At 47.8% G+C, this 57,671-nt stretch carries 31 protein-coding genes, 1 tRNA gene and 1 pseudogene (2 of these 33 cut by a window edge); 24 read left to right on the top strand and 9 right to left on the bottom strand.

Annotated features, from left to right (window positions below):
- Both DWZ67_RS06660 and DWZ67_RS06655 read left to right on the top strand, forming a co-directional pair.
- Positions 1-2,042 carry the 3' portion of a tetratricopeptide repeat protein gene (locus DWZ67_RS06660; RefSeq protein ID WP_120138423.1) on the top strand. Its footprint begins 28 nt before the window's first position, so only the last 2,042 of its 2,070 coding nucleotides appear in the window; the start codon falls outside the window, past its left edge; the stop codon is at positions 2,040-2,042.
- Positions 2,043-2,261: 219 nt separating this feature from the next.
- A complete protein-coding gene (locus DWZ67_RS06655) occupies positions 2,262-2,741 on the top strand; it encodes a DsbA family protein (RefSeq protein ID WP_057281421.1) in 480 nt (159 codons plus the stop codon).
- Between the two features lie 71 nt (positions 2,742-2,812).
- Here DWZ67_RS06655 and DWZ67_RS06650 read toward each other — a convergent pair whose 3' ends face one another.
- The gene (locus DWZ67_RS06650; protein ID WP_005830635.1) at positions 2,813-3,304 is read right to left on the bottom strand and encodes a 3'-5' exonuclease; all 492 of its coding nucleotides are present in this window, start codon (positions 3,302-3,304) and stop codon (positions 2,813-2,815) included.
- A 106-nt stretch (positions 3,305-3,410) separates the two neighbouring features.
- Here DWZ67_RS06650 and DWZ67_RS06645 point away from each other — a divergent pair, with 106 nt between their 5' ends.
- The 4 genes from DWZ67_RS06645 to topA all read left to right on the top strand — a co-directional run bounded on the left by DWZ67_RS06645 (position 3,411) and on the right by topA (position 11,294).
- Positions 3,411-3,950, top strand: a complete 540-nt coding sequence (locus DWZ67_RS06645) for an NUDIX domain-containing protein (protein ID WP_009037634.1) — start codon at positions 3,411-3,413, stop codon at positions 3,948-3,950.
- Between the two features lie 104 nt (positions 3,951-4,054).
- Entirely contained in the window at positions 4,055-7,099 is a 3,045-nt protein-coding gene (locus DWZ67_RS06640; RefSeq protein ID WP_057281422.1) for a tetratricopeptide repeat protein, read from the top strand.
- A gap of 15 nt (positions 7,100-7,114) precedes the next feature.
- Positions 7,115-8,746: a TonB-dependent receptor gene (locus DWZ67_RS06635; protein WP_120138421.1), complete on the top strand. Its 1,632-nt coding sequence runs from the start codon at positions 7,115-7,117 to the stop codon at positions 8,744-8,746.
- 145 nt (positions 8,747-8,891) lie between these two features.
- On the top strand, positions 8,892-11,294 hold the full coding sequence (gene topA / locus DWZ67_RS06630) for a type I DNA topoisomerase (protein ID WP_120138419.1): 2,403 nt from the start codon (positions 8,892-8,894) through the stop codon (positions 11,292-11,294).
- A gap of 141 nt (positions 11,295-11,435) precedes the next feature.
- Here the strand turns inward: topA and argS are convergent, their stop codons facing one another.
- Together argS and DWZ67_RS06620 are read right to left on the bottom strand one after the other, a co-directional pair.
- Positions 11,436-13,253, bottom strand: coding sequence for an arginine--tRNA ligase (argS, locus tag DWZ67_RS06625; protein ID WP_117878813.1), 1,818 nt, complete (start codon positions 13,251-13,253; stop codon positions 11,436-11,438).
- A gap of 155 nt (positions 13,254-13,408) precedes the next feature.
- The gene (locus DWZ67_RS06620) at positions 13,409-13,675 is read right to left on the bottom strand and encodes an HU family DNA-binding protein (protein WP_117878811.1); all 267 of its coding nucleotides are present in this window, start codon (positions 13,673-13,675) and stop codon (positions 13,409-13,411) included.
- A 247-nt stretch (positions 13,676-13,922) separates the two neighbouring features.
- Here DWZ67_RS06620 and DWZ67_RS06615 point away from each other — a divergent pair, with 247 nt between their 5' ends.
- From DWZ67_RS06615 to DWZ67_RS06590, 6 genes and pseudogenes are all read left to right on the top strand, one after another.
- The gene (locus DWZ67_RS06615) at positions 13,923-14,606 is read left to right on the top strand and encodes a rhomboid family intramembrane serine protease (RefSeq protein ID WP_165852461.1); all 684 of its coding nucleotides are present in this window, start codon (positions 13,923-13,925) and stop codon (positions 14,604-14,606) included.
- A complete protein-coding gene (locus tag DWZ67_RS06610; protein WP_025831509.1) occupies positions 14,587-15,477 on the top strand; it encodes a rhomboid family protein in 891 nt (296 codons plus the stop codon). Before DWZ67_RS06615 ends, DWZ67_RS06610 begins: the two co-directional genes overlap by 20 nt.
- Positions 15,478-15,569: 92 nt before the next feature.
- Positions 15,570-16,670 (top strand): endonuclease/exonuclease/phosphatase family protein, encoded by a 1,101-nt coding sequence (locus DWZ67_RS06605; RefSeq protein WP_057256542.1) that lies wholly within the window; start codon positions 15,570-15,572, stop codon positions 16,668-16,670.
- Positions 16,671-16,705: 35 nt separating this feature from the next.
- Complete coding sequence (locus DWZ67_RS06600) at positions 16,706-18,790, top strand: M3 family metallopeptidase (RefSeq protein ID WP_057256543.1); 2,085 nt, start codon at positions 16,706-16,708, stop codon at positions 18,788-18,790.
- A gap of 83 nt (positions 18,791-18,873) precedes the next feature.
- Complete coding sequence (secDF, locus tag DWZ67_RS06595) at positions 18,874-21,873, top strand: protein translocase subunit SecDF (RefSeq protein ID WP_057256544.1); 3,000 nt, start codon at positions 18,874-18,876, stop codon at positions 21,871-21,873.
- Between the two features lie 112 nt (positions 21,874-21,985).
- Positions 21,986-22,166 (top strand): annotated as a pseudogene (locus tag DWZ67_RS06590) (DDE transposase); the annotation flags it as partial.
- 166 nt (positions 22,167-22,332) lie between these two features.
- On the opposite strand, the gene DWZ67_RS06585 reads toward DWZ67_RS06590, so the two are convergent.
- From DWZ67_RS06585 to DWZ67_RS06570, 4 genes are read right to left on the bottom strand one after another with little or no spacing between them, the layout of a single operon-like run.
- A complete protein-coding gene (locus DWZ67_RS06585; RefSeq protein WP_070101230.1) occupies positions 22,333-23,595 on the bottom strand; it encodes a TolC family protein in 1,263 nt (420 codons plus the stop codon).
- Between the two features lie 40 nt (positions 23,596-23,635).
- Positions 23,636-25,054, bottom strand: coding sequence for a DUF1593 domain-containing protein (locus DWZ67_RS06580; protein ID WP_057256547.1), 1,419 nt, complete (start codon positions 25,052-25,054; stop codon positions 23,636-23,638).
- Positions 25,051-28,206, bottom strand: a complete 3,156-nt coding sequence (locus DWZ67_RS06575) for an efflux RND transporter permease subunit (RefSeq protein WP_120138417.1) — start codon at positions 28,204-28,206, stop codon at positions 25,051-25,053. Before DWZ67_RS06575 ends, DWZ67_RS06580 begins: the two co-directional genes overlap by 4 nt.
- Positions 28,206-29,267, bottom strand: coding sequence for an efflux RND transporter periplasmic adaptor subunit (locus tag DWZ67_RS06570; protein WP_057256549.1), 1,062 nt, complete (start codon positions 29,265-29,267; stop codon positions 28,206-28,208). The genes DWZ67_RS06575 and DWZ67_RS06570 overlap by 1 nt, the downstream gene beginning before the upstream one ends.
- A gap of 148 nt (positions 29,268-29,415) precedes the next feature.
- Here DWZ67_RS06570 and DWZ67_RS06565 point away from each other — a divergent pair, with 148 nt between their 5' ends.
- Positions 29,416-30,297 carry a helix-turn-helix domain-containing protein gene (locus tag DWZ67_RS06565; protein WP_005830672.1) on the top strand — a complete coding sequence of 294 codons (882 nt, stop codon included), beginning with the start codon at positions 29,416-29,418 and terminating at the stop codon, positions 30,295-30,297.
- An 18-nt stretch (positions 30,298-30,315) separates the two neighbouring features.
- Here DWZ67_RS06565 and DWZ67_RS06560 read toward each other — a convergent pair whose 3' ends face one another.
- The gene (locus DWZ67_RS06560; RefSeq protein ID WP_057256550.1) at positions 30,316-32,028 is read right to left on the bottom strand and encodes a DUF6377 domain-containing protein; all 1,713 of its coding nucleotides are present in this window, start codon (positions 32,026-32,028) and stop codon (positions 30,316-30,318) included.
- 777 nt (positions 32,029-32,805) lie between these two features.
- On the opposite strand from DWZ67_RS06560, the gene DWZ67_RS06555 reads away from it, so the two are divergent.
- From DWZ67_RS06555 to DWZ67_RS06520, 8 genes are all read left to right on the top strand, one after another.
- The gene (locus DWZ67_RS06555; RefSeq protein WP_005830680.1) at positions 32,806-36,033 is read left to right on the top strand and encodes a SusC/RagA family TonB-linked outer membrane protein; all 3,228 of its coding nucleotides are present in this window, start codon (positions 32,806-32,808) and stop codon (positions 36,031-36,033) included.
- Between the two features lie 31 nt (positions 36,034-36,064).
- Entirely contained in the window at positions 36,065-37,837 is a 1,773-nt protein-coding gene (locus DWZ67_RS06550) for a RagB/SusD family nutrient uptake outer membrane protein (protein WP_005830682.1), read from the top strand.
- Positions 37,838-37,872: 35 nt separating this feature from the next.
- Entirely contained in the window at positions 37,873-39,027 is a 1,155-nt protein-coding gene (locus DWZ67_RS06545) for a hypothetical protein (RefSeq protein ID WP_117866722.1), read from the top strand.
- Positions 39,028-39,225: 198 nt separating this feature from the next.
- Entirely contained in the window at positions 39,226-41,616 is a 2,391-nt protein-coding gene (locus DWZ67_RS06540; protein ID WP_057256552.1) for a glycoside hydrolase family 3 N-terminal domain-containing protein, read from the top strand.
- Between the two features lie 86 nt (positions 41,617-41,702).
- On the top strand, positions 41,703-44,024 hold the full coding sequence (gene bglX / locus DWZ67_RS06535) for a beta-glucosidase BglX (RefSeq protein ID WP_057256553.1): 2,322 nt from the start codon (positions 41,703-41,705) through the stop codon (positions 44,022-44,024).
- A gap of 25 nt (positions 44,025-44,049) precedes the next feature.
- On the top strand, positions 44,050-45,462 hold the full coding sequence (locus DWZ67_RS06530; protein WP_057256554.1) for a glycoside hydrolase family 5 protein: 1,413 nt from the start codon (positions 44,050-44,052) through the stop codon (positions 45,460-45,462).
- A 22-nt stretch (positions 45,463-45,484) separates the two neighbouring features.
- Positions 45,485-48,007: a beta-glucosidase gene (locus tag DWZ67_RS06525; RefSeq protein WP_057256555.1), complete on the top strand. Its 2,523-nt coding sequence runs from the start codon at positions 45,485-45,487 to the stop codon at positions 48,005-48,007.
- Positions 48,008-48,012: 5 nt separating this feature from the next.
- Positions 48,013-50,313 carry an alpha-L-rhamnosidase C-terminal domain-containing protein gene (locus DWZ67_RS06520; RefSeq protein WP_070101232.1) on the top strand — a complete coding sequence of 767 codons (2,301 nt, stop codon included), beginning with the start codon at positions 48,013-48,015 and terminating at the stop codon, positions 50,311-50,313.
- Between the two features lie 246 nt (positions 50,314-50,559).
- Here DWZ67_RS06520 and DWZ67_RS06515 read toward each other — a convergent pair.
- Positions 50,560-50,631 (bottom strand) — tRNA-Arg (locus DWZ67_RS06515).
- A gap of 165 nt (positions 50,632-50,796) precedes the next feature.
- On the opposite strand from DWZ67_RS06515, the gene DWZ67_RS06505 reads away from it, so the two are divergent.
- The 3 genes from DWZ67_RS06505 to DWZ67_RS06495 form a co-directional block, all read left to right on the top strand.
- Positions 50,797-52,644: a 2-oxoacid:acceptor oxidoreductase subunit alpha gene (locus tag DWZ67_RS06505; RefSeq protein ID WP_057256557.1), complete on the top strand. Its 1,848-nt coding sequence runs from the start codon at positions 50,797-50,799 to the stop codon at positions 52,642-52,644.
- A 99-nt stretch (positions 52,645-52,743) separates the two neighbouring features.
- Positions 52,744-53,748: a 2-oxoacid:ferredoxin oxidoreductase subunit beta gene (locus tag DWZ67_RS06500; protein WP_005834397.1), complete on the top strand. Its 1,005-nt coding sequence runs from the start codon at positions 52,744-52,746 to the stop codon at positions 53,746-53,748.
- Between the two features lie 629 nt (positions 53,749-54,377).
- Positions 54,378-57,671, top strand: the 5' portion of a protein-coding gene (locus DWZ67_RS06495) for a SusC/RagA family TonB-linked outer membrane protein (RefSeq protein WP_369904476.1). The gene runs 87 nt beyond the window's last position; only the first 3,294 of its 3,381 coding nucleotides appear in the window; its start codon is at positions 54,378-54,380; its stop codon lies beyond the right edge, outside the window.

Raw genomic sequence — 57,671 nt, 5'->3', positions numbered from 1 at the left:
GCATATTCCTTGCAGTATTTACCATCAGTATTTACGGGCAAAACCACAAGAATGCTGCGGACTATAGGACAGATGCAATAAATGGAAACGCGATTGCACAATTCTATCTCGGACAGAGCTACTTTAGGGGATGGGGTATAAAACCTGATACCATACAAGCCGTTTATTGGTGGCGAAAGTCGGCTGAGCAAGGAAATCCTGCTGCACAAAACAATATGGGTGCAGCCTATAGTAATGGCTGGGGGAATTTAACCCAAAATAAAGAAACGGCCATCTATTGGTATAAAAAAGCAGCTGAAAAAAATGGGGCTTTTCCACAAAAGAACCTTGGACGCATATATGAAGACAAAGAAAACTATGAAGAGGCTTTTATCTGGTATAAAAAAGCCGCCGAACACAATAATAGCCCGGAATCTTATTATGCACAAAGCCGCTTAGCCTATTTACTGAAAAACGGGTTAGGAGTCACAAAGAATTACCCCGCCGGAATGGCATGGACAAAACGAGCAGCTAAAAACGGGAATGCAAGCGGACAGATTTCGCTTGCAATCTCTTATGAATACGGCATAGACAACATCTTGAGAAAAGATGGGAATTCAGCGTTATATTGGTACAAAAAGGCTGCTCTCAACAAAGACATTGGAGAACTCCAGAAGTCTATAGCAGAAGCTGCCATAGAAAGATTGGAAGAAGCGGGATTCAACGGACAGAATACTCTCCTCAAAATGATACCGGACTATAAACCATTCTACACTGCACCTTCGGAAAGTGAACAGAAAAGCATGCATGAATCTGTTCGCAATAGCACGGTAGAGTGGGGAAAAACAATAGAAGGAGAGGCTTCTCTAGGACAAACCCAAAATGATGAAATAAATGGATTCAGGGTAGAATTCAAAGAAGATAATATTAAAATTGGCTTTACTAAAAACTCAGAATTCACTTTATTCATCTATATTCAAGAAGATGACATAATAGTTAAAAATGGCTCTGAAAATGGTGTAGAATACAACCGAAACACCGGAAAACCGTATATGCTGCTCCGCCCCTACAGTTATGAAATAGAAGCCAAAGAATATCCCGGACAAATATTTGAACGGACAAACTACACAAACGGGAATAAATATTGGGGAGAAACCTATAATGGACAACGCCACGGATACGGCATTCATATCTGGGAAAATGGGAATATGTGGTTCGGCCCTTGGAAGGATGGTGAAAGAAATGGATACGGCGCTTACTTTGATATTACGGCACACACCATTCAGTCAGGAAAATGGATTGGAAATGAATTGATAGCCGGTACTTCTTATATCTGTAAAGAAAAAGCGGAACCGGTTCTTCCAGCCAGAACCAGAACCGTTTCAAAACCATTTTCCTATAGCGGTACTGTTCGCTATATAAATTTACCGACCAGCTCATACATGTCATACATCACAGAAGCCATCAACAAATGGGGGAAATGCCGTACCGGAGCAATCACTATGTATGGAGCAGGAGTAGGAGTGTATGGGAATAGTGGATATGCCTACACCGGCAGTACTCCCAGCAAGCTTAAGAAACGTATAGAAGAAGCCAACAGCAGCAATGCTGAAATAACAGACATCAACATCACTGAAAATGGCAACTATGTAATTATCTTAGGCGGTTCAGGGTATTGGACTCTTGGTTATCCGGATGCATTCCTCAAAAAACTGGAACAATATCGTACAGGAGATTTAAGAGACGACAATATTCTTTCGGCCTGCTTCAATGATAAAGGAGAATGGGTCGTTATCACGGACAAGCATTACAGCTATTCAAATGAAACCATCAAAAACTTCATACTGAAAGCCGAAGAACTATACGAAGAGGTTTACTATGCCTATATTACCAATTATGGGATGATAGCTTGCTGCAAAAACGGAGTATATTACAAAAACATTCCATCCAATTTGGCAGAGGCATTGAAGAAACTCACATTCAAGCCCAAAGTCATCAAGTTTACAGACAATGGATTGTACTTGATTACAGATGGAGAATCACAAAATTATTATTTTATGTAATCACTCATTTTTTTTAAATATAGGCAATAGGTTATAGCATAGGACTTTCCATGTCGTCAAATGGCTAAATACAACGTTAAAAAAAGTCGTTCAGTCCCGTTAAAGCACCATGCCGTTTTTAAGTGTTGTAACTTCGCACCGTGGTCACAAAGAAATAGGTCTCGCTAACTGACGAGTGAACGAAACCGCAAGTAACAACCATTAAAAACAAAAAACATTATGGCATTTCGTTATGTAGTAAAAAAGAGAATGGTAGGCATTGGTACCAAAACCGAGAAGTATGTAGCTGCTTCTTATTCCGTAGCAAATATTGATTTTGATAGATTATGCGACCAGGTGACCAGTCAAGGGATGGTGCCAAGAGGTATCGTAAAAGCCGTATTGGACGGTATGATTGACGCACTCTGCACCTATGCCAGCATCGGTGCAACCGTACGGCTGGGAGACTTCGGAAGCCTCCGACCGGGATTGAACGGCAAAAGCCAGGAGGATGCAAAGTCTGTAACGGCTGATGTCGTTTACCGCCAGAAACTGATTTTCGTGCCGGGACAACGTTTGAAGAACATGATGAAACAATCGGGCATCACACGATTGGTAACCGGCTCTGAAATCGTGCCGGACAATGAAGAAAATCCCGGAGGAAACGAAAGCGGAGGCGACGGCAATGATGGTGACCAAGGTGAAAATCCATTAGGATAAACTGATAGAGTTTTATCAAGGAAACAAACAATTCCACAGAGGAGGCTTCATGACAAGTCTCCTCTGTTTATTTATATGACCTGTTTCGCTATCCATGCACAAGCCTCAGCATCAGCCAACGCATGATGATGATGTTCCAACTGATAGCCACAGCAAACAGCCACTGTATGCAACTGATAGTTAGGCAATCCCTTTATAGCACGACGTGATGCCTGCAAAGTACAATAAAACTCATAATCCGGATAATCCATGCAGTAAGTACGGAAAACAGCTTTCAGGCAGCTTTCATCAAAGGCCTTGTTGTGCGCTACCAATGGCAAGCCTTCAATGCGTGGAGCTATTTCCTGCCACACAACGGGAAAGATAGGAGCATCCTGGGTATCTGCCAACGTCAGACCATGCACGCGGGTATTCCAATAAGTGTAATACTCCGGTTCGGGACGGATGAGGCTATAATAATGGTCCACAATCTCTCCATCACGTACGATAACCACTCCTACACTACAAACGCTGGTACGCTGTTCGTTGGCCGTTTCAAAATCAATGGCAGCAAAATCTTTCATCCGATATGGTTTTATAGTCGCCAAAGATACGAAAAATTCACTCTGTTCCTTTCATTCTACACCTGGTTTCCATTATCTTTGTCCCCCGGACAAAGGCTAAAATATCATGGAACATCCACTTTCGCAATTCAAATATTGTCCGAAATGCGGTTCAGCCCATTTCGAAGTTCATAACGAGAAGTCGAAGCAGTGCGCCGACTGCGGTTTCGTCTACTACTTCAACCCCTCTTCCGCCACCGTCGCCTTGATACTGAACGAGCGCGACGAGCTGCTGGTGTGCCGCCGCGCCAAAGAGCCTGCCAAAGGGACGCTGGACCTCCCCGGAGGCTTCATCGACATGACCGAGACCGGTGAGGAAGGCGTTGCCCGCGAAGTAAGAGAAGAAACCGGCATGAAGGTGGCAAAGGCCGAATATCTCTTCTCCCTACCCAATATTTACATCTATTCCGGCTTCCCCGTACACACGCTGGATATGTTTTTCCGTTGTACGGTGGAGGACACCTTGCACTTCGAGGCGATGGACGACGCGGCAGACCTCTTCTTCCTCCCCTTAAAAGATATCCGTACGAAAGAGTTCGGGCTCGGCTCCATCCGCAAAGGAGTGGGTATCTTCCTGGAAGACATGCGGAAGAACAAAAGCGAATGATTATTCGTTCCTATTATGGTATATATCCTAAAAAAGCCAAACAAGTGTAACATTTCCGGGGTAAAACCCGTATTTTTGTAAAATACCTATTCTAACAAAAGAAGATGAAACATAAAATCTCCCGAATATTGTGCACAACACTCTGTTGCGCACCTTTACTCGCCTCAGCACAAACAAGCGAGAAGAGTACTTCTCCCAAGCGACTCTACCAGGAAGGACAAACGCTGTTCCAGCAAAAGGCCTATGCTGCCGCCATCTCTCCGTTGCAAGCCTATGTACGCCAGATGAATGCAGACGGCAAGCCTCTGCCCGATACCGGCGAGCGGCAAGAAGCGGAATACATGCTGGTATGCGCCGCATACGAGCTCAGAGACCCCAAAAGCATAGACTTGCTCCGCGCCTTCCTGGACGAATATCCTGATACTCCCCATGCCAACCGCATCTACGCCCTGATTGCCTCCGCCTACTTCTTCGAAGGCAATTATGACGATGCCCTCGCCATGTTCAACTCTGCCCGCCTCGACCTTCTGGGTACCGAGGAGCGTGACGACATGACCTACCGCCTTGCCACCTGCTATCTGAAGACGGGCAATGTAAAGGAAGCAGCCATCTGGTTCGAGACCCTGCGCAGCACCAGCAGGAAATATGCAGCGGACTGTGCTTACTACATCTCTTATATCCGATATACCCAAGGACGGTATGACGAAGCGCTCAGCGGTTTCCTGCCTTTGCAGGACAATGCCAAATACAAGGACTTGGTTCCCTATTACATCACCGAAATCTATCTGTTGAAGAAGCAGTACGACAAGGCGGAAATCGTGGCGCAGAATGCACTGTCAGCCCATCCCGACGGTCTGAGCTACACCCACACGGCGGAGCTGAACCGTATCCTCGGTACAGCCGAATACCATTTCGGGAAGTATCACGAAGCCGTAAAGTCCTTCGGACAATATATAGAACACAATGCCGAATCTGCCGCTCATAGAAGGGATGCCCTTTACATGCTGGGAATGTCCTATTATCAATGCGGCGTGTATTCGCAAGTCCCCTCCGTCCTCGGCAGAGTGACTGCCGAAAACGACGCCCTTTCGCAGAACGCATACCTGCACATGGGACTGTCTTATCTGCAACTGGCAGACAAGACCAAAGCGCGTATGGCCTTCGAGCAGGCTGCCGCCTCCAACGCCGATATGAAAGTCAAGGAACAAGCCGCCTATAACTACGCCTTATGCATCCACGAGACCTCCTATTCCGCTTTCGGCGAATCGGTGACCGTCTTTGAGAAATTCCTAAACGAGTTCCCGAACTCTCCTTATGCCGAGAAAGTCAGCAACTACCTGGTGGAAGTGTACATGAATACACGCAGCTACGATGCCGCACTCAAATCCATCGACCGCATCTCCCATCCCAGCAAAGCCATTCTGGAAGCCAAGCAGAAGATTCTGTTCCAACTCGGGACCCAGTCTTTTGCCAACACACAGTTCGAGCAAGCCATCGGTTACTTCAACCAAAGCGTCACGCTGGGACAATACAACCTCCAGACCAAGGCAGACGCCCTCTACTGGCTCGGCGAGTCTTATTACCGCCTGAACCGGATGAGAGAAGCCGCCCGCAATTTCAACGAATATCTGTCACTCACCCGGCAGAGGGATACGGAGATGTTCGCCCTTGCCTACTATAACCTGGGCTACATCGCTTTCCACCAGAAAGACTATTCGACGGCAGAGAACCGTTTCCGCAACTTTGTCCAACTGGAGAAAGGCGAAAACCCGACCGCATTGGCAGATGCCTACAACCGCATCGGTGACTGTAACCTGCACGTCCGCCGTTTCGAGGAAGCCAAGCAATACTACGCCAAAGCCGAGAACCTGAACACTCCCGCCGGAGACTATGCCGTCTATCAATTAGCGCTGGTATATGGCATGCAGAAGAACTATACGGAAAAGGTGAGCATGCTGGACCGACTTGCAGCCAAATATCCCAACTCGCCCTACGCCATCAATGCCCTCTACGAGAAGGGGCGCTCCTACGTACAGAGCAACAACAGCCCCCAAGCTATCGCCGCCTTCCGCGAATTGCTCGGCAAGTATCCCGAGAGTCCCGTCAGCCGTAAAGCTGCTGCAGAAATCGGCCTGCTTTACTACCAGAACGATGACTATGACCGTGCCATAGAAGCCTACAAACATGTAGTCACCCAATATCCCGGAAGCGAGGAAGCCCGCCTTGCCATGCGCGACTTGAAGTCCATCTACGTAGATGCCAACCGCGTGGATGAGTTTGCCGCCCTTGCCGCCCAAATGCCGGGAGAAATCCGCTTCGAACCCAGTGAGCAAGACTCGCTGACTTACATCGCTGCCGAAAAAGTATATATGAAAGGCGAAGCCGCACCTGCCAAAGAGAGCTTCACCCGCTATCTGCAAAGTTATCCGGGAGGCGCTTTCAGCCTGAATGCACACTACTACCTCTGCGTCATAGGCAAAGAGCAGAAAGATGACGAGGCGGTATTGGAACATGCCGGAAAACTGCTGGAATACCCCGATAACCCATATTCTGAAGAGGCTTTGCTGATGCATGGAGAAATTCTGTTCAACCGCCAGCAATATGACCTGGCATTGGCCGACTACAAGAAATTGCAGGCCAAAGCCACCACGGCAGAGCGCCGCCAGCTTGGCGCTATCGGTGTACTGCGCTGTGGAGCACTGATGCATGATGATGCGGAAGTCATCAACGCCGCCACAGCCTTGCTTGCCGAAGCCAAGCTGTCTCCGGAGCTCCGGAACGAGGCATTGTACTACCGTGCCAAGGCATACCTCAACCAGAAAGCCGACAAGAAGGCAATGGATGACCTTCAGCTGCTGGCCAAAGACACCCGTACCCTTTATGGAGCCGAAGCCAAATATCTGGTGGCATTACAATGGTACAACGCCGGTAATTATGCCTCTGCAGAAAAGGAAATCCTTAATTTCATCGACCAGAGTACACCGCATGCCTACTGGCTGGCACGCAGTTTCATACTTCTGTCTGATGTATATGTAGCCATGGACAAGAAGCTCGATGCACGCCAATACCTATTGAGCCTGCAGCAGAACTACCAGGCCGACGACGATATAGCAAGCATGATTAACGAAAGACTGGAGAAATTGAAGTAAGAAATATAGCACATTATGAAAAAGATACAATATATCCTCGCAGGAACTATGCTTGTCTCCCTCTCTTTGGGAGCACAAGCCCAGACACAACCCCAAGACACCACCATGAACCGTACGGTAGTCGTGGAACAAGAATATAATCCGGACATCATGGATGCCTCCAAAGTGAACGTGCTTCCCAAGGTGGAACCTCCTACCGTCAGCAAAAAGGCGGTGGAATATGACGCCACCCTGATGCCGGCAACCCATATCCCGGCAGGTATCATGCAAGCCTATACCGGAAAAGAGACGCAGGCGAAAGCGCTGCCCGGATATGTACGCTTGGGATACGGTAACTACGGTAACCTCGATGTACGCGCCAACTACCTCTTCTCCTTATCCCCCAAAGACCGCCTCAACCTGACATTCACAATGGATGGCATGGATGGCAAACTGGACTTGCCGGATAATGGCGGGAAGTGGAATTCATTCTACTACCGTACCCATGCTGCCATGGATTATGTACATGCTTTCAGCAAAGTCGATTTGAATATTGCCGGAAAGTTCAACCAAAGCAATTTCAACTTCCTGCCCGACTTCGTCAGCAACAAGCAGAAATTCGTTTCGGGTGATGTACATTTCGGGGTAAGTTCCACGAGTGACGATATGCCTCTCCAATTCCGTGCCGAAACCAATTTGTTGGTCTACCAGCGCCAACACGACCTCATGGTGAGCAATATCAAAGAAAATATCGTGCGCACCAAAGCCGATGTCACCGGTTCCATCTCCGATGAGCAGACCATCGGCATGGCTTTTGCCATGGACAACACATTCTACAGCGACGGACGTTTCGAGAATCACACCGACGTAGACTTCAATCCATACTATCTCTTTCAGAATGACGACTGGAAAATACGTCTCGGCGCACACGTCGACCTGGCTTTCGGCTTCGGCAAGAAGTTCCGCGCCGCTCCCGACGTAGAAATGCAATACATCTTCTCGGACAGCTACATCCTCTACGCACAAGGTAAGGGAGGACGGCTGCAGAACGATTTCCGCCGTCTGGAAACCATTACGCCTTATGGCATTACAAACCAGCAGCTTGACAATACCTACGAACAGCTCAACGCAGCCATCGGCTTCAAGGCAAGCCCGGTCAGCGGATTGTGGTTCAACCTATACGGCGGGTATCAAGATTTGAAAAACGACCTGATTGACACTCCGACTGTCAAGTCCGACGGGATAAGCAATGTTTACCTCACAGAAGATACCAAGAACCTCTACGCCGGAGCCGACCTGAGCTACAACTACAAGGATGTTTTCTATCTCGCCGCCAATGCCGTCTATCGCCATTGGACAACGGACTCAGACGGTTCTGATGTCGTAGTAAGCTTCAAACCTTCCGTAGAAGGCAATCTCAATCTCAAGGTACGCCCCATCTCCCCACTGCTTGTCGGCATCGGCTATCAGCACATCTCACGCCAAGGCGTGGAGGGCAACAAGGCAGACCCCGTCAGCAATCTCTATCTAAACGGCAGTTACGAACTCTTCAAAGGTATCTCCGTGTATGCGCGCGTGAACAACTTGCTGAACAAAGATTACCAGTACTACTGGGGATACCCTTCAGAAGGTCTCAGTTTCTTAGGCGGAGTAAGCTTCCTCTTTTAATAGGGGCAGCACAAGCCGGAGCTCTAATTTGAACAAAAAAGGTCATTTTTGCTAAATTCTCCTTATATTATAAGGTGGGAAGAATCTTTTTTTCCTACTTTTGCGGGCGAATTCAGTGGCGGGAGTCACTAAAAAACAGAAATTTATGCAGAAGAACCTTGTCATAGTCGAGTCTCCGGCGAAAGCAAAAACAATTGAAAAATTCCTTGGAAAAGATTTCAGAGTCCTTTCCAGCTACGGCCACATACGTGATTTGAAGAAAAAAGAATTCAGTATTGACGTAGACAAAGACTTCAAACCGCATTACGAGATACCGGCGGATAAAAAGAAAATCGTAACCCAGCTGAAGGAAGAAGCCGAGCAGGCAGAAACCGTATGGCTGGCTTCCGATGAGGACCGCGAAGGGGAAGCCATCGCATGGCACTTGTACGAAGTGCTGAAACTGAAACCGGAACACACCAGACGTATCGTCTTCCATGAAATCACCAAAGGTGCCATCCTGAAAGCGATAGAAAATCCCCGTGACATTGACATCAACCTGGTCGATGCCCAGCAAGCCCGACGTATCCTGGACCGTATCGTAGGTTTTGAACTTTCACCGGTATTGTGGAAGAAAGTGAAACCTGCCCTTTCTGCAGGCCGTGTACAGTCCGTAGCCGTCCGTCTCATTGTAGAGCGCGAACGCGAGATACATGCATTCCAAACCGAAGCATCCTACCGTGTTACCGCCGTATTCCTCGTTCCGGACACTGACGGCAAAACAGTGGAAATGAAAGCCGAACTGGCGCACCGGCTCAAGACAAAGGCAGAAGCCCGGAAATTGCTGGAGAGCTGTAAAGCAGCTACGTTTACCATCAGCGACATCACTACCCGTCCGCTGAAGAAAACTCCCGCCGCCCCGTTCACCACCTCTACCTTGCAGCAGGAGGCTGCCCGCAAACTGGGATTCACCGTGGCACAGACCATGATGGTGGCGCAACGTCTGTACGAATCCGGATTGATAACCTACATGCGTACCGACTCCGTCAACCTTTCCGAACTTGCCGTCAACGCCAGCCGTGAAACCATCTCCAACCTGATGGGCGAACGTTACGTACACAACCGCCACTTCGCCACCAAGACCAAAGGAGCGCAAGAAGCCCACGAAGCTATCCGCCCCACCTATATGGAGAATGCCAAGATAGAAGGTACCCCGCAGGAAAGAAAGCTGTACGACCTCATCTGGAAACGTACCATCGCCTCGCAGATGGCAGATGCCGAAGTGGAAAAGACAACCGTAACCATTGCTATCAGCAACGAGACGGAGACTTTCACTGCAACCGGCGAAGTGGTGAAATTCGACGGCTTCCTCCGTGTCTACCGCGAATCATACGATGATGACGTAGAAACCCAGGAAGATGAGGCACGCCTACTGCCCCCTCTGAAAAAAGGACAGAAGCTCGAACATGAAGGTATCACCGCTACCGAACGTTTCACCCAACACCCTCCCCGCTACACGGAAGCAAGCCTTGTGCGCAAATTGGAGGAACTCGGTATCGGACGTCCGTCTACCTATGCTCCGACCATTTCCACCATCCAGCAACGCGAATACGTGATAAAAGGAGAAAAAACGGGTGAAGAACGCACCTACAATGTGCTCAACCTGCAGGGTAATGAAATAACGGACAACAACCATACAGAAATCACCGGAGCCGAAAAGTCAAAACTGATGCCGACAGACACCGGTATTGTGGTCAATGACTTCCTGATAGAGTACTTCCCGGACATCCTTGACTACAACTTCACTGCGAGCGTCGAAAAGCAATTCGACGAAATAGCTGAAGGTGACAAGCAATGGACCGCCATTCTGAAAACATTCTATAAGAAATTCCATCCTTCAGTAGAAAACACACTTGCCGCGAAAACCGCCCACAAGGCAGGCGAACGGATTCTGGGAACAGACCCCGTCAGCGGAAAACAAGTGTCCGTAAAAATCGGACGTTTCGGCCCAGTAGCACAGATAGGTACTGCCGAAGATGAGGAAAAGCCCCGTTTCGCCCAGGTAAAAAAAGAAATGTCCATCGAGACCATTACGCTGGAAGAAGCGCTGGAGCTGTTCAAACTTCCCCGTACCCTCGGAGAGTACGAAGGTAAGAATGTAGTCGTAGGTGCGGGACGTTTCGGACCTTATATCCAGAACAACGGCTTGTATGCCTCGTTACCCAAGACAATGGACCCGATGACTGTTACGCTGGAAGAAGCTATTGAACTTTTGCAAAAGAAACAAGAAGCAGAAGCCCAAAAACATATCAAGAAGTTTGAGGAAGAACCGGAACTGGAAATCCTGAATGGACGCTATGGCCCTTACATCGCTTATAAAGGCAGCAACTACAAGATTCCTAAAGACATCATCCCTCAAGACCTGAACCTTCAAGCTTGTCTGGAAATTGTGAAACTGCAAAGCGACAAGGATACGGGCAAGTCTAAGCGGACTGCAAAGGCGGTGAAAGCAACGAAAACGACTAAAACAACCGCCAAGGCAACTGCCAAAACAAGCAAGACAAAATAGGACTTAGTCTACACGTATAAAATGGGAGAAAGGAGACGATAATTTAAACTTCTATTATTTCTACCACAAGAATAAATATTGCACTATAAAAAAATAAGCCCGAAGAAGTATCCTCGGGCTTATTCTTTTATAGTACAATGTTTACATCCTATCCGGCACCTCAATTCCCAGCAATCCCATACCTAAGCGTACCACCTTGGCTACATTCTCGGACAATGCAAGGCGGAATACCTTCACTGCTTCGTTCTCCTCACGCAGAATGCTGAAGTCATGGTAGAACTGGTTATATTCCTTCACAAGGTCATACGTATAGTTTGCAATGATGGACGGACTGTAATCCTCACCTGCCTGCTTCACAATAGCGGCAAAGTCGGCAACCATCTGTATCAGTCCCTCTTCCTTCTCACTCAGTTCAATGCCGGCAGGTAACTGGGCAGGGATTTCGATACCGGCCTCTTTTGCCTTGCGGAGAACAGACTGGATACGTGCATAAGTATATTGGATGAACGGTCCCGTATTACCATTAAAGTCGATGGACTCTTTTGGATTGAATGTCATGTTCTTGCGGGCATCCACTTTCAGGATGAAGTACTTTAAGGCACCCAGACCAACGATACGGGCGATATTGTCTGCCTCTTCCTTTGTCAGACCATCCAGCTTACCCAGTTCATTGCTGGTTTCCTTGGCTGTATCAATCATCTCCGCCATCAAGTCGTCAGCATCAACTACTGTACCTTCGCGGCTCTTCATCTTGCCCTCGGGAAGTTCCACCATACCGTAAGAGAAGTGCACCAACCCTTTACCCCATTCGAAGCCCAGTTTGTCGAGCAGGATGGACAATACCTGGAAATGGTAATTCTGTTCGTTGCCTACCACATAAATCATCTTGTCGATGGGATAATCTGCAAAGCGGAGTTTGGCAGTACCTATATCCTGCGTCATGTAGACGGATGTACCGTCCGCACGCAACAGCAGCTTGTGGTCCAACCCCTCCCCCGTGAGGTCCGCCCATACAGAGCCGTCTTCTTTCCGGTAGAAGAAGCCTTTCTCCAGGCCCTCCATTACCTTCTCCTTACCTTCGAGGTACGTGTTTGATTCGTAATATATCTTATCAAAAGTTACACCCATCATACGGTAAGTCTCGTCAAAACCTGCATACACCCAGTCGTTCATTTTCTTCCAGAGCGCACGTACTTCCGGGTCATTGGCCTCCCACTTTACCAGCATTTCACGAGCCTCCTTCATCAAAGGAGATTCAGCTTCCGCCTTGGCTTTGGCTTCTTCCTCATTCATGCCTTCGCTTTGGAACTTGGCCATCAGCTCCTTCACTTCCGCTTTATAATGCTTGTCGAAGGAAACATAGTAATCGCCAATCAAGTGATCTCCCTTCTTGCCGGATGATTCGGGAGTTTCACCATTTCCGTACTTCAGCCATGCCAACATGGACTTACAGATATGAATTCCACGGTCATTGACAATATTTGTCTTTACTACCTTATTACCGTTGGCAGCCACTATATTAGCCAGCGCATTTCCCAAAAGATTATTGCGTACATGTCCCAAATGAAGCGGTTTGTTGGTGTTGGGAGAAGAATACTCAATCATCACCAATGGAGAGTTGTCAGTAGCAGCCACGATACCGTACTGCTTGTCCGCATGAATGCCATTCAACAATTCTATCCACGCAGAGGAGGCAATGGTCAGGTTCAGGAAGCCCTTGATGACATTAAATGCTGCAACCGAAGGCTCGTTTGCCTGCAAGTATTCACCGATTTCCTGGGCCGTCTGCTCCGGTCCTTTCTTGGACATACGGAGGAAAGGGAATACAACCAGCGTGAGGTGTCCCTCAAATTCTTTCTTGGTTTTCTGCAACTGCACTTGTGTGGCAGGAACATCCTGTCCGTAAAGCGCTTTCAGTCCGCCGATGACGGACGATACCAGTTTCTGTTCTATATTCATGATTCAAATGTATTTTCCTGCGTGCAAAGATAGCGTAAACCGAAATCAGTACAAAACAAGCAGGCTTGTTTTTATTGACTCACAAGATATTCAACATACAAAGAGGGGACGCTCCTTGTAAAACGTCCCCTCTTTGTATGTTGAGTATACTGTTCTTATTCAGCTGTCAATTCCGCACCTGGTTTGAATTTAACAACTTTCTTTGCAGCAATCTCGATAGGCTTTTTAGTAGAGGGGTTGATACCCATACGCGCTCCTCTTTCCACCACACTGAAAGTTCCAAAACCAACCAATGATACTTTATCACCGGCCTTCATTGCCTTAGTGACTGACGCGATAAATGCATCCAATGCTTTCTTTGAATCAGTCTTTGACAAACCAGACTCCGCTGCCATAGCGCTAATAAGTTCCGCCTTATTCATAATGCTTAAAAATTAATTAATATGTTACACAAAAGATATTTTTACTTTTCATCACAAACCTCCACAAAAATAGAGCAATATTTCTGAATATCAAATAAAAACATTAAAAAAATATTGGAAAACAGCGAAAAAGAAGGAATAGAATCTGCTTTTTCTGTTATAGAACAGAATTTATTCGTATTTTTGCCGGAGAATGCAAAAACAGACAACTGTTTTTGAACTGTAAAATGAATTGAAACAACAGATTATGAATACTATACCTACTGTAACCAAGAACCTTTTAATCATTAATGTGCTGATGTTTTTGGGCACCATTGTCGCCCAAAGCTACGGCATCGACCTCGCCCAATATCTGGGATTGCATTTTTTCCTTGCCGAAGATTTCAATGCAGCACAATTGATAACATATATGTTCATGCACGCCGGATTCGCGCACCTGTTTTTCAACATGTTTGCCGTATGGATGTTCGGACGTATTTTAGAGCAGGTATGGGGGCCAAAACGATTTCTGTTCTACTATCTGGTGTGCGGCATAGGAGCCGGAATTATCCAGGAGGTGGTACAGTATATTCATTATGAGACAGTACTTTCCGCCTACGACAGCGTGAATACCGGCATGGCCATCATCCCGATGAAGGAATATCTCAATATGATGACTACCGTGGGAGCTTCGGGCGCAGTATACGCCATTCTGCTGGCATTCGGCATGTTGTTCCCCAACCAGCAAATGTTCATCTTCCCGCTGCCGGTTCCCATCAAGGCCAAATATTTTGTCATCGGATATGCCCTGATTGAGCTTTATGCCGGATTTGCAAACAGTGCAGGAGACAATGTGGCTCACTTCGCACATTTGGGTGGTATGGTATTCGGCTTTATCCTGATTATGTACTGGAGAAAAAAGAACAGAGGAAATGGCTACTATTATAACTGATTTGAAAGAGACCTTCCGTAGGGGGAACATTTATATCCAACTGATTTACATCAATGTTGCGGTATTCATACTTACTACGCTAACCGAAGTCATGTTCCAGTTGTTCAACCGGAGCATAGCAGGCGTATTCGAATGGTTGGAACTGCCGGCATCAGTCCTACGCTTCATCCTGCAACCATGGTCACTACTGACATATATGTTCATGCATGCAGGATTCATGCACATTCTTTTCAATATGCTGTGGCTTTACTGGTTCGGTGCACTGTTCCTGAGTTTCTTCTCTGCAAAGCATCTGCGGGGTGTATACATTCTGGGAGGAATTTGCGGCGGTCTGCTCTATATGGCCGCCTATAACATTTTTCCGTATTTCCGTCCCATGACAGACTATTCTTTCATGCTGGGCGCCTCTGCCTCTGTACTTGCCATTGTAGCCGCCACCGCCTATCGCGAGCCCAACTATCCGATAAGGCTGCTGCTGTTCGGAACCATCCGGCTGAAATACCTGGCACTCATCGTTATAGGCACCGATTTGCTGTTCATCACCTCCAGCAATGCCGGCGGACACATCGCACATTTAGGAGGTGCGCTGGCAGGGTTATGGTTTGCCGCCAGCCTCAGCAAAGGTAGCGACCTGACCTCATGGATAAACAAATGTCTGGATGCCTTAGTTTCCATCGTCAGCTTCAAACCCCGAAAACCGAAAATGAAAGTACATTACGGTACTGGCAAACAAAAAGATTATGATTACAACGCACGGAAAAAAGCCCAATCCGACGAGATAGACCGCATTCTCGACAAATTAAAGAAATCGGGATACGAAAGCCTTACTACAGAGGAAAAGAAAAGCTTGTTCGACGCGAGTAAACGTTAAACCAATGGAAAACGGAAAATGAAAAATGAGAAATGAGAATATAACCGCCACTCTTATTTTCAGTTTTCACCTTTCAATTTTCAACTATTATAATGAAGCATCTCGGTAATTTTGTCGCTCTTCTGATTTTAGCGGTCAATGCCTTGTTTACGGGCCTATTACTGTTCACCGCCTATAGTCCGCACATCCAGCCGGTCACACATCCGGTGCAATCGTGCCTGGGGCTGACATTTCCCGTGTTCCTGATGATAAATGCCGGCTTCCTCATTTTCTGGCTGGTCATCCAGCGCTATAGGTCGGCTTTGCTGCCCCTGATAGGGATGTTGCTCTGCTATTCGCAGATACGCACCTATCTGCCCATCAACTTCCATACAGACCACTTACCGGAAACAAGTATCAAACTGCTCTCCTACAACATTATGGGATTTGACGGTGCCGCCAAGCAAGATGGCAAAAACCCGATATTGACCTATTTGAAGGAAAGTGGCGCCGATATCCTCTGTCTGCAGGAATATTCCACAGTACAATCCTCAAAGCATCTTTCGCAAAAAGACGTAGAGCGGGAACTCAAGGCATATCCATACCACCGCATCAACACAGTGGGTAGCGGAAAGGGACATACCAACAAGATAGCATGTTACTCTAAATTTCCGATTCTCTCGTCACGCATATTGGATTATCCCAGCGAATACAACGGTTCGGTACTCTATGAAATCAAGATTGGGGAAGACACGGTTACCCTCATCAACAATCATCTGGAGTCCAACAAACTGACCAAAGCCGATAAAGTCGTGTACGAAGACATGCTGAAATCTCCCGAAAAGGAAAAAGTGAAAAGCGGCGCACGCCTGCTCATACGCAAGCTGGCAGAAGCATCGGCCATCCGTGCCCCGCAGGCTGACACTATTGCACATGAAATAGCCGCTTCACCGCATCCTTACATTATTGTGTGCGGCGATTTCAACGATACCCCCATCTCCTATGCCCACCGCACCATCGCCCAGGATTTGGACGACGCATTCACCCAATCAGGACGGGGGCTGGGCATCTCCTACAACCAGAACAGATTCTATTTCCGGATAGACAACATACTGACAAGCAAGAACCTGAGAGCCTACAATTGTACAGTAGACCGCTCCATCAAAGAGTCAGACCACTATCCGATATGGTGCTATATCACTAAGAGATATTGAAAATTAATACTTAAACATTTAATACTTAGAAAACAATGTTCAAAAAATGTATTCTAATTTTAGCAGCAAGTTGTATGATGTACTCCTGTGCCACCCAGACGGAAAGCAATCCGTTCCTTACTGAGTTTCAAACACCCAATGGCGTGCCTCCATTCGATAAAATCAAGTTGGAGCACTATGAACCCGCATTCCAGAAAGGTATAGAAGAGCAGAACGCCAATATCCAAGCCATCATTGACAATACGGAAGCCCCTACTTTCGAAAATGTCATTGTTGCCCTCGACAACAGCTCTCCCACCCTGGACCGTGTAGGCGGTGTATTTTTCAACCTGACGGAGGCCGAAACTACCGATGAACTGACAGCCCTTTCCATGAAACTGGCTCCGACATTGGCCGAACACGAAGACAACATCTCCCTCAACCAGGAGCTTTTCAAGAAAGTGGATGCTGTCTACAGCCAGCAAGATGCTCTCGGCCTGACCCGCGAACAACAAAGGCTGCTGGAAAAGACCCATAAGAAATTTATCCGTTCCGGCGCCAATCTTCCGGCCGACAAGCAAGCCCGTCTGCGTGAAATCAACAAGCAGCTTTCCACACTCGGAATCACGTTCAGCAACAACATCCTGAACGAAAACAACGACTTCAAGCTTTATGTAGGAAAAGAGGAAGACCTCGCCGGACTTCCCCAATGGTTCCGCGAAAGCGCCATGGCTGAAGCCCGTGCCACCGGACAGGAAGGCAAATGGCTGTTTACCCTCCATAATGCAAGCCGCTTGCCTTTCCTTCAATACTCCGCCAACCGGCCGCTACGCGAACAGATGTACAAGGCCTACATCAACCGCGGCAATAACAATGACAAGAACGACAACAAGAAAATCATTGCCGACATCGTAAGCCTGAGACTTGAAAAGGCGCAACTGCTGGGTTTCGACTGTTACTCCAACTTTGTATTGGACAATACAATGGCAAAGAATTCCACCGCCGTGATGGACTTCCTCAACAACTTGTGGAGTTATGCACTCCCCAAAGCAAAAGCCGAAGCAGCCGAACTGCAAAAGCTGATGGACAAGGAAGGCAAAGGAGAGAAACTGGAAGCATGGGATTGGTGGTACTACACCGAAAAACTCCGTAAGGAGAAATATAACCTCGAAGAAGAAGAGATTAAGCCCTACTTCAAGCTGGAAAACGTACGTGAAGGCGCCTTTGCCGTTGCCAATAAGCTCTATGGCATCACGCTGACAAAGCTCGAAGGTATCCCCGTCTATCATCCCGATGTAGAAGTGTTTGAAGTGAAAGCCGCAGACGGCTCACAAGTAGGTATCTTCTATGTAGATTACTTCCCCCGTCCCGGCAAAAGCGGTGGTGCCTGGATGAGCAATTACCGCGAACAACAAGGCAGCATACGTCCATTGGTATGCAACGTATGCAGCTTCACCAAGCCCGTAGGCGACACTCCTTCCCTGCTGACCATCGACGAAGTGGAAACTTTGTTCCATGAATTCGGCCATGCCCTGCACGGATTATTGACCCAATGCCAGTATAAAGGTACTTCAGGCACCAATGTCGTACGCGACTTCGTGGAACTCCCCTCTCAAATCAACGAGCATTGGGCCACCGAACCCGAAGTGTTGAAAATGTATGCCAAGCATTACAAGACCGGCGAGGTCATTCCCGACAGCCTGATTGAAAAGATACTGAACCAGAAAACGTTCAACCAGGGTTTCATGACTACCGAGTTGCTGGCCGCCGCCATCCTCGACATGAACCTGCATAACCTGACTGATACCGAAGGCCTTGATGTCGTTGCATACGAAAAAGAAGCGATGGACCAACTGGGGTTGATTCCGGAAATAGCTCCCCGCTACCGTACCACATACTTCAACCACATCATCGGCGGTTATGCTGCAGGCTACTACAGCTATCTCTGGGCCAATGTTTTGGACAACGATGCCTTCGAAGCTTTCAAGGAACACGGTATCTTCGACAAGCAGACAGCCGACCTCTTCCGCCAGAATGTTCTGGAAAAAGGAGACAGCGAAGACCCGATGACTCTCTATAAAAACTTCAGAGGAACTGAGCCTCAATTAGACCCGATGTTAAAAAATCGCGGTATGAAGTAAGATTTGTGAAAAAAAAGCTATATTTGCAGCCTTGTATGCAACAGAATTTAATTAAAAAGTAATCATAATAAACTAAAAGTAACATGCAAAACAAAGGATTTGTAAGGGTTTTTGCGATATTGCTCACACTGGTGTGTGTGTTCTATCTCTCCTTCTCTTTTGTAACTCGCCATTACACAAGTAAGGCCAAAGAGTTTGCGAAAGGCGATGTGAAAGTAGAGCAGGACTACCTCGATTCTCTGGCTAATGAGAAAGTGTATTTCGGCAATTGGACGCTGAAACAATGTCGTGAGATGGAAATCAGTTTAGGTTTGGACTTGAAGGGCGGTATGAACGTCATCCTTGAAGTTTCCGTACCCGATGTCATCAAAGTATTGGCTGACAACAAGACTGACGAAGCATTCAACCAAGCATTGGCCACTGCCGCCAAACAAGCTACCACAAGCCAGGATGACGTAATCACCCTATTCGTCAGAGAGTATCACAAGCTTGCTCCGGGTGCTCCTCTTTCACAACTGTTCGCAACCCAACAATTAAAAGACAAGGTAACTCAGAAATCTACCGACGCGGAAGTTGAGAAAGTATTGCGCGAAGAAGTAAAGGCAGCAGTCGAGAACTCCTACAACGTACTTCGTACCCGTATCGACCGTTTCGGTGTAGTTCAGCCCAACATCCAGAGTCTGGAAGACAAAATGGGCCGTATCATGGTAGAGCTTCCGGGTATCAAAGAGCCAGAACGTGTAAGAAAATTATTACAAGGTTCCGCCAATCTGGAATTTTGGGAAACATACACAGCAAAAGACGTTACTCCCTATCTGCAAGCTGCCGACACCAAGTTGCGTGCCATCGTTGCAAGCGAAACTCCGGCAGAAGAAGCAGACAGCACAGCCGCCGAAGCTCCTGCCGTAGCACAGGCTACCAGCACAGCCGACAGCCTTGCCGCTGCTTTAAAGGGTGAAAACAAGACACAAACCGCTGACCTTGCACAAATAAAGAAAGAACATCCGCTGTTCGCCATCCTGCAGGTCAACCCCAGCGGACAAGGTCCTGTTGTAGCCTATGCCAACTACAAGGATACAGCTGAAATCAACAGATACCTTTCCATGCCGGAAGTTCAGGCCGAAATGCCGAAAGACTTGCGTCTGAAGTGGGGTGTATCTCCATACGAGTATGACCCGAAAGCCCAGACTTTCGAGCTCTATGCTATCCGTTCTACAGAACGTAACGGTAAAGCGCCTTTGGAAGGTGATGTAGTAGTTAGCGCCAAGGACGAATACGACCATTATGGCAAGCCCGCTGTAAGCATGTCCATGAATACCGACGGTGCACGCCGTTGGGCTCAGCTCACCAAGCAGAACATCGGTAAGAGCATCGCTATCGTGCTGGACGGCTATGTTTACTCCGCACCAAATGTAAACAATGAAATCACCGGTGGTAACTCACAGATTACCGGCCACTTCACTCCCGAACAGGCAAAAGACTTGGCAAACGTATTGCGTTCAGGTAAGATGCCGGCTCCCGCACACATTGTGCAAGAAGACATCGTAGGTCCTTCACTGGGACAAGCTTCTATCAACGCCGGTATCATGTCATTCATCGTTGCATTGATTCTGCTGATGATTTACATGTGCTCCATGTACGGATTCATTCCGGGTATGGTGGCCAACGGTGCTCTGGTGCTGAACTTGTTCTTCACGCTGGGTATCCTCTCTTCTTTCCAGGCTGCACTGACCATGTCCGGTATTGCCGGTATGGTATTGGCACTGGGTATGGCCGTGGATGCCAACGTATTGATTTACGAACGTACCAAAGAAGAGCTGCGTGCAGGCAAGGGTGTGAAGAAGGCATTGGCTGACGGTTATGCCAACGCATTCTCCGCTATCTTCGACTCCAACTTGACATCTATCATCACCGGTATTATCCTGTTCAACTTCGGTACAGGTCCTATCCGTGGTTTTGCCACTACATTGATTATCGGTATCTTGATTTCATTCTTTACTGCCGTATTCATGACACGTCTGTTCTATGATTATTTCATGAGCAAAGACAAATTGCTGAACTTGACATTCTCTTCCAAGATTTCAAAGAACCTGATGGCGAATGTACATTTCGACTTCATGGGCAGAAACAAGCTGTGGTTGACCATCACCGGAGCCGCTGTAATTGTATGTATCGCTTTCCTCGCTACCCGCGGATTGAGCCAGAGCATCGACTTCACCGGTGGACGTAACTTCAAGGTGCAGTTTGAGAACAAGGTAGAGCCGGAACAGATTCGTGAGCTTATCTCCAGCAAGTTCGGTGACGCCAATGTCAGCGTTATCGCTATCGGTACAGACGGTAAGACTGTACGTATCAGCACGAACTACCGCATTGAAGAAGAAGGTAACAACATCGACTCTGAAATCGAAGCATATCTGTATGAGACTCTGAAACCTGTATTGACCCAGAACATTACGCTGGAAACCTTCATCGACCGCGAAAACCATACGGGCGGAAGTATCATCAGTTCCCAGAAGGTAGGTCCGAGTATCGCAGACGACATCAAGGTTTCAGCCATCTGGTCCGTTGTACTTGCATTGATTGCCATCGGTATTTATATTCTGATTCGTTTCCGCAATATTGCATACAGTATCGGTTCAGTAGCCGCATTGGCCTGTGATACCATCATCATCCTGGGTGCCTACTCCATCTGTTGGGGCTGGATGCCGTTCTCTCTGGAAATCGACCAGACCTTTATCGGTGCCATCCTGACAGCTATCGGTTACTCTATCAATGACAAGGTGGTAATCTTCGACCGTGTACGCGAATTCTTCGGCCTCTATCCGAAGCGTGACAGATTCCAATTGTTCAATGACTCATTGAACACAACTCTGGCACGTACCATCAATACTTCACTGAGTACCTTGATTGTGTTGCTGTGTATCTTCATCCTCGGTGGTGATTCCATCCGCAGCTTCGCATTCGCCATGATTCTGGGTGTTGTATTCGGTACAATGTCTTCTCTGTTCGTTGCATCTCCTATCGCATATCTGCTGATGAAGAACAAGAAAGGTACCGAGCCAGTTGTAGAAGTAGCCAAATAAGAATTTAGACAAAAAACTATAAACTAAAAAAGGAGGAAATCCGAAATGGATTTCCTCCTTTTTTGTAGTCTCGCCGGAGAACAGAACGGAAAGGAGAATGATGATTCTTACCACATGCTATGAAAGTCATATGCGTTTTCCTACGGACATGAAGCTCCTTTGGGAGAGCATCGAATAGGCTCTACCGGCACATCTGCATGCATTGCAGGAAGCTCGGCATAAGGCTTCCCCGTAACAAATATACGGATGTTGCGGCATTTTATCTGTCCTATTACAAGAAAAGAAAGAGGAAGCGGACTGTAAAACTATCCGCTGCCACGGTTTTATACTTTCAATTCGAAAGAAGAGCGGGAACAGATTCTCTACAGGAACTTTGTGGAGGTTGGGCTGGAGGCGAAAGCGATGATTGGGGATGTACTTAATAAGAAGGGGGCATCTAAGGTTTTCTGTCATTAAAAATCACTCCAACTGTCCAATCGCCCTAAGGTATTCTATTTCTCGTATTTTGTAATTTGTACGGGCTTCAATATTGTTGCTGTAAGCCTCCTGCCATTGTGTCTGCGCTTCCATAACATCAAGGATCGTGGCCATTCCCATTTCATAATTGTTTTGGGTCTGAGAAAGATTATGTTCTGATTCTTCAAGGCCATGCTCTGCTGTACGAATAAGTAGCAATGCACTTTCATAAGCGGATTTGGATTGCTGTGCTTCTATATCCATCAATGAACGATTTTTGTTGAGTTCCACTGTGCTGATTTCGTGTGCCAGTCGTGCGCTCCTTATTTTTTTACGTCCTTCCCCGAAATTGAATATAGGAATGCTTATACTGGCCATTACCATCGGTATTTTCATATCGAGAGATGAACCGGCTAATTTCATGCCCCCCATATATTGATAACCAGCACTAATCCCCACTGTAGGGAAAAAATCGGCACGGGTATTTTTTATCTCCAAATCCTTCAATTCCACTTGCATTTCCTGTATACGGTATTCCGGGCGATTGACAATATCGTGTGATAATTGATTGTTGTAGTTTTGAGTTAAAATAAGTGTGTCGGTGGCAATTATTTGAGCATCCAACTCCAGTCCGATCAGATGGCACAGGGACATACGAGTCAGTTCCCGTCCGCTTTCCGCCCGTTGGAGTTCGTATGTCACATTGCTTCGTCGGGTGCGTACTTTATGCAAATCCTGAGCAGTAGCCATTTTGAGTTCAAAAAAACTGCTGACCTGCTGATGCAACGAATCCAACAATTGAGTATATTGTGTAAGCAGTTTTACCTTTTCCGCTACCGAAACATACATCCAATACGTCTGCTCCACCTCTACCAGGGTATTGATTCGGGTAAGCCTTTTGTTTTCTTCCGAGATTGCTACGCCGGTTTTTGCCATTTTGTTTGCGTTGACAATTTTCCCTCCTGCATATACAGGCTGTTGCAGGGTAATACCTGCCATATACATACCTTTCATACTCATTTCCATACCCACCATACCCATATCGATGTTTTCGAAAATATAGGCATAGGTTGCCGATCCTGATATTTTCGGGAAATAGGCTGTTTTTGCTGCTTGTCGATCTGATACCGCCTTGCCTACCTTGCGGGATGATATTTTTATATCGTCGCTGTTCTCAAGTGCCATTCTCCGGCAATCTTCGATTGATAAACGGGTTTGGGCTTGTACAGCATTGATGCCCAACCATAAAAAGATGGCAGGAATCATAAGTATCGTTTTTCTTAACATGACATTTTCTTATTGGTTCTTATTTATCTGTGGGGAAGATAGTAACAATAACGCGGGCGAAGGTGGTCAACGCCGGAATCCCCGTATCGGTCACTTCAAGGATGAGGTGCAGGGTTTCGGGTTTGTCGACTTTGGGAGCAACAAAGGTAGATTTGCCTGAGTCAACGGCGACAATGTCGATATAGCCATTGTATGTTCCTGCTTCTTTATATTGCCACCAGTAAGCGTTATATTTGGGATAACGTTGCGGAGCTATTTCGACAAAACTTTCTTTATTAAAGCCGAGCTGCTCATAAAGGGCAGAGTATTTCGCCCAGATTCCGTCAATATCGAGGGAATCTGGTTCTGTGATATCGGCATTTAGGGTTACGGTTTCACCGGATTTCACTGTTTTTTCCAGCCCGCCGGGTATGGCGATTACCGGTTTGTGGTTAGCATCTTCATATTTGCCAGCTACACACCACCGGAGTCTGGATTCAAAATCACGGTTGGCTACTTCTACCCACCGCAGGTAACTACCACGGTCTACATCACGATATACGTTTTTTAGTCCTTCTATTTTATAGAACTGTCCGCCCCAACCACCGTAAGTAGGGTCTTCATAACCACGTAATCCGCTACCAAGCGTATAAAGGAACGCAGGTGAATCGCCTTCGCTGATGTAATCCTGTGGATAAAGGGCTGCCAATGGACCGTGACCGTTGTGCAGATAGTTTTTGGCAAAACCGTCGGTATAACGTTGGCTACCGTAATCCCAAGTTCCACTAAAGTAGTAAGACACCAGCAGAGTGACGTCGGGGTGGTAAGTTTCAATGTAGTTTCCAGCGCCATCCTGATACCAGATGTTATACATAACTGCTTTCTTCACAGCACGCTCATACTCGGAAGGGTATTGGGTTTTTAACTTTTGGAAAGCTTTGGCTGCGGTGTTACCACCTCCCCAAGCCTGTATATAGACTTTGCGAGGATCGTTTTCCAAAAGAGTTTCAACAATCTTATCGGAACCGGGTGTATCAGCCCAATGCGTGGGGTCTATCATGGATTCAGTTCCGGGTACACGACGGATGACATCTGTATCGACCACAATATGTGTTGAATCTTGGTCACCAAGGAAGAGTTTGCTTCTTAGTTCGTTGGCAGTAGGATAAGCAGGATCGTGTACGATGAGGTTGGGATATACCTGTTCGTAAGCATCAAGTTGCTTTTCTATCCATCCGGCATTACTCCATCCACCCCGTTGAAAAATGGAATTGGTTTGGATAATAGCTACAACTTCCATATCGTTAGCATGGAGCAGGAAGCGGATCATAGAACATTGGTCATCTATCTCTCCGTCAGTCATTGCAATGACACGAGGCTTTTCTGACATTTGAGCATTGGTGTTCACTCCCAAAAGCATAAGTGCCAGAGTTACAAGGATGATTGTTTTCTTTTTCATTCGTAAATATTTATTAGCGAAGTTTTTTTAATTTTGAAAAATAATGAATAAAAAATAGGCAGCAGAATCAGCGTAATTATGGTGCCTGCTGTCAAACCGGCAACTACCACAACTGCCAGACTGGAATACATAGGGTCGAACAGAAGCGGGAGCATGCCAAGTATGGTCGTGGCCGAAGCCATTATTACCGGACGGGTACGATTTACTGTCGAATTAATGACCGCATCATAGGGAACCATTCCTTCTTTTGTAAGGCGCGTAATCTCGTCTACCAATACGATAGAGTTCTTAATCAGCATTCCCATCAATCCCATCGCTCCGATTATACCCATAAATGTGAATGGTGTACCTGTTACAAGCAAAAGGGGGGTGATTCCTATGAATGCGAAAGGCAGACACAGAATAACCAGCAGAACCTTGCGCATATCATTGAACAACCATACAAGAATCAGCACAATCAACACAAGGGCTATCGGCACGAATCCGAAAATATTTTCAAATGCGCTGTTCTGTAATTTCTGTTCTCCTAACCATTTGAGTGAATACCCGGCAGGGAGTTCTATTTGTTCAAACCGATCCTGGATTTCCGACAGTATCTCGCCGGGAGCTTCGCCGGCAAGAGGGTCACACTGTACTTTTATCGCCCGTTTACCGTCGTAACGCGCCACGCTTGTTTCTTCCCACTTAACGCGTTCGTTATTCGTTATCTGACTTAAAGGGATTGTGCGGAACATATTGTCAGTTATATCGTCGGGTGTCGCCGTACCCTGCAATACTCTACCTATATTTACTTCTTCAAGGCTGGTATTTGGAATCATCCCCCATACCGGTATGTCATTCTGGTCTGTAATGCGACTGTCATCCGAATTTTGGACTTTCAGATTAATAATAACCGATTTGTCATTTTCGTAAATAAGACCTACGGGCAAGCCTTCTGCTGAAGCCAATAAAGCGTTCGCAATATCGCTGCGGTTCATTCCGCTACGTTTGGCAGATTGCTCGGAATAATCCCTATATATGGATTTTCCCTGAGGTTGCCAGTTGTCGGTAACCGAATAAGCATCCACTATTGCACAATCGCGCATAATTTCTTTGCCTTGCCCGGCCAGCTCTCTTAATATCTGCGGATCGGGACCGGAGAATATGGCCTCAACCGTGTGGCTCGTACTGACTGCGAAGTTGTATTTCCGTACCCGAACATACGCATCGGGATATTCTTCCCGCAGTCGTGTCTGAATTTCCGGAAGAAGTCTGTATGCATCGCGGTAATCCTCGAAGTCGATAATCAATTCTCCGTAATTGTCGCCCACCGCATTGATGGAACGCACAAGGCAATATCGGGTGGGGGTTTGTGCCTGACTTGCCGTTATCTTGTTTATCTCGTCATAGTCCGAGAGTTTTTCCGATATTTCCAGCAAATCATGTTTTACCCTGTCAGGGTGCGTTTGCGGTGGCAGGGTATATTCTACATATAACTGGTTATAATCGAAGTCGGGGAAGAATATCGACTTAACCGAAAAGAATCCAACGAAAGCCAGAACCAAACATCCGAAACTTACCAAAAAAGTTGATATTTTATGGTTCATAAAAAAATGAAGCGCCTTTCGGATAACCTTATGAAGGGGTGTGTTGAGTTGATCTTTTATCTTCTCTGGGTTTTTACCGCCGTTTGCACGTGCCGATAAGAATAGTTTTGCAAAGACAGGTATCTGTGTCATGGCAAGCACCCAACTTACCAACAATGATATGGCCAGCACAAAAAACAGATCACGTGCATATTCTCCAGCGGTATCGTTGGATAATCCGACAGGAAGGAAAGTCATTATGGCGATTAAAGTTGCACCCATTAAAGGCCACGCTGTGTTTTCCGCTGTCCGGAACAATGCTTTCTTTGGCGGCAGACCATTTCCCCTGTCTACAAGTATACCGTCGAGAACCACAACCGCGTTATCAACCAGCATACCCATTGCCACAATGAATGCCCCCAATGATATGCGTTGTAATGTTCCTCCTGTCATCAGTAATACGGGAAAAGTCATCAATACGGTCAAAATCAGTCCTGCACCGATAATTAGCCCACCTCTGATGCCCATTGTAAGAATCAGTACAAGCACTACGATGACTACCGATATTACGAGGTTCCAGTTGAAAGAGCCTATTGCGTTCGATACCCTATCCGGTTGGAAATATATCTTTTCATACTCAAATCCGGCAGGCAACCGCTCTTGGAGCTCCGTCATTCGCGCCTCGACCAGCTTACCTACATCCGTAACCACAACGCCCGGCTCCATCGAAACGCAAAGAGCGATTGCCGGATGGCCGTTCACCCAAAAGCCCCTGGTCTGCGGATCGGCATACTCCTTTGCGACTTCGGCAATATCGCCTAACTTTACCTGCCCGCCGGAAGGCGTTTGCATAATAAGGTCTTTCACATCTTCAGCGCTCCTTAGTTTGCCACCGACCTCATTACGCAGCAATTGACCATCCGAATAGTAATGCCCGGCATTGACTGGCTGATTGCGGGCATCGATAGTAGTCATAATTTGCACAGGGTAGATGCTGTTGCGTGCAATCATTTCTTTGGGGAGCTTTATATTTACATTTTCATTCCTTGTGCCAAAGAATGAAATCCGCCTTACTCCTTTCAATTCAAGGAGTTCACGTTTAATAAGCCCGGCATATTCTTCCATTTCCGCAAGCGTATAGCCTTCGGCGGAAAGGGCATAGAACATTCCGTAGATATCACTTACATCGTCTACCACCACTGGAGGATAAGCCCCTGACGGCAACCGTTGCGCGGCTGACTCCACCTTTCTACGAAGAATATCCCAACGTTGTTCGAGACCCTCGACCGGAACAGCCATGTCGATATTGATAGTGATAGTTGACATATTTTCCGAAGAGACCGATTCCATATCGGAAATATTACTGAGTGTCCGTAGTTCATCTTCGAGTACCGATGTAACTTCGAGTTCGACTTCGTTTGCAGAAGCCCCCGGATAGTAAGTTACCACCATTGCTTGCTTGACAGACAATTCAGGGTCTTCCAGTTTCGGCATAATAATGTAGGCGTATATACCGCTGAATACGATCATTACCACGCACGTCCAGAAGAACGTGGCGTTTCTGAAGAAAAAATCAGTCAGTTTCATTATAGTATCCCTCCTACATTTGTTTTGGCGGGTTGTGCGATTACCCGTACTACATCACCTTCATCGAGGGCGCTCAACCCCGATTCGACAATATTGTCTGTTTCGTTCAGACCAGACAGGATGATGATTCGCCCTTTGCTGTCGAGACCGGATATCTCCACGGGTTTTAACTTCACTTCGGAACGGTCATTCACGACCCATACATAACTTTTACCGTTCTGCATAAATACAGATCTGGGCCAAAGGGTATAACCACCTGAATGTTCTCCATTGCGAATTTCCACCGTTACCTCTACATTCATTCCTATCGAAAGAGCGTTCTTCGCATCTGTTTCGGGAAACAGGCGCATCCTGTATAACTGATTGCTGTTAGATTTGGGATTTATCGAGGCTAATTTCAAAGAGAAGTTATTATCTGCCAATAACCGGGAATGACATGAATAACTTATAAAGTTATCTTTTTGCAGGTAAACAGATGCAGGGAGTTCGCTCTCTATTTCTATGTTATTTACATCGACCAATGTAACAACGGCTGTTCCCGTATTGACCATTTCTGCTTTTTCAAAATGAACAGCCTGGATATAGCCCGATATAGGAGAATGAAGTTGGGTGTAGTTGACGGTGTTCCGGTTCGATTCCAGTTGTGCTTTCAACTGCTCCAATCCGGCTACGGCTTTTTCATAATCATTGTCGGTTATATTATTTCGACGGTGTAGTTCTTCCAGTCTTGTCATTTCCGTACTCAACTGTCGGTACTGGCTTTCGGTAGCTGCCAGTTGCAGTTGATAATCCGTATCGTCCAACCTGGCAATGAGCTGTCCTTCACGGATATAGTCACCCTCATCAACGCACAATTGCTTGATTTGTCCGGCTGTTTTAAAACCGAGTTCAATCTGCTGCGCTGCTTTGACCACTCCGGGGAACGACCGGAATGTATTTCCTGCGATAGGCTCGGCATGTACGATATGCACGTTTTTTACAATCGGTTTTTCTTTGACGCCATGGTTCCCACAAGAACAGAGTAGCGCAAAACAAAGGAGAGACAAGCTGAATAGTTTCATTGTTATTACTGTTATTATTATTTTTGTGTAAAGGTGAAGAATTCTCACATGCCATTTAGGCATTATAGTCGTCATTATTGACCAAAAAGTCGGAATCGAGTCATACAAAAGAAAAAATGATTATTTTTGTTGACCAAATTAGACGTTCATGAAAGACAAAGCACAGAATATTGGTTTACGAATGGTGCAGGAGTTCGCCTCTACAGAAGCGTTATCAGACAAGTTCCTTATTTTTGATAACTATACGTCTCCGATGGAACATCTGGGAACTTTTGCCATTACCGGACACCCTGTCAAATTAGATAGCCTCTTAATTGTAATATGCTCGGAGGGGTATGCCCGGTTAATAGTCGGTTTTGAAGAGATTACAGTGCTGGAAAACCACTTTTTGATAGTGATGGAAGGCAAACCTTTCGAGGTGTTGGAATTAAGCAAGAACTTCAAGGCAGAATTGATGTGCTTAAAAGAAAGCCTCTTCGAGTTGCAGGGAAGTCATATACTAAGATTCCTCCACTTAATCAGAGAAAATCCCTGTCAACCGGTATTGGCTTCCAAAAAGCAGGAGTTTGAAGTCCTATTGAAATGTTTGAAACAAACGATGACAGATACCGGAAATATATTTCGTCAACAGATCATTCAATACTATTTATATATCTTGGCTTGTAATATCTTTAATTTGCTTTTAACCAACTACGCTCCGGCAGTTTTATCCCGAAGCGAATCCATTTTTCAGGAGTTCATAAAGAATGTAGAAAAATACTTTCGCAAGGAAAGGAGTGTCGGTTTTTATGCAGACAAGCTGAATCTGACCCCGAAATATCTTTCTACTGTGATTCAACAACAAACGGGAAAACATGCAACGGATTGGATTGACAAATATACTATTTTAGAAGCCAAGACCTTGCTTAAATCGTCCACTCTCTCCATCCAACAAATAGCCTATGACTTGAATTTCTCGACTCAATCCCATTTTGGTCGATATTTCAGAAATCATACAGGAATGTCGCCAAAGCTATACAGAAATTCGTAAGTAGACGCTGCTTCCTTTCTATTTTCCCAGCTTGCGCACTTGGTCATTGAAGGTTTCACGGTCAATAGCCTTCTGACGGATGTACACCCGTTTGTTATAGACCGTCTGGGTTGACCAGTGGAAGAAATCTGCAATTTTGCTGGAATCCGTAACGCCGAGATGCATTAGTGCGAATATGCGCAATTCCGTGTTTAGCCGCCCCTCTTCCTTGGGGATGATACGGTATTCGGGTTGAAGTAAAGAGTTGAAGTCGCTCACGAAAGAAGGATAGACATGTAAGAAAATAGCATCGAAAGTCCGATAAAACTCCTTTAATTCAGATTCTATCATGATGGGAGAATCCGTAAATTTCAGTAGGTCTTTATACTGCTGGGTTTTCACCTTGTTGTTGATGTTTTTTCGGTATTGGTCAAGCTTACTGATGTAGTCAGAACAGAGGGTGAGCACAAATCCTATATATTCTTCTTTGATGATATTCTGGTCATAGAGTTTTTCATTGGCTTCTTTCAGCAGGTTGTTGGTTTCTGTAATCTGCTGGTGAAGTACGGTAATTTCATGCAGGCTGTTCTTCAACCGTTCATTGGCCGACTCCAACTCTGTATTCGAAGCAGAAAGCAGTCCATTCAGATTCTTCAGTTCTATCCGTTGCCGGCTACGGTGTTTCAAAATTCTGTACGTATATATCAGAGTAAGGGTGAGCAGGCAAGAAACGAATCCGATAACCCATAGCGACCAGCTTAACTGTCTGTTTTTAGCTTTCTTAATTTGCAGACTTGTCTTCTGTATGGCATCAAATGTAGAGAGACAAGAAACCATACGGACCCGATTGTTCATGATATGGGCCATTTCCAGACATAGGGAGATATATTTGTAAGCGCGCTCATTATCCCCTTTTTCATTGAGTAGCGTAGCCAAGTCATGCAATGTAACGTTATCGTTGTTGGCCAGTGTCATATCCATGATGGCGGCTTCTGCCAAACACTCCAGCCTCAGATCCGGTTGATTGTTGTCCCGATATAGTGTGGATAGTATATATAGCAATTTGCTGTTAGCGATGCTGATTGTCTTTGATGTTTCCAAATATACTTTTATTGCAACGATGGAACCGGAATAGTTCCCGGCTCGTAAGTCTTTTAATCCTTTATAAAGAATGTAATAGGGATTTTCATGAGGTAGTACATTCAAGGTAGAATCTATATAAAAGTGTTCTCTCTCGTAATAATAATCTCGCTTATCGCTACCACCGTCTGTATATTCGGCAAATCGGGAGTAGAGCAGAGACATCTGTCCCAAATATTCTATAAGCATACCTCCTGTTAGTTTGTCGTGGTCTATTTGTCGCATCTCTTCAACAGATTCATGCAGTTGTCCAATAATGGCATAAATATATGACCTCTGTATACGACATAGGTTCATCATGTTGTCATCACCCGTCTGTTGGGCAATGACAATATTGGCATTGACATATACGAGTGCCGAATCTATATTGAAATATTGATATTCCTGAAACAAACGTTTGTTGTGTTCATAGCGCGCCTGTAGCGTATTGGGCATAGGTTTACTAGCTATCCGGTTGATAGCCGATTGGCGCTGTTCGATGACTTGAGGGTAGTTCTCTATCAGTGAATCCAGTGTGTTCAACAGGTTTGCAGCCTTGTCGCTATAGAATGCTGCTTTACCTTGTAGGCTACATAGGAAAAGTAACAAAAAGGTTCTGGCAACTGTTTTCATACTTATATTCTTATTTTGCCCTAAAGATACTAAGATATTTGGAAACACTACAATTTTCATTATCCTATGACGTAAAAAGCAGAATTTTTCACTACACTTTTTCATCCGGATAAGGAAATTAGCCTCATCAAATCGTCTATAAAATCTACTTTTTTATCGTCCAATGCAAAGCATAAATCATTGATTATAAAATAAATATACTGAATTAGAATCTACCGTCACCAGCTACCCGCAGTTAGGTCATCTATATTAATATCGTAATTTAGCAGCAGAAACGGAAATTCATTAGAGGAAATTACAATGAATAAGGCAAGAGTTTCGGATTTAGAATCAGAAGTTAGGATTGAAACCTCTTTGCATGGTGAAAAGGGAAAATCACCCATCTTCCGTGCCTATGCAGAGTGTATCTCGTGTCTGCGCAAAGTGTCTTTTGTGCCTATGAAATCTTAGAATAAAGGATTTGTTCGCAAAAATAAAGCCTTTGTTTCTATAACTAAAGCCTTTATTCATAGAAATAAATCCTTTATTCTAAGATTGCGTCGCATCGAAACGGACTTTGCACCCCATATCGTTTATGTTTGCGTAGGGAGCAGGTTGCAAAGTGTCATCCGAAGCTTTGTGGGCACAGTTGCAGAAGTGTGGTAAGAATGAACATACGGTGTCGCAGAAGATAATGGGTATCATAATTCACATATCTATTACAAACTAATAAACCTAAATCCGAAACTTGAGATAAGGTAACTTTATACTAATTACTAATACTTAAAAAACAGAACAATGAATCGTAAATTTAGTTTTAACAAGTCTATGCTATTTGCAGGATTATTGTCTGCCATGACACTGGGAGCAACCTCTCAGGTCTATGCAGTTCAGAGTCCTGATGTGCAGAAGATGCAGCAACAGACGGTAAAGTTGACAGGCAATGTATCCGATGCAATGGGTGCCATTATCGGCGCCAGTGTGATAGAACAAGGTACAACCAACGGTGTGATTACCGATATTGAAGGTAATTTCACGCTAACGGTCAACCGGGGAGCCAAACTCGAAATCTCCTATGTAGGCTATAAGACCCGCGTTATAGAAGTAACAGATGTCACTCATCTCCAGATTACGTTGGAAGAAGACTATCGGGAACTGGAAGAAGTGGTAGTAGTGGGCTACGGTGTACAGAAGAAGAAACTCGTTACCGGCGCCACCGTACAAGTGAAGGGTGATGATGTGACAAAACTCAATACCACCAGTGCACTGGGTGCATTACAGAACCAGACGCCCGGCATCAACATTACAGCCAACAACGGTCTGCCCGGCGAAGGTTTCAAGGTGAATATTCGCGGTATCGGTACCGTGGGCGACTCTGCACCGCTGTATGTGATTGACGGTGTGGCCGGTAGCGACATCAATACGCTCAACCCGGCAGATATTGAGTCTATCGATGTGCTCAAAGATGCTGCTTCGGCTGCTATTTATGGTTCGCGTGCCGCTAATGGTGTTATCCTGGTTACGACCAAACAAGGTAAGACGGGCAAGATACAGCTCAGTTACGACATGTATTACGGTTGGCAGAACGTATATAAGATGCCCAACACGCTCAATGCGCAGCAATTCATGGCAATTACTGATGAAACCAACTTCAATAACGGTGTTCCGGCGCTGAACTGGCAGACACAATTGGGCGAATACACTTGGAATATGCTTCAGAACGGTTGGCAAGGTACTAACTGGCTCGACGAGATGCGCAACGAGAATGCAGCGATGCAGAACCATGCCATCAATCTGACAGGTGGTAACGAGATGAGCAAGTTCTCAGCCGGTTTCAGTTTTACCTCGCAAGACGGTATTATAGGCAAGGGTACTGTGCCCAACTATACGCGTTATACCGCCCGTATTAACTCCGATCATGTGCTCCTCAAGGGAAGCGATCGGGACATCATCAAGATTGGCGAGAATTTACTGTTCTACTACTCAAACCAGAGCACGATAGCACAGACATCTACTCTCTATAACGATGTCTATAATTCCATAAAGACTACTCCGCTATTGCCTATGCACAATGCCGAAGGAGAACTGTTCGACTACCACGACATGCAGCAAACGGGCTGGGTGTATGACGATAAACAGGGCAATCCTATTCTGATGATGCAGAAGGCGCATGGGCTGAACAAGAACCGCACATACGGCCTCAACGCGACTGCCTATCTGGAGGTAGAACCCATTAAGAATCTTAAGTGGCGCAGTTCGTTCAGTTACCGTATGACCAACAGCTCCTACCGTTCACTTACCGCTCCCTATCAGGCTGCTACAAACGAGGGAAGTGCCTCATATATTGTGGCCCAGAGCTCAGCATTGGGACATAACATTTCGCAGGAGAATACAATCTCTTACATCCTTCCCAATTGGAACGGTCACCTCTTTGATGTACTGGTAGGCCAGTCGTTTGAGAAGACCATACCGGGCGAAAACCTTTCTATAATCAACAGCGTGACGGAAGGGCAACAATTGCCCACGATGAAACCCGATATGGATCATGCGTGGATATCCAACACCATCGGAAACGCCGCCACCGACATCGAGGGCTATCCGTTTGACGAATGGGCGCTGGCCTCGTTCTTCGGTCGTATCAACTACAATTACAAAGACAAGTACATGGCTACGCTGATTATTCGTGCCGATGGCTCTAGTAACTTTGCCCGTGGAAATCGCTGGGGCATCTTCCCCTCTGTATCGGCCGGATGGCTTATCAGCGAGGAAAAGTTTATGGAAAGCACCCGTGGCTGGCTCGACTTCCTGAAACTGCGTGCCAGTTGGGGACAGAATGGTAATCAGTCGATACCTAACTTTCAGTATGTGTCGCCCATTGCTTTCGACCTCTCGCATGGCTACCAGTTTGGACAGACACACATCGCAACGGGGAAGCTTCCTACCACCGGTGCCTATGCCACCACATTGGCCAATGAAAATGTGACGTGGGAGAAGTCCGAACAAATCAACTTGGGTATTGATGCCGTATTCTTGGGCAACCGCTTGCGGGTAAGCGCCGACTGGTACAACAAGAAGACCAAGGACTGGCTCGTACAGGCTCCGGTACTCTCCACAGCAGGTACCCAGGCCCCCTACATCAATGGTGGCGACGTGAGCAACAAGGGTGTGGAACTCTCACTCGCCTGGAACGACCGTGTGGGTAAGGACTTCACATACGGATTGAGCCTAAATGCCTCGTATAACAAGAATGAAGTCACCCGTATTGCCAACTCAGAGGGCATCATCCACGGCAATGAAGGAGCTATTGCTTCCGTCAACGCCGCCGAGTTCTACCGGGCACAGGTTGGTTATCCCATCGGTTACTTCTGGGGCTATCAGACAGCCGGTGTTTTCCAAAACCAAAAGCAGATTGATGATTGGAAGGCAGCAGGCAACGGTGTGGCACAGGCCAACCCTCAACCCGGCGACCTGATTTATGTGGATCGCCACCACGATGGAGTTATCGACGAAAAAGACAAGACCATGATTGGCAATCCACACCCCGACTGGCGTCTGGGCTTCTCGGTCAATCTCGGATGGAAGGGCTTCGACTTCTCGGTCACCACTTCCGGAGCCTTTGGGCAACAACTCTACTATGGCACGCGCCAGCACACCATCGAGGCATTTGACCGCTGGCATGGCGAAGGTACATCCAACCGCTACCCGCGTCTGGGCAACAGTGCCATGATTGCAGAACATGTGACTGATATTGACATAGAGAACGGCGACTATCTCCGCATTCAGAACATGACATTGGGATATGACTTCAAGCGCCTCTGGAAGAATTGCCCACTGTCGCAACTGCGCCTCTATGTAAGTGTACAGAATCTCTACACCTTCACCGGCTATAAAGGAATGGATCCGGAGGTAGGTTTCGGCGGTACCGACCGTTATGGCGAAAACGCCACTTCGTGGGTGAGCGGCATAGATATGGGATCTTATCCGATCGCCCGTACCTGGCTGATTGGCGCCAATCTGAAGTTCTAAGACACTGTTAACTCTAAATTAAAATAAAACAATGAAAACAAAAAAAGTAACGAAATATATGGGGATAGTCGCGCTGGCCGCGATGACGCTCTGCTCGTGCGAGGATCTGCTCGATACCAAGAACTATACACAGTCCAACACGCAAAATTTCCCCACATCGATGGATGATGTGGAAATGCTTGTGACATCTATGTACGCCAACCTGAATCATCAGGCGGCAAAGCCCGAATCCTCCTATTTGCTCACCAACCTCTATGCCAGCGACGATATGTTTGCCGGAAGTCAAGATGCGGAACTCGACCATCTGATGTATAAGAGTGATTCACAGTTTGACTTCTGCTGGGATATTCACTATAAGGGCATCTATGCCGCCAATACCTGCCTGGAGGGTCTTGACCTGATGGAGGCTGCCGACAACGTGCCCGATGCCGGACTCTTCAGCCAACGTAAGGGCGAAGCCTGTTTCATGCGTGCCTTCCAGTACTACGAACTGGCCGAACTGTTTGGCGGCGTACCCCTGATACTCAGCACTACGCAAGAGACTAACACGCCCCGTGCTACTGCCGACGAGGTGTGGGCGCAGATAGCTACCGATTTGCAGCAAGCTATCAGCCTTATGAGCGATAAGAAGTATCACGAAATAGAGTCCGGACACGCCACCAAATGGGCAGCCCAGGCGCTGATGGCCCGCTGCTTCCTCTTCTATACCGGCTACTACCAGAAAGAGGCTATGCCCACGGCCGACGGTGGCAGCATAACCAAGCAACAAGTGGTAACCTGGCTGGAAGACTGCATCGCTAACTCCGGACACCAGTTGGTGGGCGATTTCCGCAACCTATGGGCATACACCAACGAATATACGGTAGACGACTACGCATATACGGCCGGTGTAACAGGAGTAGATGGCCAGCCCCTCCGCTGGGCAGGCAACGGCAATGCCGAGGCTGTGTTTGCCGTGAAGTTCGGCAACTTTGCCGGTTATTCCTACGAAAATCAGGGCGGCTACTGCAATCTCTATCTGAGTTTCTTCGGCATCATGAGCAAAAGCGACAATGGGGCTGCTTTCCCCTTTGGCAACACCAACTCCTTTGGAACGGTTCCTACCAGTCTCTGGGACTCCTGGGAAGCAGCCGAGCCTGATGATATCCGTCGCAGAGCATCTGTTATCGTAGACGAAGATGAATTCGATATGGCCAATTATGAAAGTGGCGAGGTGCGCCAACAGTGGGAAGAGACCGGTCTGTGGAACAAGAAATTACAGCCCATTCTCTCCAAGCAAGCATACGACAAGATGGGTTCCTGGGGCAACTCGCTCTTTTGGATAGCCCATCCTGAATTTGCGGGTATGAACGATCCCTACATTCAGCCCCGTTGGGCAGCCATGTTCGAGGACCTTTACATCATCCGCTTTGCCGACGTGCTGCTTATGCACAGTGAATTAACCGGCAATGCCGACAACATGAACCGGGTGCGCGCCCGCGCTGGCCTGCCCGCCATCGGCTATTCGCTGGAGGCATTGCAGCAGGAGCGCCGCCACGAACTTGCCTTCGAGGGACAGCGCTTTCAGGACATTCGTCGCTGGCACATTGCAGAGACTGAACTCAACAAACAGAACAATACCACGCTAAAGAATCTGGGCGTAAGTACCGTGATGCGCGATGGCAAGTATGCCGCACGTTATCAAGCCACCGGCGGATTCTGGCCTATTCCGCCCGCGCAAATTCAGTTGTCCGACGGTGTACTCACGCAAAATCCCGGCTGGGACACTCCGGACGCGCGCTACACCACTTGGAATTTCGATTAAGTAATTTGTAGCTCTAAATTATTAAAAATATCATCATGAAAAACTTTTGCAAATACATCAGTATAATCGCTGTGATGGGAGCATTCGCATCTTGCGACCCTATCACCGACACATATACCATAGACGATAGCACCATCCCCGCTGATGAGCTCCAACTCAGTGTGGCTCCGAAGGTGGTCGATGGCAAAAATGGTAACATCATTGTTGTAGAAAACAATTCTCCGATACTCTCTGAATGGAGTGTAGGCGAGTCTGTCGCACGCAAGGCGTATGCCGAACTTTCGGTATCTTTCACCGGGCAGCATACCGTCAACTTCCGTGGATTGAATTCGGGTGGAAAGGCATTCACCGAGACCTCGTTTACCGTAAAGGTAGATACCATCTCGACGATTCCGGCCAATATAGCCACCCGGCTGTGCATCGGTCAGGAGGGGGCCCCCACCTACTTTGGCACAACTATCGACCTGGGAAAGATTGAGTTCTCCAACGAAGAAGATCTCCTCACCGTGAAGAACGGCAACCCCGTATTGACCGTGTGGAGCTGCGGCGGTGTCACTTCAGACAAGAATGTGGCTCAGATGCGACTGACGGGTGCGGGTGAGTTTCCCCTTTCGGCAACCTTTACCCTTGCCAACGGCGAGCAGGTGACAGAAGAACTGGGTACAGTCATTGTCAAGGACTTCAATCTACCGCAAATAGTGCTCGACCTGATAGGCGAGGATGGCGAGAAGACATGGACCTGGGCCGACCAAAGTTTCTTTGGCTTAGGCGGTTACGAGGCCGACCCCGGCCCCGCGTGGTTTGCCGCCAGTGTAGAGATTATGGACATGTTTACTCTGTATATGCCCACCATCAATCACCTGACGGGTGAGTCCACCGGCAGCATGACGCTCGATATAGACGGCAATTTCTCTGTCGCTCCCACAGGTCGCACCGGCACCTTCACGTACGACTTCGACGACATCGTGCCCAACTGGTCGGTAGGCAAGCTTAAGGTAACGGCCCCCATCCTTTATGGTACGGCCATAGCCCTGGTTGGCGAGGGTGCCGCGCCTACGTACCTGCCCACTGAGTTCTTCATTGTGAAGTGTGATGCCAATAATCTTGTATTGGCTGCGCCTGCCGAAGAAGGGCAAGCACTTTATCCATGGGCAGCTTGCACCTTCTGGTGCTTCAAACCAAAACCATGAAGCCAAGTCGGAAGTACCCGATAGTACATAATTTACAGTATATAAAATAGATGGGAGTTATCGCTCGCTCAAGCAGAAATGGATTCATTAATCTGAAATAAAGCATTTAGGTATTAGGAATTAGGCATAAACAGTAAGTGAGCCATTCTAAAGCCTGATGCGGAGCGATAACCCCTCCAAAACATTTTTGACAATAGAATGAAATACAATAAATTGATTGCTTTAGCATGTGGAGCGTTGATTCTGGCTGGTTGTGCCTCTGATAATAAATCGACATCCGTTTTCTTTCGACACAAAGCACAGGAAATACCGTTGTCAAATGAGTTTACCGAGAAGATAATCGATAACATATATCAACGCATGAGTATGGATGAACGTGCAGCTCAACTTCAGAGCATGTATCTATCGGAACTTTTCGACAAAAACAATCAGCTTGATACAGTCCGATGCTATGAACTTATTCCTAACGGAATAGGACATTTTGCTCAGTATGCCAGCAATTCGTTAGATGGACCCGAAGAGCTTCGCGATATGGTAAAACAAGTGCAGGAGTGGCTGGTGAAGAATACACCAACTGGAATACCGGCCTTATTTCATGAAGAAGTCATAACAGGTATTGCTGCAAAAGAAGCAACGGTTTACCCACAGCAAATTGGTTTGGCATGTTCGTTCAATACTGACCTGGCTGCAGAAAAAACTCGTCAAACTGCTATCAGCATGCGAAAAATCGGAGGCATGCTTTCGTTGTCACCTATGGTGGATGTGATTCGGAATCCATATTTCAACCGTTTGGAGGAATCGTATGGCGAAGATGCTTATCTAAGTGCTGCTATGGGTTCTGCTTTTGTTGAAGGTTTGCAGGACGGAGGGATGAAAAGTGGAGTCGCGGCATGTTCAAAACATTTTTTGGGCTATGGTGGCGGATGCAATACCGATAGGAGAAAAGAACTTTTTGAAGAAATACTCTTGCCTCACGAAACAATGATTCGAACTAAGGGTAGTAAAGTGATAATGACCGGTTATCACTACTTCCATGGTGTGAAAGCCGTTGCCAATAAATATCTTATGCAGGATATTTTGCGTAATTATCTCGGATTTGACGGCATAACAGTAAGTGACTATGGCTCGATTAACCAGATTGACACAGAAGAAGATGCGTTGCATCGTGGAGTGGCTGCCATAAATGCTGGGAACGATGTGGAATTTCAAAACCGTGACAATTATCAATACCTTCCCGAAGCAATAAAGCAAGGACTTGTTAGTGAGGCGACATTCGAGGGCGCTGTCAAACGAGTTCTGAGGCTAAAAGCTGCAGTGGGTCTGTTTGATAAAAATCCGGCATTCTGTGCAGAAGGCGATATAGAATTCGACACCGCCGAGGAGCGTCAAACCGCTTATGAACTTGCTACACAATCAGTAGTACTTCTTAAGAATGATAACATCCTCCCTATCGAACATCCTAGGAAGATAGCTCTTGTGGGACCTAATGCCAACACAATGTGGGCTATGCTTGGCGATTACACATATCAAGGCTTGCACTATTTTTGGCGAGGCATTAATACCGGAAACACAAATAATCAGATTATAACTTTGAAAGAAGGTCTGGAAAAAAAACTACCAGATGGATGCACTTTGAACTATTCCTGTGGTGTGGATTGGGTTGACAAAACTGAGACATCCATTTCAAAAGGCGGGGATGATCGTGCAATATGGCTCGATAAGAATCGCCATATAGCCCGCGATGAGAAAATAGATGCTAAAGAAGCGCTTTCGTTAGCTGCCAATAGCGACATAATCATTGCTGCAATGGGGGAGAATACTTTACTGTGTGGAGAAAATCGAGACCGCGGAAGTTTACGGTTACCAGGAAAACAAGAGGAATTTGTCAGACAATTAATAGTTACAGGTAAGCCTGTTGTATTGGTTATGTTCGGTGGGCGTGCACAGGTTATTGGCGACCTTGCGGATAAATGTGCAGCCGTGATTCAGGCGTGGTACCCCGGTGAAGAAGGGGGTAATGCTCTAGCCGATATTATTTACGGTAATGTTGCGCCATCAGGAAAGTTGAGTGTGAGTTATCCAAAAGTAGAACTTAACGAAAACATCTGCTATAATTATTCCAGTACTCCTGATGAGCGTATTCAATATCACTTCGGGTACGGACTGAATTACACTACTTTTGATTATTCAGACCTAGTAGTTGACAAATCAGTTTTCACGACTGATGAGTTATTCAATATTTCCTTCAATGTGACTAATACCGGGTCGCGCGAAGGTGACGAAATCGTACAGATATATATATCACCTACTTCAGCAAGTCAACCATTGAAACCCATTAAACTCGCCGGGTTTGGTCGAGTATCACTTAAGCCGGGCGAAACTAAAAAAATAGACTTTATCATGTCACCGCAACAATTGGGTTATTATAATGATGGAATATGGGCTATAGAAAAGGGTGATTTCATTATAAAAGTTGGTGCAGCATCCAACGATATTCGCCTTACTGATAGTATCTGTCTCATCGGTGATGCTCACACTATGCCATTGCGCACAGTTTACTTTTCGGAGATGAAAACTATTGATAATTAACAATCTTAAGAGTCGTTAACAAAGTCTAATGTGGAGTGGTGAATCCTCTACAATTTTAGAACTCTAAATAATAAATTTAAGTGAATATGATGAAATATAGCAAATTGATTGCTTTAGCATGTGGAGTATTGACTCTGACCAGTTATACTCCCCCTCCCTCTGCTAATGGAGAGATGGATGCGTTTATCGATGACCTGATGGCAAAGATGACGCTCACAGAAAAGGTAGGACAGTTGAATCTTCTGGCGGTGCCTTCGTTTGTATCGGGCAACGCATCTGACGATAACGACAGCCGCGAACAACTCATAGTCGATGGCAAACTTGGCGCCATGTATGGCAGCTATGTGGCAGAAGATCTGCTGGCAGCACAGAAACTGGCAGTAGAGAAGAGTCGCCTGGGCATTCCACTGATGTTCGGCTACGATGTTATTCATGGTTTGCAAACGGTGCAGCCTATACCGCTAGCTATGTCCACCTCATGGAATCCGGAACTGATAGAGCGGGGAGCCCGCGCTGCTTCCCTTGAGGCTACGGCTTCCGGCATCAACTGGGTCTATTCGCCGATGCTGGATATCTGCCGGGATGCCCGTTGGGGACGCATTGCTGAAACATTTGGAGAAGACCCTTTTCTGTGCGGTGAACTTGGCAAGGCAATGGTACGCGGTTATCAGGGTACTGACCTTGCCGACAATACCACGGTAATGGCCTGCGTGAAACACTATGCGCTCTATGGAGCGGTAGAGGGTGGCCGCGACTACAACATTGTGAACATGGGACGCCAGGAGGCTCTTAACGGATTCCTTCCACCTTATCGTGAATCTGCCTACGAGGGTGCCGGCAGTTTTATGGCTTCTTTCAACGATTTCGAGGGTATCCCTGCACACATCAACCGCTATCTGCTCAACGACCTGTTGCGCGAAGAATGGGGATTCAAGGGATTCATCACCTCCGATTATGAAGGCATCAACGAATGTGTGAACCACGGCATAGGCGATATTGAGGAGGTTACTGCACTGGCCATAGAGGCTTCGGTAGATATGGACCTCAACGGAAGTGCCTATATGGACAATCTAGAGAACCTCGTCAAGCAGGGACGTTTATCGGAAAAAGATATTGAGGTGGCTTGTCGCCGGGTGTTGGAAGCCAAATACAAGCTGGGACTCTTTGAAGACCCCTATCGCTACCTGAATCTACAGCGTTACCAGCGCGAGATTCACACCGATGAGGCGCGTCAGCTCAGCCGTGAGATAGCCAGAGAATGCCAGGTGTTGCTCAAGAATGAAGCCAATGTGCTGCCTCTCTCCAAATCGGCCAAGATTGCCCTGGTGGGTCCGTTTGCGGTGGCAGCCAAAGAGATGCAGGGCAGTTGGTCCTTCTCCAGGTTTGCCGATGGCTGTGTAACTTTTTTGGAAGGTATGCAAGAAGCTGTAACAGGTCATGGCGGTTCGGTTACATACGCCGAAGGCTGTTGGGTGCTTGAAGACAAGCAACTGGAACAAGATATGGTCAACCAATATCTGGGCGCCTACAAGCCGGGACAGGTCATCAAACCTGTACATACTCGTCCAAACGAGCAACTCGTGGCAGAGGCTGTGGCCCTGGCCCGCCGGAGCGATGTGGTGGTGGCTGCCTTGGGTGAGCTGAACAACATGAACGGCGAAGGCGTGTCACGTTCCGACATTACCCTGGGGCTCCCGCAGGTAGAACTTCTCAAAGCGCTGAAGGCTACCGGCAAGCCGGTAATTCTCATCTTGACCGCCGGCCGACCGCTGGCGCTCACCGAGACCGAACCGCTGGCCGATGCCATACTTTATACATGGTCGTTGGGCGACCAGGCAGGTCGTGCCATGGCCGATGTGGTCTTTGGCGATGTCAATCCGAGTGCCCGTCTGTCCACCTCTTTCCCGCGCAACGTGGGTCAGTGCCCTATCTACTACAACCACAAGAACACGGGACGTCCGCATCAGGATGGTGCAGCCTATTCTCGCTTCAACAGCAACTATCTCGACTGCATCCACGGGCCACTCTATGCTTTTGGGCACGGATTGAGCTACACGACCTTCGAATACAGCGACGTCACACTATCAAACAATGAGATGACTGCCGACGGTCAGGTGAAGGCATCGGTGACGGTGACCAACACCGGCAAACGGGATGGCAAGGAGGTGGTACAACTCTATGTAAGGGACATCTATGCCACCAGTTCACGCCCGGTGAAGGAGCTGAAAGGTTTCGAGAAAATCAGTCTCAAAGCCGGCGAGAGCAAGACCGTATCGTTTGAGATTGGCCGCAAGCAACTGGAGTACTACAACCATGCGTTGCAACTGACCGTTGAGCCAGGCGACTTCGAGATAATGATTGGACATGATAGTCAGCATGTAAACAAAGCAAAACTGACTGTAAATTGAAAATTAACACTGAAAAAATATAATCATGAAAAAAATACTTTTCTTACTCCTCTCGGTAGCGTTGCTGGTTGGCTGCACCACCGGCAAAACCCAAAAACCATCGTTTACCGGCACTTGGTATGCCTCGCAGTACGGTTGTCGCAGCGTAGTCCACTTCAACGAAGACAGCACCATCACCATCAGCAGCGAGGCCAACTCCGCTGCCAACATGACCGTGGGCTATGTAGTTTCCCCCCAGGCCGATGGCTATCATTTCGACCTTAAGATGGGTATGGAGAATCGCGGTATCGCCCTCTTCGATGGCGCAGACCATCTGCAGATTGGTATCGTGTTCGGTCCGGAACAGTATGCTCCCCGTCCGCAGAAGTATGAAGATGCCAATTCGACACATGGAAATCTGATGCTGGATCTTTATCGGGATCCCACCAAGGTAATCTCCGTGCTCGACACCAAGGTAGAGGCTCCGGCAGAGGCGGCTATTCCCTTCGAACGGAACAAGCGTCTGGGTAGAGGGCTCAACATGAATGGATATGTGGATGCCAACCCCGTAGATGGTAACGATGCCCCCATGACCGAAGCTGATTTCCAGGGCATTGCCGAAGCCGGATTCCAAAGCGTACGTATCCCGACGACTTGGGTGAAGCACTGCGCCAAAGAGGCTCCCTATACCATCGATGCGGACTTCTTCCAAAAGATGGACTGGACCATTGAGCAGTGTTTGAAAAACAACCTCGCTGTCTCCATCGACCAACACTACTACCCGGCCATCAATATGGGCGAAGACGACCCTGACCTCACATGGGAACAGAACCTCGACCGAATTAAGTCGCTCTGGACACAGATTGCCGAGCATTACAAGGATTACCCCAACGACATGCTCTTCTTCGACTTGCTAAACGAACCCAACATGCGCCTTGGAGCCGATGGTTTGAACAAGCTGCATGCCGAACTCATTGCCATCATCCGCCGGACCAACCCGGGCCGTACACTGATTATAGGCACTCCCAATCTGGGACAGACCTGGACACTGGGCGAACTAAAATTCCCGGAAAACGAATGGAATATCATCGTTCAGGGTCACTACTACCTGCCTCATACCTTCACCCATCAGAATCTGGAGTATGTGCCGAGTGCGATGGTAGGACATCAGGTAGAGTGGCACGGAACCGAAAATGAGAAGGCGCCCATTATTCGCGACCTCGACTTCTGCCAACGCTGGAGCGAACAGAGCAGTCGTCCGCTCAACATCGGCGAATACGGTGTCTGCCTCAAAGCCGACCAGCAATCGATGAACCGCTACTTCTCCTTCATGCAAGAGCAGTTCCAATTGCGCGGATTCAGCAGCCACATCTGGGCATACCGCGGGCTGTTCGGCCTCTATGATCTCCAAACAAAGAAATGGAATCAGGAAAGTATTCAGGCGCTGACCAATTTCTAATTATAAAAGATTATTTATTCCTATGAGATATTTATTTAGCCTACTTTTCTTGCTGGCTTACGGGAGCACTGTGGCGCAACAACCGCCCATGTTGCCACGTGATGCCGCCATAGAAGCCAAGATAGAGAAACTGTTGGAGCAGATGAGCCTCGATGAGAAAATCGGGCAGATGGTGGAACTGGAGATAGGCATGATTACCTATCGAGACCCGCGTTACGTCGTGGAGAAGCTTGCCCGGATGTCGGAGCAGGAACTTGCCGACACCTTACGCCGCTTTGGGCTCGACAAGCAGCACAATGCAGCCCAGTTGGCACTGACAACGCCCGAAGATAAGCAAAACAGGGAAAAGCTAATGAGGCTCTACTGGGTGTCCAACGATATCCAGTCGAAGCTTCCCTTCCGGTTGGATGAGGCGGCGCTCGATTCCGTAGTGGGCAAATATAAAGTCGGCTCCATTCTCAATGCGCCACAAACTACCGCCCAGACCCCTGCTATGTGGAATCAGGTGGTAAAGACCATTCAGAATGTGTCAATAAAACATCTCGGTATCCCCACCGTGTATGGTCTCGACCAGATGCATGGCACCACCTACTCCGCCGGTGGTACGCTTTTCCCGGGTGCCATCAACATGGCGGCCACTTTCAACCGCGACCTTGTATATAAGATGGGCGAAATAGTGGCCTACGAGACTCGTGCCTGTAATGTACCCTGGATTTACGGCCCGTGTATCGACCTCGGCAGAATGCAAGCCTGGAGTCGGCAGTATGAATCATTTGGCGAAGATGTATTCCTCTCCAGCGAGATGGGGGCAGCCGCTCTTCGCGGCATGCAAGGTGATAATCCTAACCATATCGATGCATACCACGTGGCAGGCTGCCTAAAGCATTACTTTGCCTACGGAGCACCATACAACGGACTGGATCGTTCACCGGCCAGATTGAGCTACGAGGAACTGCGCGAGAAGCAGTTTGCGCCCTTTCTGCGGGGAATCCGGGAAGGAGCCTTAAGCATCATGACCAACAGTTCCAACGTAAATGGAGTGAAGGGCACGGTCAACCGGGAATTTATCACCGACTGGCTCAAGGAAGGGCTTGGCTGGGACGGAATGGTGGTAACCGACTGGGGAGACATCGATGGAGCCGTTACCAGCGACCGCGTGGTCCCTACTGCCAAGGAGGCAATCCGGCTAGCCATCAATGCCGGTGTAGATATGATGATGGTTCCCTCGCAATTCACTTACAACGGCTTACTCAAAGAACTGGTAGAAGAGGGTGGCGTCAGCATGGAACGCATTGACGATGCCGTGCGACGCATCCTGCGCCTGAAACACCGGGTGGGACTTTTCGAACAGCCTAACACCTTTGCTAAAGATTATCCCAAATTCGGTAGTGAGGAGTTTGCAGCATACAGCCGGCAGGCCGCATTGGAATCCATCGTTTTATTGAAGAACGACTCTGTAGACAGCCAAAGTCGCTTATTGCCCATAAAGCAAGGCACCCGACTGCTGGTATGTGGACCTAATGCCAACAGCATGCGTACACTCAACGGCGGCTGGAGCTATACCTGGCAGGGCGACGGTGCCGACCGCGAGGAATTTACCGGGCATTTCAATACCATCTATGAAGCCCTGCGAAACAAGTTCGGAAGCAATCATGTGACATTGGTAGAGGGCGTGAGTTACGACTCGAAACGCTGGGCAATGGATCATGCCGATAATATCGGCGATGCCGTGGCTGCTGCTGCCGACAACGACTATGTGATAGTGTGCATCGGAGAGAATACCTACGCCGAGACCCGGGGCAACATTGCCGATATCAATCTCAGTACCAATCAGAAAAATCTGGTGAAGGCACTGGCTGCTACGGGCAAGCCCATCATCCTGGTGCTGAACGAGTCGCGCGGACGCGCCATCAGCGACATCGAACCTTTGGCAAAGGCCGTAGTACACACCATGCTGCCTGGCAATTATGGAGGAGATGCGCTGGCCGAACTCTTAGCGGGCAATGAAAACTTCTCCGGCCGTCTGCCATATACCTACAGCGCTCAGCCGAATGCAATGGTCAACTACGACTATAAGGCGAGCGAAGTGCGCGAGACCATCAGCGGTGTATACGACTATAATGCCAAGACCTACGAACAGTGGTGGTTTGGAGCCGGTATGAGCTATACCACCTATACCTACAGCAACCTCCGTGCCGATAAGAATAGTTTCACGAAAGACGATGTGCTCACTTTCACAGTCGATGTAAAAAACACAGGCGCCATGGCGGGCAAGGAAACAGTAATGCTCTATGCTTCCGATCTCTATGCTTCGCTCATGCCCGACAATCGCCGCCTGCGCGGGTTCGAGAAGATTGTACTCGCCCCGGATGAAAGCAAAACAGTAACTTTCCGCATCAAGGCAAGCGACCTCGCCTTTATGGGAACCGGCAAGAAGTGGACACTCGAGGCTGGCGAATTCAATATCGCCTGCGGAGACCAGTCGGTGAACATCCACTGCACGGAAGACTATACCTGGGAAGAAGAAAATATACCTGATAACTGATGAATATGAAGAAGAGTGTTTTCGTTTTATTTTCTCTTTGCCTGGCACTATCCTGCGACGCGTCTGTATGGCCGGCTGTATGGATTGGTTGCCACGCAGAAAAATCGGGCGCGGATCTGCGTGTCGCCTATTTCCGTAAAAGCGCGCAGTTAAACACGGTGCCCGACGCGCACCTGATACGCGTATCGGCAGACAATAGGTATAAACTCTTTGTCAATGGAGTACTTGTTTCTCTGGGACCGGCGCGCAGCGATCTCAGCAACTGGAATTACGAAACGGTGGATATCGCACCCTACCTTCGCCAAGGGAAAAACACCCTGGCAGCCGTAGTATGGAACTATGGAGAGAAGCGTCCGATGGCACAAATGGGAACCAACGAGATTGCCCTATTGGTATGTGCCGACGGAGCAGACCCGGTGTTCAACACCGATTGGAATTGGCAGGTGCTGACGGGCGAATCCTATTCATCGCTCGACGACTTTGTAGTGCCCGGCTACTATGCGGCCGACCGCGGTGAGCGGTTTGACGCCAACAACTACCCCTGGGGATGGCAAACAGAGCAAGAAGCCCCCGGATTCGATTGGAAGCAAGCCCGGAACCTGGATGCGGCAGCCGACAAGGGTACACGCGACCGTGGAGGCCGCCTCCTTGTGCCTCGCTCCATACCACAAATGGAGATGCGCGAGGTGTCGGCAGGCGATATCAACTTGCCACTGACCGTTGCTCCACATACAAGAACGTCGGTATTGATTGATCGCGACTCGCTCACCAATGCCTATCTCCACCTGACCACTTCAGGCGGCAAGGGGGCTAGTGTGGAAGTATGTTACGCCGAGGCACTGTTCAATCCCGATATGCCCGACATCTGGCATGCCACCAAACCACATCGCGATGAGACAACAGGCAAAGTTATGATGGGAGTGAAAGACCAGTTCCTGATGGATGGGGGTACGCATCGGCAGACGACTACACTTTGGTGGCGTACCTGGCGTTATCTGGAACTGACGGTGGAAACAGCCGACGAAGCATTAACTATCGAATGCCTGGGAGCCACCTTCACGGCCTATCCGCTAAAGAAGGAGAGTCACCTGCGCGCAGGTCGGGAACTGGAGCAAATGGAGAAGATAGGCTGGCGCACCGCCCGCCTCTGTGCCAACGAAACCTATATGGACTGCCCCTATTACGAACAGCTTCAATATTTTGGCGACGCCCGGATTCAGGCCATGCTCACCCTGTACAACACCCGCGACACACTCCTGCCCCGGCACGCCATCGAGCAGGGACGCATGTCGATGACCGCCGACGGGCTGACACAAAGCCGTTACCCTTCGGCCTCGCCACAGATGATATCCTCCTATTCGCTCAGTTGGATAGGTATGCTCTACGACTACTGGATGATGCGCGACGGACATCAGTGGCTCCGTCAATACCTGCCCGCCGCTCGTCACATCATAGGCTGCTACGAGGAATACTTGCGGACCGACAAGAGTCTGGCGCGTATGCCCCATTGGTTCTTTGCCGATTGGGCCATGGGTTTCGACTATGGAGAACCCAACTACGGTCAAGACGGCAGCTCGGCCTATCAAAATCTGGTGTTTGTTATGGCACTGCGCGAACAGGCCGCTATGGAAAAGGCTTTCGGCTTAGAAGTTTTGGGAAATTATTACCATGATTTAGCTCGTCAGATAACCGCCGCCATCAAAGTCAAATACTGGAACAGCGCGCGCGGATTGTTGGCCGATACTCCTGAACACGATGTTTATTCACAACACGTCAATGCCCTGGCCATACTGGCTGAGGTGCTTGAAGAACACGAAGCGCAAGAGGTGTGCCGCAAGATGCTTGATGATACTACACTCATCCAAGCCACTTTCTATTTCCGCTATTTCGTACAGCAAGCCATGGATAAGGTCGGCATGGCCAACCGCTTGCTCGATACCCTGCAGCCCTGGCGAGACCAGCTTGCCATCGGGCTCACCACCTGGGCAGAAAATCCCGAACCGTCGCGCTCCGACTGTCATGCCTGGAGTGCCCATCTCAATATCGAGTTCTATCGTATGTTGTTGGGCATTCACTCTGCCGCTCCGGGGTTTGCCAAAGTTCGTCTGACTCCTGCTCTTGGTCACCTGTCGGAGGCATCAGGCTCCATACCCCATCCGTTGGGTAGCATCTCTGTAGCATACCTAAAGACGGGCCAAACCTTGCATGCCCGGATTGTGCTTCCGGAAGGAGTCCACGCTACCCTTGAATGGAAAGGTCAATGCGTGGAAGTAGAACATTCGCAGGAGTTAGTTATAGCAGAATAAAAACTTATTTATGTTTTATCAAAATCTCAATACGTTCGAATGAAAAAAATACCAAGATAACTTCTGAGCGGATAGCTATAGGCTATTCGCTCATTTTTTACCGGACAGTAATGGATGATGAATTGGACCGAAAAAACCTCCGCTTTAAATGTAGCCATATCTTTATTTGTAGAACATCTTACTGCAAAAGTAGCCTTATTTTGCGGATTCTGCGGAAACTCCACACTATCTAAATCTGTTATTTTGTACCCCTGAGCAGAATCGAACTGCTATTTAACGTTTAGGAAACGCTTGTTCTATCCGTTGAACTACAAGGGCTTTTGCATAGATTCTGCATATTGCAGTAGATTGCGGATGCAAAGATAATGTATTCTGTCGATTTTCCGAAAAAAGTTTTGTTAATCCGATTAACTTTACGAAATTTGTCGGTCAGTGATAGAATACAGTAACCCCCAAAAATTAATCTATAGTAATTCGTAAGTTATGGCAAACGACATGATGGTCAAAGAACTGGAGCAAGTGGTAGTCCGCTTCTCCGGAGACTCCGGCGATGGTATGCAGCTCGCCGGCAACATCTTTTCAACAGTTTCGGCTACCGTGGGCAATGATATCAGTACATTCCCCGACTATCCGGCAGATATCCGCGCCCCGCAAGGCTCACTTACCGGTGTTTCCGGTTTTCAGGTACATATCGGTGCAGAGAAAGTCTATACCCCGGGTGACAAATGCGACGTATTGGTAGCGATGAACGCCGCCGCACTGAAAACCCAATATAAGTTTGCTAAATCCACTGCTTGCATCATCATCGATACAGATGCTTTCCAGAAGTCAGATTTGGAAAAGGCCGCTTTCAAGACCGATAATCCGATAGAGGAAATGGGTATTAAGCAGGATGTCATCGCCGCCCCCATCTCAAAGATGGTGAAAGACTGCCTTGCCGACACCGGAATGGACAACAAATCCATGCTGAAATGCCGCAATATGTTTGCAGTAGGCCTGGTATGCTGGCTGTTCAACCGCGACTTGAAGATAGCCGAAGATTTCATCCGCGAGAAATTCGCCAAAAAGCCCGAAATTGCCGAAGCAAACATCAAGGTCATCCATGCAGGATATGACTATGGACACAACACCCATGCTTCCGTAGCCCACACATATAAGATTGAAAGCAAAACCACCGTTCCCGGCAGATACATGGATATCACGGGGAACAAAGCGACTGCTTACGGTTTCATCGCCGCAGCTGAAAAGGCTGGCTTGAAGCTATTCCTCGGCTCCTATCCCATTACTCCGGCAACCGATGTACTGCACGAACTCTCCAAGCACAAGTCTCTGGGCGTGATGACCGTGCAGTGCGAAGACGAGATTTCCGGTTGCGCCACTTCTATCGGCGCCGCTTTTGCAGGTGCGCTGGCTGTGACCTCCACTTCCGGTCCCGGTGTCTGCCTGAAATCGGAAGCCATGAACCTGGCAGTCATTACAGAACTTCCGCTGGTTGTGCTCGACGTGCAACGTGGCGGTCCTTCTACCGGTCTGCCCACCAAGTCAGAGCAGACAGACTTGTTGCAGGCATTGTTCGGCCGCAACGGTGAAAGCCCAATGCCCGTCATTGCCGCCTCTTCACCCACAAGCTGTTTCGACGCAGCCTACATGGCAAGCAAAATTGCACTGGAGCATATGACCCCGGTCGTATTGCTGACCGACGGCTTTGTAGCCAATGGCTCCGGCGCCTGGAAGCTGCCCAAACTGGCAGACTATCCCGCCATCACCCCTCCCTACGTGACTTCCGAAATGAAGGACAACTATACTCCGTACAAACGCAATCCCGAAACAGGTGTCCGCTATTGGGCCATCCCCGGACAAGAAGGTTATATGCACATCCTCGGCGGTCTGGAGAAAGACAGCAATACCGGTGCCATCTCCACCGATCCCGAAAACCATGACTTGATGTGCCACCTGCGTGCCGAGAAGGTTGCCAAAATCCCCGTACCTGATGTAGAAGTGCAAGGCTGTGCAGACGATGCCGATTTGCTGATTGTCGGTTTCGGCGGCACATACGGCCACTTGTATTCGGCCATGGAAGAGATGAACAAGGCAGGCAAGAAGGTTGCCCTCGCCCACTTCACTTATCTGAATCCGCTCCCCAAGAACACGGAAACCGTTCTGAAGAAGTACAAGAAGGTGGTAGTTGCCGAACAGAATCTCGGACAATTTGCAGGTTATCTACGTATGAAGATAGACAACTTCACCCCGTACCAGTTCAACGAAGTCAAAGGACAACCGTTCGTCGTTGCCGAGCTGGTCGCAGCGTTCAATAAATTAATTGATAATTGACAGTTGACAATTGATAATAACCATGCGTAATATGCGGATTATCAATGACCAGCCACCAATTATCAACTATCAATTATCAACTATCAATTAAAAAAGATTATGTGCGAATATACAGCAAAAGACTATAAAAAAGGACAACCCCGTTGGTGTCCGGGTTGTGGTGACCACTTCTTTCTGGCTTCACTGCACAAAGCAATGGCAGAAATCGGCAAAGCTCCTTGGGAGAATGCCGTCATCTCAGGTATCGGCTGCTCCAGCCGTCTGCCCTATTACATGAATACGTATGCGATGCAGACCATCCACGGACGTGCTGCTGCCATCTCTACAGGTGCCAAGGTTGCCAATCCCAACCTGACGGTATGGCAAATCTCCGGCGACGGTGACGGTCTGGCCATCGGCGGTAATCACTTCATCCACGCCGTACGCCGTAACATCGACCTGAACATGATTCTGCTGAACAACCGCATCTACGGTCTGACCAAAGGTCAATATTCTCCGACCTCTCCACGTGGTTTCGTCAGCAAGTCGTCTCCCTATGGTACGGTAGAAGATCCATTCCACCCGGCAGAGCTTTGCTTCGGTGCCCGCGGCCGTTTCTTTGCCCGCGCGGTAGCTACCGATGCTCCGGGGACAGTGGAAATATTGAAGGCAGCCATGGCTCACAAAGGGGCTTCCGTTTGCGAGATTCTGCAAAACTGCGTTATCTTCAATAACGGTACGCATGACTCCGTAGCCAAAAAGGAAGACCGCGCCAAGAATGCTATCTACTTGAAACACGGCGAACCAATGCTCTTCGGCGAGAACAACGAATACGGACTGATGCAGGAAGGCTTTGGTCTAAAAGTCGTGAAACTCGGTGAGAACGGCATTACAGAGAAGGATATCCTCATCCACGATGCCCACTGCATGGACAACACCCTGCAACTGAAGCTTGCCCTGATGGAAGGTCCCGACTTCCCGATTGCACTCGGTGTTATCCGCGATGTGGAAGCTCCTACTTACGACGATGCTGTTCATGAACAAATCGAAGAGGTGTCTGCCAAGAAGAAGTATCACAACTTCGAGGAGTTATTGATGACGAATGATACGTGGGAAGTAAAATAAACCACTAAGATTTATTAATATCATGTTTGCACGAAACAAATAAGGTGCAAACATGATATTAATTTCCTAAAAGTAAGAGTACCTCCCTATCCTTTCTCTCCCAAACATAGATACTTATTACGCCAAACATGCAGTTCTTCCATCAAGAATAACTATATTTGCCACAGTAACCATAGTAGTCACATTTTGAAAGTGATTCTCTGATTTATACTGGCTTAATATCAATCTCACAAACCGCAGGCTGATAGCTCTTTCGTTCGAGTAATCCTTCCCGGATAAAGGTCAAAAACACTCCCACCCTGAAAAAAAATGCAACCACTGCAACTGCACCAGATTTTATTGTAGTGATAGAGCATACCTCCGATGAACAAGGCTACCAATAAGGGTCGACAACAAGACTGCAAGGGAAGAGAGGGAAATTGTGGAATACCTACTGTGGATTTTTTCCACATCTCCACACCACAAACACCCGAACTTCCCTTTTTCCCGATAGAAAATAAGCAATTGATTATCAACATTATTCATCCTTAAAAGGATAGTCTGCCTTTCGTTTGGCATACCTCTTGCTAAAATATCTGCCGAAAGGACGTAACATTTATAATAAGATAAATCAATTATTTTTCAGTAGTATGAAAATCAGGATGAGAAAACGGTGTGACATTCCACATTCAGCGTCGCACTTCCAAAAAAGTTTGATTATTGCAAGTTGGTTATTAACATTTCTTTTCACCGGAACAGCCTTTGCACAAGAGAACCGAACCATTACAGGCATTGTAAGAGATGTAACGGGAGAACCGCTTATCGGTGCCAGCGTCATACAGAAAGGCACCAACAACGGCGTCATTACCGATGTGGACGGCAACTTCACACTGACCGTTCCTGCAGATGCAACACTCTCTATCGCTTACATGGGCTATGCTACTCGGGAGATAAACCTGGCAAAACGAAAAAAGCAAGGCGACCTGAAGATTACACTCAGCGAAGATACCCAGCAACTGAAAGAAGTCGTAGTAACGGCAATGGGTATCAAAAAAGACACGAAACGTGTCGGCTATGCCATCAGTACCATCAGTGCAGACGAATTGGTAAAGGCAGGAGCACCCAACTTTGCCTCTGCCATGTACGGTAAAGCACCGGGAGTCCGCATCACACAGACACAAGGCGGTTCTGCCGGAGCTGTCTCCATCAACGTACGCGGACTGACTTCCATCACTGGAAATAACCAGCCACTCATCATTCTGGACGGTGTACCCATCCGCAACGGCGGCACGGGTAAAAGCACGGACTTCGCCGAATTTGGCAACGACGGACAAATCCGTTCCAATGGTCTGGTAGACATCAACCCAGAGGACATCGAGAGCCTCAGTATTCTGAAAGGAGCTTCCGCCACAGCTCTCTACGGCTCGGAGGCTGCAAACGGTGCGGTAGTCATCACTAGCAAGCGCACCAAAAGCGGCAAGCTGACGGTGGACTTCAATGCCCAAGTCATGGCAAACTTACCGGCTTATCTACCAAAAGTACAGACCGTATACGGGCCGGGAACCTACAACACCGCATACAGCGATTATGAGAAACAGACGGGAGGCTTCTATCAGAGAACCCTAAACGGACAAAGCTACAAAAGCCTCCGTTCCACCACCTTGTCCTTCGGCCCGAAATACGACGGCAGCGAGGTACTTTACTGGGACGGGAAGATGCGCCCCTACCAGGCACTGACCGACAACCCGTGGAAAGAGTTGTTTCGCACCGGCTGGACCCAGACTTACAATCTCGCCATCTCACAAGGGACGGAAACCACCAGCAACCGCTTCTCCTACACATTCATGGACGAGATTCCCAATGCCCTGACCGGAAGCTTCACCAAACACAACTTCAAGCTGACCGGTTCGTATCAACTGGCGAAACCGCTGAAACTGGAATACTCCCTTAACTACATCGTACAGAATGTAGAAGACCGCCCGCAAACCTCGCTCAACCTATACAGCGGTTTCGGCAACATGTTCTCCACCTTCCTGGACATTCCCTATCTGAAACAAAGTTACGTCACCAGTCTGGGATACCGTAATACCTTTGTCGGAGGAAACGCCACGCTGACTCCTGAGGAATCATGGGCCTACGACCCCAGTTACGCCACCGGAGTGAACAACATGCTGTGGAATATGTACCATCACCATAGCGACGAGACAGAGAACCGGCTCATCGGTATGATTCGCCCCACCTGGCAGATAACCAACTGGCTGAGTCTGCGCGCCCAGGTTTCAACTGATATCACAGATGTGAAGCAAACACTGAAATATGAAAGCGAACAACCCAATTCCCTATACGACCCCAACGGTAGCTTCCAGTCCATCAACCGCCGTTACGACATTGTCTATGGAGATGTTATGTTGAACTTCAACTATAATATCAACCGCTTCGACATTGCCGCCACCGTAGGCTGGACCGGACGCTACGAAAATATGAACAATATCAGGGTCTCCACCAATGGCGGGCTTGTCACGGAAAACTGGTTCGACCTCAATGCCAGCCGCTACACGCCAAGCAGTACCCTGCAACGTATGGAACTACTGAAAACCGGCTATATGGGTACACTGAGCCTGGGATGGGACAACTATCTATTCCTTGAACTGACCGGACGCCAGGAACGCTCGTCTACCCTAAAAGACCAAAGTTTTTTCTATCCTTCCGCCAATCTGAGTTTCCTCTTCACCCAAGCCTTCCACATGCCGTCATGGTGGAACTATGGAAAACTGCGCCTCTCATACGGTATCGTAGGAAATGCTCCTGAAACCTATACCGCCAATATCGTCTACGAGCAAGGTTCGGACAACGGATTCACCTGGAACACCATTCCCTCTTCATGGGGGAATGCAGATATCCGTCCGGAAAAGAAGTACGAATACGAGATAGGTCTGGAAAGCAAGTTCTTAAACAACCGGTTGGGTATAGATGTATCTTACTACAACAACCGTGTAAAGGACCAGATACTCTCCACGCCGCAACCTTCCACATCAGGCGTAAAGAATGTGTTGATGAATGTGGGCGAGGTAGCCAACCACGGCTGGGATATATCAATCAGTGCCACTCCCATACTGACCAGAGATTTCCGCTGGGACCTGACAGCCAACTATGGTGTATATAAGAACAAAGTAGTGAAACTGGCCGATGGAGTGCCCTATCTGGAAATACTCAACTCCGGAGGTAGTGGAATAAAAATACAAGCTGTGGAAGGCCAGCCAATGGGTGACATCTATGCGCAGGTTCCCCAGGTGAACGAAAACGGTGAGTACCTCGTTTCCGATAAAGGTCTTTACCTCAACCAAACCGAATTGCAGAAAGTCGGCAACATCAATCCGGCAGGCGTAGGAGGTCTATTCAACTCTTTCTCCTACAAGAATGTATTCCTCGATTTCAGTATCGACTTCCGCATCGGAGGAGATGTTATCAACGAAATGAACCAATATGCCACCGCAGTGGGTCTGACACCCGAATCCCTGAAGTACCGTGATACGGAACACGGCGGACTATCCTATTACTATCCGGGCGACAACAGTTCCAGCGGAATTCCGGTACAAGTAGACCCTTCCACGGGTGTCGGCCCCAACGGAGAGATAATCTACCACGACGGCATCATTCTTCCGGGTGTAGTGGCCTCCACTGGCGAAAGAAACACACGTATCATTCCGGCAGGCTATTACTACAACACCACCTATAATTGGGGAACGGAGGCCGAACAGCTGACATACCGCCATTCGGTATTCGACAATTCTTATGTCAAACTGCGTGAATTGACCATCGGCTACCAATTTCCCGAAAAGATGATCTCCAAACTGGGACTGGGCCGGCTGAGTGTGTCGGTCTTCGGACGTAATCTCTTCTACTTCTACAAAGCACTGAAAAACTACGATGCGGAGTCGTCCGTC

The sequence above is a fragment of the Bacteroides sp. AF34-31BH genome (assembly GCF_003602795.1).
Taxonomy (GTDB): Bacteria; Bacteroidota; Bacteroidia; order Bacteroidales; family Bacteroidaceae; genus Bacteroides; species Bacteroides uniformis.
This window is presented reverse-complemented; position numbering and strand designations above follow the sequence as displayed.

Excerpts from the sequence above, each read along its gene's own strand:
- DWZ67_RS06655 (WP_057281421.1), top strand. The coding sequence starts at position 2,262 with ATGGCATTTCGTTATGTAGTAAAAAAGAGAATGGTAGGCATTGGTACC.
- DWZ67_RS06650 (WP_005830635.1), bottom strand. The coding sequence starts at position 3,304 with ATGAAAGATTTTGCTGCCATTGATTTTGAAACGGCCAACGAACAGCGT.
- DWZ67_RS06645 (WP_009037634.1), top strand. The coding sequence starts at position 3,411 with ATGGAACATCCACTTTCGCAATTCAAATATTGTCCGAAATGCGGTTCA.
- DWZ67_RS06640 (WP_057281422.1), top strand. The coding sequence starts at position 4,055 with ATGAAACATAAAATCTCCCGAATATTGTGCACAACACTCTGTTGCGCA.
- DWZ67_RS06635 (WP_120138421.1), top strand. The coding sequence starts at position 7,115 with ATGAAAAAGATACAATATATCCTCGCAGGAACTATGCTTGTCTCCCTC.
- topA (WP_120138419.1), top strand. The coding sequence starts at position 8,892 with ATGCAGAAGAACCTTGTCATAGTCGAGTCTCCGGCGAAAGCAAAAACA.
- argS (WP_117878813.1), bottom strand. The coding sequence starts at position 13,253 with ATGAATATAGAACAGAAACTGGTATCGTCCGTCATCGGCGGACTGAAA.
- DWZ67_RS06620 (WP_117878811.1), bottom strand. The coding sequence starts at position 13,675 with ATGAATAAGGCGGAACTTATTAGCGCTATGGCAGCGGAGTCTGGTTTG.
- DWZ67_RS06615 (WP_165852461.1), top strand. The coding sequence starts at position 13,923 with ATGAATACTATACCTACTGTAACCAAGAACCTTTTAATCATTAATGTG.
- DWZ67_RS06610 (WP_025831509.1), top strand. The coding sequence starts at position 14,587 with ATGGCTACTATTATAACTGATTTGAAAGAGACCTTCCGTAGGGGGAAC.
- DWZ67_RS06605 (WP_057256542.1), top strand. The coding sequence starts at position 15,570 with ATGAAGCATCTCGGTAATTTTGTCGCTCTTCTGATTTTAGCGGTCAAT.
- DWZ67_RS06600 (WP_057256543.1), top strand. The coding sequence starts at position 16,706 with ATGTTCAAAAAATGTATTCTAATTTTAGCAGCAAGTTGTATGATGTAC.
- secDF (WP_057256544.1), top strand. The coding sequence starts at position 18,874 with ATGCAAAACAAAGGATTTGTAAGGGTTTTTGCGATATTGCTCACACTG.
- DWZ67_RS06585 (WP_070101230.1), bottom strand. The coding sequence starts at position 23,595 with ATGATTCCTGCCATCTTTTTATGGTTGGGCATCAATGCTGTACAAGCC.
- DWZ67_RS06580 (WP_057256547.1), bottom strand. The coding sequence starts at position 25,054 with ATGAAAAAGAAAACAATCATCCTTGTAACTCTGGCACTTATGCTTTTG.
- DWZ67_RS06575 (WP_120138417.1), bottom strand. The coding sequence starts at position 28,206 with ATGAAACTGACTGATTTTTTCTTCAGAAACGCCACGTTCTTCTGGACG.
- DWZ67_RS06570 (WP_057256549.1), bottom strand. The coding sequence starts at position 29,267 with ATGAAACTATTCAGCTTGTCTCTCCTTTGTTTTGCGCTACTCTGTTCT.
- DWZ67_RS06565 (WP_005830672.1), top strand. The coding sequence starts at position 29,416 with ATGAAAGACAAAGCACAGAATATTGGTTTACGAATGGTGCAGGAGTTC.
- DWZ67_RS06560 (WP_057256550.1), bottom strand. The coding sequence starts at position 32,028 with ATGAAAACAGTTGCCAGAACCTTTTTGTTACTTTTCCTATGTAGCCTA.
- DWZ67_RS06555 (WP_005830680.1), top strand. The coding sequence starts at position 32,806 with ATGAATCGTAAATTTAGTTTTAACAAGTCTATGCTATTTGCAGGATTA.
- DWZ67_RS06550 (WP_005830682.1), top strand. The coding sequence starts at position 36,065 with ATGAAAACAAAAAAAGTAACGAAATATATGGGGATAGTCGCGCTGGCC.
- DWZ67_RS06545 (WP_117866722.1), top strand. The coding sequence starts at position 37,873 with ATGAAAAACTTTTGCAAATACATCAGTATAATCGCTGTGATGGGAGCA.
- DWZ67_RS06540 (WP_057256552.1), top strand. The coding sequence starts at position 39,226 with ATGAAATACAATAAATTGATTGCTTTAGCATGTGGAGCGTTGATTCTG.
- bglX (WP_057256553.1), top strand. The coding sequence starts at position 41,703 with ATGATGAAATATAGCAAATTGATTGCTTTAGCATGTGGAGTATTGACT.
- DWZ67_RS06530 (WP_057256554.1), top strand. The coding sequence starts at position 44,050 with ATGAAAAAAATACTTTTCTTACTCCTCTCGGTAGCGTTGCTGGTTGGC.
- DWZ67_RS06525 (WP_057256555.1), top strand. The coding sequence starts at position 45,485 with ATGAGATATTTATTTAGCCTACTTTTCTTGCTGGCTTACGGGAGCACT.
- DWZ67_RS06520 (WP_070101232.1), top strand. The coding sequence starts at position 48,013 with ATGAAGAAGAGTGTTTTCGTTTTATTTTCTCTTTGCCTGGCACTATCC.
- DWZ67_RS06505 (WP_057256557.1), top strand. The coding sequence starts at position 50,797 with ATGGCAAACGACATGATGGTCAAAGAACTGGAGCAAGTGGTAGTCCGC.
- DWZ67_RS06500 (WP_005834397.1), top strand. The coding sequence starts at position 52,744 with ATGTGCGAATATACAGCAAAAGACTATAAAAAAGGACAACCCCGTTGG.